Here is a 57,671-nt window from a genome sequence, read left to right on the forward strand (position 1 = left end):
ATGGCTACGAGCATTGCCTGCGAATCGGCACGCTCGTTTACCGCTTCTTGCGCGGCTCGCTGCACATCGTAATCGAGACCAACCTTGATCGATGGCGCAGCATTGGGATCATGCTTTTCGACGTCCGATAGCGCCGCACCATTTTCATTGACCACGGAGATGGACCAGCCAGTTTGGCCATCCACCTCGTCTTGGACCGCAGAACGCACGCGCGACATGAGATCGGGCGCAAGACCGCGGTCGCGGGTAACCAAGGCTGGCTCCTCGTTGAGGCGCACACCGTCCATGCCCTCCACCTTGGGACGCACAGCCTTGGCTTGGTCTTCGGTGAACATAGTTACGGAGAAAGAACCATCCGCATCCTCCAATTTCTTGGCCAAATCCTTGGCATCAATCTCCGCAATTGAATCATCCTGGCGATGGGCGGCTGCCAACGCACCGCTAATCTTTGACGCGGTAGGGCGCACATCCTCCAAGGAACTGGTATCTACCACCAGCCGGTAGTTCAGCCCCGGGCTCATCAATTCCACTCCGTTGGAAGAGACCACGCTGGCACGCTTTGCCTCCAATGCGCGCAGCTCTAGGTGCTGGTTTGCTCCCAGGTCTGGATGGATAAGGCTCGGCTTCCACCGCACCGTCCACTCATCTTCAGTCTTGGTCAGCGTCATCTGCGTGTCATAGCTCAAGGTACGATCCTTGGGCAGGTCCCAGGTGACCTTGTAGTTCGCCGTGGCGAGGTTTTCATCCTGGTCCACGCCTTCAAGCTCAATGTCGAGCCCCTCGGCCTGCAGACCGGAGTAGGTGGCGTCCAGGGCGGAGGTGGCGTCAGAGGGGGAATCGGTAAGCGCGGCCAAACCGTCGTTATTGCGGGATTCCATCCCTTCGAGGAATTCCTCCGCCACCGGTTCTGCAGATACCGGCTTCGGGGTACAAGCAACCACGCTGGTGGAAGCGAGCGTGATAGTTGCAACCAGCGCGACCAACTTCTTCATGTCTTGGCACTCTAGCAGCGCAAGAGCTAAAAAAGACTGCCCCACACCGAAGTGCGGGGCAGTCTACTTAATGTGGGTGGATTACTGGGTTACGCGAACCTCAGCCTTAGCGCCTTCCACGGCCTCCATGCCCTGCTCATCGGCAATGCGCATGGCTTCTTCAATGAGGGTTTCTACAATCTTGTCTTCCGGCACGGTGCGAACGACCTCACCCTTGACAAAGATCTGACCCTTACCATTGCCGGAAGCAACGCCGAGGTCAGCATCGCGTGCCTCGCCCGGACCGTTGACAACGCAACCCATAACGGCAACGCGCAGCGGGAACTCCATGCCCTCCAAGCCAGCGGTAACTTCCTCTGCCAGCTTGTAGACGTCCACCTGAGCGCGGCCGCAGGAAGGGCAGGACACGATCTCCAACTTGCGCGGGCGCAAATTGAGCGACTGCAAGATCTGGTCGCCTACCTTGATCTCCTCTACTGGCGGCGCGGACAAGGACACGCGAATGGTATCGCCAATGCCCTCTGCCAGTAGCGCGCCGAAGGCAACCGAGGACTTGATGGTTCCCATGAACTTCGGGCCTGCCTCGGTCACACCCAAGTGCAACGGATAGTCAGTCTTTTCCGCCAGCTGGCGGTACGCCTCCACCATCAGGACAGGGTCGGAGTGCTTGACGGAAATAGCGATATCGCCGTAGCCGTGCTCCTCAAACAGGCCAGCTTCCCAAATGGCGGACTCGACGAGTGCCTCCGGGGTGGCTTTGCCGTACTTTTCCAGCAGGCGCTTATCCAAAGAACCACCATTAACGCCGATGCGGATAGGAATGCCGGCATCGCCTGCAGCCTTAGCAACTTCCTTCACGCGACCGTCGAACTCGCGGATATTGCCCGGGTTAACACGGATGGCGGCACAGCCGGCATCGATGGCTTGGAAGATGTACTTAGGCTGGAAGTGGATATCCGCAATCACCGGGATGGGCGACTTCTTAGCAATGGCCGGAAGTGCTTCCGCATCGATGGGCTTAGGACAAGCCACACGCACGATATCGCAGCCGGAAGCGGTCAGCTGCGCAATCTGCTGCAGTGTGCCATTGATGTCGTGCGTCTTCGTATTGGTCATCGACTGCACCGAAATTGGTGAGTCAGAGCCGACACCGACCGGGCCCACCTGCAACTGCCGAGTCTTACGGCGCGGGTGCAGTACTGGTGGCGGGCCGTCTGGGATTCCTAGACCGATGGGGGTCGACATGAATTCTCCTTGTTGAAGCACAGAAATTTATAAGGTGGGTGATTAACGCCCCCACTCTAGCACTGCTTGCTTTATGCCTGAAGTGCGCGCTGTGGGGACACGGCTGCTAACCAAATAGCCGGATAGGGTTAACTACATCGGCGACGATAACGATGACGCCGACGCCCATCAGCAGTGCGGCCATCACATAGGTCACCGGCATCAACTTGGTGTAATCGGCCGGGCCCAAGGCCGGCTTGCCCGCGAGCTTGCGGATGCCATCGCGCAGCTTTTCATAGATGATGACGGCGATATGCCCGCCGTCGAAAGGCGGCAGCGGAACTAGGTTAAATAGAGCGAGGAAGAAGTTCAGCGTTGCCAGCATCATAAAGAACATCGACCACAGGGAACGCTCCGCCAATTCGCCGCCCACACGGGAAGCGCCGACAACGGACATCGGGCCGTCAGCTTCGCGTTCGTGACCAAAGATGGAGGCCACCACGCCCGGCACCTTGCCAGGAAATTGCTTGAGGCCATCTACCGTTGCTTCCAACGAGTAGGTACTAAACCGCCACGTTGCTGGTAGCGCGTCAACAGGGCCGTGCTTTTCGACGACGTCGATAAGCTGATTGCTCAACCCGATAGAGCCGGCATCTATAAGTTCTCCGTCCTTATTGAGCCGCTTAACGGTATCCAGGTGGACTGGGATGTCTTTATCTTTTCCATCGCGCTCAACTGTCAGCGTGATGGTGTCACCAGGACGCTGCATTACCTCATCGCGCAGCTGGGTAAAAGAGTCTATCTTCTGGCCCTCGAAGGCGACGATGATATCGCCCTCCCGCACACCGGCCTTTCCGGCGGGGCCTGGACCCGTACACTTTTCCAGCTCTTGGTTCGGCTTCTGATTGGCCGAGCAGGTCACCTCGCCTACGCGGGGGCGCACATCGGCATCCGGGTTGGGCAGGCCAGCCGTCATCGCGACAAAATAGAGAATGACAAAGCCCAAAATCAGGTTGACGACAATACCGCCGGCCATCACAATAATGCGCTGCCACCATGGCTTTTTATACATGGCGTGGGGTTCTTCGTCCTCGGTGAGGAATTCATCCTGGGCAGTCATTCCGGCGATATCGCAAAAGCCGCCCACAGGGAAGGCCGCCAGCCCGTATTCAGTGTGCCCCTGCCGGAAGGAAAATACGCGCGGACCAAAACCGATAAAGTAGCGGCGCACGCGCATACCAAAGGCACGCGCGCTAAGCATATGGCCTGCTTCATGCAGCGCTACGGTAAGCCCGATGCCAAGGGCGAAAAACACAATGCCCAGCAAATTTGCCATGGTGTGAAAAGCTTTCTAATCAGCCAGCGAATCAATCAGCGCGTTCGCGCGCCTGCGCGCCTCGCCTTCTACTGCGAGGATTACATCGAGGCTAGAGACTACACCAGCAAACTCAGAAGCGGAATCAAGGACCTTGCCCACTACGTCCACGATTTCTGGGAAGTGGATACGCCCGGATAAAAATGCGGCCGCCGCTTCCTCATTGGCTGCGTTATAAATGACCCCCGTTCCCTCGGCCGCGGCGCGGCGGGCGAGATCGACGGCGGGAAAGGCGGCATCGTCAAGCGGCTCAAAACGCCACTCATGCGCCTGCGCAAAATCTAAGGAAGGCTGCGCACCCGGCACGCGGTGCGGCCAATTGAGCGCCAGGGAAATCGGCAGCTTCATCGAAGGCGGCGAAACTTGGGCGATGGTGCAGCCGTCTTTGAAAGTAGCCATAGAGTGAATAATGGACTGTGGATGCACGGTGACATCGATACGCTCAGGGTCGATGTCAAAAAGCAGCGTAGCCTCAATCAGCTCCAGACCTTTATTGATGAGCGTTGCTGAATTGAGGGTATTCATCTGGCCCATCGACCACGTGGGATGCTGCGCCGCTTCCTCGGGAGTCACATCCCACATCTCTTCGCGCGACCACCCGCGGAATGGCCCGCCTGAGGCGGTAAGAACAAGCTTGTCCAGCTCCCCTTCCTCGCCGGCGCGCAGACACTGCGCCATGGCGGAATGTTCCGAATCGACGGGAATAATCTGACCAGGGCGCGCCGCCCGGGTAACAAGCCTGCCACCGGCGACGAGGGATTCCTTATTAGCCAAGGCCAGGTACTCTCCCATTTCGAGTGTCGCCAGGGTGGCTTTAAGGCCCAGGGAGCCTACCAGGGCGTTGAGGACTGTATCGGCCGGAGTCGAACGCACTAGGTTCTCTGCAGCATCGGCGCCACTTAGTACCGAACCGCCTAAGGCAGCGGAAACCTCGGCAGCAGCTTCCTCTTTAGCCACTGCAACGTGGTCAAACGAAAGATTGAGGCGACGGGCCTGATCGATGATGAGCTGCGGGTTGGAGCCGCCCGCCGCGATTCCCACCACGTCGAATTTATCGGGATTATCCGCAATAACTTCCAAAGCTTGCGTGCCGATTGAACCGGTGGAACCAAGAATGAGTATTCGCTGTGTAGTCACCCTTCCACCCTAGCGCCCATCACCACGGGGCGGGCATGGCAGGTAACCAGTACTGCGGCGGGGGTGTTTAATCGCCATCTAAGGCGCGATGATTTAGAATGTGTAGCAGACAAATGGCATTGGTGTGCCCGCACGCCCATCGCGCAGACGGGCATACGCAGAAGCGAAGGAGAGCAAGTGTCTTCCCACAAGCCGGTACCGCAGGTATATGACGGTGTTTCTACTGAGGACGTCCCATCCGCAGGATTCGGTTGGTCCCGCATCAGCCGCTCGGGCGTGCAGATCGCCGGTTGGATTTCCGTTCTCTTCTTGATCGCCTACCACTTTGGTAATCACAAGGGCCACGTTGAGACTGTCTGGCTCGTCGTACTGACTGTCCTGCTGGTAATCGGCCTGCTCATTCATGCTTTCCAGCCTAAGCTGCACCAGGTGCGCACCGTGACCGCCCGCAACCAGCCGGTGGGCCACCAGGAGCCAGACTGGGTCTACGACCAAAAGACCAACACCGGTGTGTACGCCGAGCTGAGCGATTCCCAGCTGCGCGCGCTGAATATCGAGCCTTCCCGCGTTTCTCACCTGCGCGTTGAGCCAGGCACTAACAACGCCACCCCGGTTTCCTCCAGCAAGCACGCGCTCTAAGCTTTCAGCACACTTTAGCTACCGCCGCCCTTCCCCGCGAAGGTCGGCGGTTTCTTTTTGCCTCCGCTTGCCGACGCCTCTCCCCTTACTCAGCGCTCACTCTGCTGGGTGCCGCCCTGCCCACACCCACCCTTAGCAAGAGCGCGGTGTGGGCGATACTTGCTAAGAAGCGCCCGAGTTTTAAGACACCCAGTGGCCCACCTTGGCGTAGATCTCGGGCAGGGTGTTATCGACGCGCTTGCCACTGACCCGCAGTGCGAGGACATAACACGCAACAGGCACGGCTATGACGAGTACAAACCCCAGCGCGACCAGCACCATGTTCGAGCCGTAGCCGATAGCCATTGGGATGACGCCTGGGATGATGGGCGTCCAGCCAATAAACAAACTCAAAATAGCGCTTAAGAAGGCGCTAGCCGAGTAGCCGGATTTATCCGCCCACATATTCCCGCCAGGCCGCGCGGTGGCAAAGGGATTAAAGGTGGTGAGCAGCAATGACAATCCGGCGGAAGAAATGAAGATTCCCAAGGCAGCAACCACCAAACAGGCAGTGAGAGCTTTATCCGCACTTAGCGCAAAAAGCAGCATCGCCGTGAGCACAACAATTATGGCTGAAAGCACCACGTGCGCCCAGTGCCGCGCGTAGAGCAGCGTGCGCGGACGAACTGGGGCGGCCATCTTTACCCACAGGCTTGGACCGTCATAACCAAAATCATTGGTGGCGACGATTCCGCCTATCAGCCCGAGGAATAACAAACCTACTGAAGATAAATCGGAGTCAGTAGCAAAGCCCTGGATAATCAAGACGACTGCCAGAATTGGCTGCATGATAATGCTGCCAATAAGGCGGGAGTCACGGAAAATATAGCGCAGCGAGCGCGTAAATTCCATGGCAGCAGGGCTGCTATAGGAAAAGGAACCAAGGGAAAAGCGGCTTATCCCCTTGGACTTCTCACGGTGATTGCGTGCCGACGGGGAAACCGTACGGTGCTCGAATTGCCGCCGCAACAACCAATGCCACGCCCACACAGCTACGCCCAGAGTCACTGCGGCGATGAGAAATTGTGCGCAGGCTTTCACTAGCTCGCCTTGAGCAAGCGCAAACGCCCACCCCACCGGTGCTCCAACAGGCGTCCACGCTAATCCTTCACCTACAGTTCCCAACGGAAAGTCAGAGCCCGCGAGAGAAGAAAGTTTAGTAGAGCCAAAGATAAGGACGAACACCGCCACCGAACCCAAGGCCTTAAGCTTCGTGGAACTAAGCTCCGCGACAGTTGACCCGACATGAACCGCGAGATCCACCAGCACCAGCGTCAGCACAAGGGCGAAAAGCATTCCTAGACAGAAAGGCAAGATGAACAATGCCTTCCCGTTTGCCGCCAGGATCACGCTTCCGGCCACCGCATAAGCAATGGACAGCAAGACTGAGACCGGGGCACGCAGATTAAGCACCGAGGCGATAGCGAGTGCCGGTGTGATGTCTTTCAGCCGCAGCGGAAACGCGGAAAGCTCGCGGGCAGATAGCTGGTTCTCTCCGCTGGGCATGATGAGGGTGATAACGATGAAAGCCAGCGTGCCAAGACCAGGGGCCACGGTTAAGGCTTGCACGTTCCCAGTTCCGGTGGAAATATCTGCCGCAGCAAGAGCGGCGAGCGATGCTAGCCCGATGAGTCCATAGAGCAAAAGGCAGATCGGGATCATAACCGCTGCAGCATTCGCTTTAAGGCTTCGCACCCATAGTGTGCGGTGCAGCTTGAGAAGCGTCGAAGTCATTGCGTCTACAACTCCCCTTCCCCGCGCTGCGTTGTGCTGCCTTCGCTGCGCAACCACTCGAAAGAGTCCGCATCAAATTCACTTCCGCCGGCGAAGTGAATGAAGGCATCCGTCAGGCTGCCGCCTTGGCGCACATCTTCCACGTGGCCGGCGGAGAGCACCTGGCCACCGGCGATGATGGCTACGTGATCGCATAAGCCTTCCACTAATTGCATAACATGTGAAGACAGGATTACTGTGCCTCCGCGGGCGACATAGGCGCGCAGGATCTCTTGAATAAGCTGCCCCGAAACGGGATCCACTGCCTCTAGGGGCTCATCTAGTATCACGACCTCTGGGTTATGCAGGAGCGCGCCCGCCAGAAGTATCTTTTTAGTCATGCCGGCGGAGTAGTCCGCGATGGGTTTATCGGCGGCGTCGGCAAGCTGCAAGGCATCCAAAAGCTGTGCGCTGCGGTGCTCGACTTCGGCTTGATTCATGCGGCGCAATGCGCCGAGATAGAACAAGTACTCTGGGCCCGATAAACGGTCGAAGACCGGAGCGCCGTCGACAAGCAGGCCCATGGCCGCCTTGGCTGGCAGTGGCTCCTGCCAGGTATTGTGCCCGGCGATAAAGGCCTCGCCGCTATTTGGGCGCAGGAGGCCACACGCCATGGTCAACATGGTGGTTTTGCCCGCGCCATTGGGGCCAACGATGCCATAAATAGAGCCCCGCGGGATGTCGAGGCTCAAATTCGACACCACGGGGCGTCCAGCGAAAATTTTGTTCAGACCGCGCACGGCAAAGGCCTGCGTGGTCGGATCATCTGCAAGTGGCGGATAATTCGGAACAATCATGTCCGCCAATCTTATCAGTTAGGCTGACTTATCTTCCCGCTCATCCGCTGCAAGCTGACCACAAGCCGCCGCAATCTCATCGCCCTTTGTATCGCGCACCGTGCAGGGAACGCCTTGGGCTTGCACGCGACGCACGAACTCGTCCTGGCGGTCTTGCGGGGCCGCATCCCACTCTGAGCCCGGCGTGGGGTTCAGCGGAATAACATTAACGTGGACCTTGGAGCCCAACTTCTGGTGCAGCTTGCGCCCCAGCATATCGGCGCGGAAATCCTGGTCATTCTTATCGCGAATCAGGGCGTACTCAATGGACACGCGGCGGGCGGACTTATCCGCATAGTAGCGCGCGGCATCCAGCACCTCATCAACAGACCACCGGTTGTTGACCGGCACTAGACCGTCACGCAGCTCATCGTCCGGAGTGTGCAAGGAAACGGCCAGAGTGCAGGCCAAGTCTTCGTCCGCAAGCTTGCGAATTGCCGGAGCCAAGCCCACGGTGGAGACGGTCACGTTGCGCTGGGAAAGGCCAAAACCCGTACCATCCTGGCCAGTAATCTGACGTACGGCCTGGACCACGCGCTTATAGTTGGCCAGCGGCTCACCCATGCCCATAAAGACAACGTTGGACAAACGCCCACCTTCTGCAGCCATGGCGGACGCAGCGTGGCGGAATTGCTCGACAATCTCGCCCGTGGACAAGTTACGATCAAGGCCGCCCTGGCCAGTAGCGCAGAACGGGCAGGCCATGCCGCACCCTGCCTGGGAAGAAATACACAAAGTAGCGCGACCTGGGTAGCGCATCAGCACTGATTCCAGTAGCGTGCCGTCGTGCAACCGCCACAGGGACTTAGTGGTCTCGCCGTCGTCCGTGGAGGTGGTCCGGATGGGTTTCATCAGCTCAGGGAAGAAGGCTTCCTTGACTGCTTCGCGCTTGCCGGCGGGGATATCGGTCATATCCTCGACGTTGTCGGTGTAGTGCTCGTAATAGTGCTTAGCCAGCTGCTTCGCACGGAATTTAGGTAGGCCAATTTCTGCGAGCTTGTCAATGCGCTCGTCTTCGGTCAGGTCCGCAAAATGCTTAGGAGGCAATCCGCGGCGCGGGGCGGAAAAGTTAAGTTTCACTGGTTGAGCCATAATATTGCCCATCTTTCCACGGTCTGCGTGGGATTTTCCAATTGGAGGCCGTGCCAAGTGGCATAATCGACAGGATTAAAGAAATAATGGATACATGACAAATCCAAATTATCCTGCAGATGATTTTTCTTCTTCCGACGCAGACCTCTCCTCGGCGGAGCTGAACGCTTCTGAACCGGAGACTAGTTCTGACCTAGAACCAGCCGTTTCTGACTCTACTTCTCACTCCACCCAGCCCTCTGGCAAGGCGAAGGGATCTTTCGCGGCCAGCACGTGGATGGCGCTTATCGTAGGATTCCTGCTGCTGATTGTCCTCATTGTGTTCATCATGCAAAACCAGCACGAGGTTCCCATGAACTTCCTGGGCTGGTCTGGCGAGTTCCCCGCCGGAATTGCTTTCCTCATTTTTGCTATCGGCGGCGCACTCATCATGGCGCTAGTCGGTGGCTGGCGCATGTTTGAGTTGCGTCGCCAGCTACGCAAGCAAGCGCAGCAGGTATAAATCTATATAAAAGCCGCCTCTCCCCTGTTCTGCCGTCTTTTTCGGGCAGTTTATACGGGAGAGGCGGCTTTTGTTTGTCTGATGTTCCTATGGTGTAAACGTAGACAGGAAGCTAATCGCTACCCAGGTGACCATGGCAGAAGGTAGCATGCCATCCAAACGGTCCATGAGGCCGCCGTGGCCAGGAAGCAAGGCCGACATATCCTTAATACCTAGCTCGCGCTTAAATTGGGATTCCACCAAGTCTCCCAAGGTGGCACAGATAACTAGACCGAGCCCCATCAGGCCACCCACCCAGGCATCGTGATGAAGCAAAAGCTTCACTGTGAGCGCTCCGGTCACCACGCCGAAGATGATGGACCCGCAAAACCCCTCCCAGGACTTTCTCGGGCTTACTGCGGGGGCCATTGGGTGGGAGCCAAACATCACGCCCGCGACATATCCGCCGGTATCGGAAGCCACAACGCACAGCATAAAGACGACGATGGAGGCAGCCCCACTAGAAAATGGAGTCGACACTAGCGACAACATAGCTGCGAAGGTGGCAAAAAGGGGAATCCACGTCAGCACAAAAATACCGACGGACATATCACGCAGGTAGTTGATAGGCGGACGATGACGGCCATTATGGAAAAGGCGGCCAAACATAAGTGCCAGCACCGCAGTGACATAGACCGCTACCAGGCCTGGCGCACCCAGGGGCCATGAGATCCACACCATGGCTTGGCCCAGAATAATAAGCAGCGTACGCGGAACATAGTAGGAATGCTCCCGCAGGCGGCTGAGGACCTCCCACATCGCAACGCCTACTGCAAGCGCTACGACCGCATACCAAGCCAGCGGACCAGCCCACACGGCAAGCACCACAAGAGCGCCGAGCCCCACGCCAACACCGATAGCGGCCGGCAAGTCGCGGCCTGCACCATTCTTTGGCTGTGGCAATCGGCGGTTTATGGCGTCACTCACCGTGACCGGCTCCTTTCGCTGTCTTGTGTGATTCCCCGGCTAACATGCTCAGTTCCGCCGGCTCTGCCCCGTTTGTGGGAGCGGCGGGCCTTGGAACAGAAAAAGCGCCGCCGGCCGAGGAGACAGGCACGGCGGCAACAAAGCGGAGGTCCTAGACCTCCATCAGCTCGTTTTCCTTATTCTCTACCAAGCTGTCTACCTGCTCGATGTAGCCGGAGGTAATCTTTTCCATTTCCTTTTCTGCTGCGATGACTTCGTCCTCGCCGGCATCGCCGTCCTTTTGCAGCTTCTTCAACTGCTCCATGGCCTTGCGGCGAATATTACGGATAGCGATCTTGCCATCCTCACCCTTGCTCTTAGCCAGCTTCACCATTTCTTTACGGCGTTCCTCCGTCAACTGCGGGACAGTCACGCGCAGAACCTGACCATCGTTGGTGGGATTGACGCCCAAATCCGAGTTGCGGATGGAATTTTCAATCTCATGGATCATGGACTGCTCATAAGGCTTGATGAGCAGCATGCGCGGCTCTGGTACGGATATGGTAGCCATTTGGGTAATCGGGGTGGGAACACCGTAGTATTCGGCTACCAAGCCGTTGAACATGGCGGGGTTCGCGCGGCCGGTACGAATGGTCACCAGCTGCTCGCGGGTGTGCTCGACGGAAGCGGTCATGTGCTCTTCTGCTTCGAGCTGAATCTCATCGATCATGAGGCTAAATCATCCTTAAACGAATAGGGGTGGCTGTATAAAAAGGTAGCAGGTTCGCAGCCGCTACAGTATTAGGACTGCACCAGCGTGCCGATAACTTCACCGCCAGCTGCGCGGGCAATATTGCCCTCCTCCAGCAGGTTAAAGACCAAAATCGGCATATCATTGTCCATGCACAGGCTAAAGGCCGTTGCATCTGCCACCTTTAGGCCCTTTTCAATGACCTCACGCGGGGTAATTTCGGAGTACAACTCTGCATCCGGATTGGTGCGCGGGTCATCCGAGTAGACGCCGTCGACTGCCTTAGCCAGGAACAGAACCTCGGCGCCAATTTCCAAGGCGCGCTGCGCGGCGGTGGTATCCGTGGAGAAGTACGGCATACCCATGCCAGCGCCGAAGATAACTACGCGGCCCTTTTCCAAATGGCGGTCCGCACGCAGCGGCAGGTACGGCTCAGCAATCTGCGCCATGTTGATGGAGGTCTGTACGCGGCAATCAACACCTTGCTGCTTGAGGAAATCCTGCAGTGCAAGGGAATTCATTACCGTGCCGAGCATGCCCATGTAGTCCGAGCGTGCCCGGTCCATACCGCGCTGGGATAGCTCCGCGCCGCGGAAGAAGTTTCCGCCGCCAATCACCACTGCAATCTCGATTCCTTGGCGGGAGACCTCGGCGATTTGGCGGGCAACGTTTTCAACCACATCCGGATCGATACCGACCTTACCGCCGCCGAACATCTCACCGCCCAGCTTCAGCATTACTCGCTTATATCCGGTTCGCTTAATATCTGCAGCAGTCACGCCTACTTCGTCTCCTTAACGCGGGGCAGTTTCAATCTCCGCCCCATCTTACCCATATATCTTTCGCATCCTCACACCACCTGCCGATGCAGCCCGGTGGGTTTAAGCTAGGCATCAAAAAGGCACCTAGAGAAGAGAGAACCTCGCGCCGGTCACCCCATTAGCGCACAACAAAGCCCACAAAGGACGGTCCTTTGTGGGCTAGGTTTTAAAAGCGAGAGCGTGCTTAAGCGCCAACCTCGTAGCGAACGAAGCCAGTGATGGTGGTGCCAGCCTCTTCCGCAACCTGCTTTACGGTCTTCTTGTTATCAGACAAGGAAGCCTGCTCCAGCAGAACGATGGACTTGAAGAAGCCGTTCAGGCGGCCTTCCACGATCTTCGGCAGGGCTGCCTCCGGCTTGCCCTCCTCACGAGTAGTGGCCTCAGCGATCTCGCGCTCCTTTTCGACGATCTCTGCAGGAACGTCCTCACGGGTGAGGTACTCAGCGTTCATTGCAGCAATCTGCAGGGCTGCAGCGTGAGCGCCTTCCTCGTTGCCCTCGTAGGAAACCAGAACGCCCACTGCCGGCGGCAGATCAGCGGAACGCTGGTGCAGGTAAACGGCAATGTTGTCGCCCTCTACCGTAACTGCACGGCGTGCCTGCAGCTTCTCACCGGTCTTAGCGGACTCCTCGTCCACTACCTCGGAAACCTTCTTGCCGTCGATCTCAATGTTGTTGAGTTCGTCTGCGGAGTTTGCCTTGGCCTCAGCGGCAGCGTCAGCAATCTTGGCTGCGAAGGTCTTGAAAGCCTCGTTCTTAGCAACGAAGTCGGTCTCACAGTTGATCTCGACCATAGTGTTGCCAGAAACAGCAATCAGGCCTTCGGTTGCCTCGCGGTCAGCGCGCTTGGAGACGTTCTTAGCGCCCTTGATGCGCAGGTACTCAACGGCCTTATCGTAGTCGCCGTTGGACTCTTCCAGAGCCTTCTTGCAATCGAGCATGCCGGAGCCGGTAGCTTCGCGCAGTGCCTTGACGTCTGCAGCAGTGTAGTTCGCCATAGTTGGGGCGATCCTCCTTGAAAATCAAACAGTGTTCGTTCAAACAGCGTAGTCGACGCGGTGAAATCGCGCCGCTTTAGGGTGGCAGAAACCACCCCTTTTCTCACCTATGCATGAAGGTGGAGCTGGCTTCAGCAGCACCCAGCATAGATAAAACCAACCCCCGCCGCCGTTTGAGCACGGTGGCGGGGGTTGGTAAACAGCCTTGGGCAGGTATTACTCCCTTGCTGCCCCACACCAAAAGTGCGTGGGGTATTCAGTTAAAAGCAGGTAAGGAAGGTTCCTACCAAGAAAGTACGATTACTTCTCGGCCTTGTCTGCGGATGCTTCCTCAGACTTTTCTGCGGAAGCCGGATCGGAAGCTGCGGCAGCCGCCTCAGCGTCACGCTTTTCCTTTTCAGCAGAGTCGCCGGCAGCTTCCTTGGCTGCAGCCAGCTGACGCTCCTCACGAGCCTTCTTGCCTTCCTCTACAGCGGAAGCAACGATGCCAGAAAGCAGCTTGGTGGAACGGATGGCGTCGTCGTTGCCCGGAATCGGGAAGTCAACGTCGTCCGGGTCGCAGTTGGTGTCCAAGATGGCAACAACTGGGATGTTCAGCTTGTGAGCTTCCTTGACCGCGATGTGCTCCTTGTTGGTATCAACAATCCACAGAGCGGACGGGGTCTTAGCCATATCGGAGATGCCGCCCAGAACGCGCTCGAGCTTGGCGCGCTCACGGTTGAGCATGAGAACTTCCTTCTTGGTGCGGCCTTTGTAGCCGTCCTCACGCTCGTCCATAGCCTGAAGCTCCTTCATGCGCTTCAGACGCTTGGACACGGTCTGGAAGTTGGTGAGCATGCCGCCCAACCAGCGGTGGTTTACGTAAGGCATACCGACGCGGGTTGCTTCCTCAGCAACTGCTTCCTGAGCCTGCTTCTTGGTACCAACGAACAGGATGGTGCCGCCGTGTGCAACGGTTTCCTTGACGAACTCATAAGCCTCGTCAATGTAGGTCAGCGTCTGCTGCAGGTCGATGATGTAGATGCCGTTACGGTCAGTGAAGATGAAACGACGCATCTTCGGATTCCAGCGACGGGTCTGGTGGCCAAAGTGCACACCAGCGTCGAGGAGCTCGCGCATGGTTACAACTGCCATGATTCGCTCGCTTTCTTTTATCTTGTCTTTCGGTTTTCCAATTGTGCGGTGTTTTATTCCGCACCCTAGCAACGAAGGCCCCGCTGACACCTTGTTTCCAAGGACCACGTCAGCCGCCAGGCTGTCTCTTCCTTCCAGCAGGAAGCGACAACTTCGCCGCGCGTAGTCAATGCCTCCACACGGTGGACACACTGCTGTCTCAAAGAATAATCCCTCTACGCTGGTTTTTCCAAACCGAATACAACTTATTCACACTAGGGTCGAAGCTGCTAAGCATCATGCGCCACATTCACCCCAATTGGACCATCCGCTACTCGTAATCCACAGCCCCACAGGCAAGGGCTTTCTGACAGCTCACCTCTGGTTAATGCTTTTCCCATGAGCCATTTTGCTGTGTCTTTTTCAAAGCCCGCTTTCCGACGCCCCACCTTCACCACCACTGCCTTCCTCGTCGTTTCTTCCCTCCTACTACTACTGTGCTGCCCACCGGCCACGGCCTACGTTGATCCTGCCTCGGGTAAGCCAAACCCGGCGCGGGTTTTGCGCGGGTTTGAAGCTCCCGAACAAAAGTGGAGTCCCGGCCACCGCGGTGTAGACATGGCCCTTGCCGTGGGTTCTCCGGTGGTAGCCGCTGAAGATGGCGTTGTCGCGTTTGTCGGCACGGTGGCAGGAAAACCGGTCGTTTCCATCACCCATGCAGACGGGGTAAGGACGACTTATCAGCCCGTACACGGCACCGTAAAACAAGGCCAAGAGGTTCGCGAAGGACAAGTCATTGGCCGCTTGGGCAATCCCGTCGATGGCTATCCCGGCCTGCACTGGGGCGCCCTCATTGCAAAAGATACCTATATTGATCCTTTAACCTTGCTGGATATGCCAGTGATACGCCTCAAGCCACTTTAAGCTCGAGGATGCGCCTGGTTATATACGCGTTGCAATCTTTGCGCAGATACGTGGGTATAGATCTGCGTGGTATTAAGCGAGGAATGCCCCAATAGTTCTTGCACAACCCGCAAATCTGCCCCGCCTTCTAGGAGGTGGGTGGCAGCCGAGTGCCGCACTCCGTGCGGGGTAAGCCCTTGTGCACCGCTAACTTTGGCGGCCCTATCCACAATGCGCCGCACCTGGCGCTGGTCAATGCGCCCTCCCCTGCTGCCTACGAATACGGCTTTAGTTCCTTCCTCAGCGAGTTGTCCACGGCCCTTTTCTATCCACTGCCGCAAGGCGTCGTCCGCCGCATGACCAAAAGGCACCACGCGCTGCTTATCTCCCTTACCGGTTACGTGCAAGGTGCCGCGATGAAAATCAATATCGCTCAGGTCTAGGCGCACCAGCTCCGCCACGCGCATCCCGGAGGCATACAGCAACTCCAAGATGGCACTATCGCGCAGGAAGTGAGCTTCGTCTGCAGAAACCGCATTGCCCATGAGCTCACCGGCCTGCTCGGGGGATAGAACCGTCGGTAGGTGACGGCCCACCTTGGGCGTGACCAGCCGTGCGGCTACATCTCGCTCGAGGTGCCCTTCGCGCACTGCCCAAGTGGAAAATCCTTTGACCGCTGCGGTGCGCCGCGCCAAGGTGGAGCGCGACTTTCCTTCCGCTACGGCCTCTGCCAGCCATTGGCGCAGGCTGTTGAGGTTAAATTCCGCAAAGGTAGGAACGCTGCGAGCAAGGTCGCGCAGATCTGAGCGATACCCACGTACCGTTGCCTCCGCACGGCCTTTCACGTGCAGTTGGAAATCCACGAAATCCTCGATAGCCTCAGCCATCTGCCCTTGAATATCCGGCGCCTTCGCGGAAACTCCATCTTCACTCATGTCACAGCAGTGTACTCGCCTTTCGCTGGGGCGATCTATTCCGTTTCCCGGCGCGCCCAGGTATTGCCGTGGCGGACAACGACACACATCTTCTCTAACGCCAATAAAAGGTGAACTGTCAACGGCAGACGAAATCCGGCGTCGCGGGCAATGTCCTCTGCCGTAGCTTTTTCTTGGCCTGGCGGCGGTGTTGCATCAAAGACTCGCAACTCATTGCGGGAGAGACGTTGTGTCATTGTTGCCGCAAAATTGATTTCATATTGTGCACCTGGATCTACTTCCCCGGCGCGGCTGACTAAGGCGCGAATTTCATCGGCGCTGGTGACCAACTGTGCACGGCCTTCCTGAATGCGCTGGTGACAGCCCAGCGAGCCGCTAGTGGTTATCGGCCCCGGTACAGCCATGGCCACGCGTCCTAGCGCTTCTGCCCAGTTGAGAGTATTAAGTGCGCCGGATCGAAAAGCCGCCTCCATAACTACGGTGCCGTGACTGAGTGCTGCTACTAAACGATTGCGCGTTAGGAACCGGTGTCGCTTCGGTGCGGTTTCCGGTGCGAATTCAGAAATAACGCACCCGTTATCCGCGATCTTGGCAAATAGGTTGGCATTGCGAGCCGGATAGTCCCTATCGATGCCGCACGCTGCTATAGCTACCGTGTGCCCGTTGTTGTGCAAAGCAGTTTCATGCGCCACGGTATCAACGCCTAGGGCGCCGCCTGATATAGGAGTCCATTCGTGTTGGACCAATCCGGACACTACGTTTTGGGTTGCCTGCCAGCCATAGCGAGAAATGGCGCGAGTGCCAACAATCGCTACAGCCTGAGCAACCTCCTGTTTCACAGGGGCGCCACGCACCCAGAGGCTGTGCGGCGGCAGTGCTTGGTCATCAAAGGTAGCTGGGGCTTCCCCGCTGTTTTGATAGAAGCCGAATGCGGAATCAAACTCCTCCGTTGGCCACTCTGGGCTTTCTGCCGTGATGAGCCGAGCCCCAACGCGTTCGGCTGCTGCCATATCCTCCGCTTGACGCAGCCAATCATAACGGGAGGCCGTGCGCGCAAGCAGCGGTCCTGTCCAATCGGCACGATGGTAAATTCCATGGGCGATTTCCTCAGCCGGATACTGCGTAAGCAGGGCCTGCAAAGCAGCGGAAGGGCCTTCTACCACGCGGTTGAGGTATACCCAGGTGGCATAAGGGGTGGAGAGATCTAATTCGCTCATGCCGCGAGCCTTCCCACGTTGATGGAGCCACGCAGGTCGAGTGCGCGTCCCACCTCATCCAAGTCCGGCTGCATCTTCCCTGCTAAATCAGCTAGGGTCCACGAAAGCCTGAGCACACGGTCCACCCCGCGCTGGGAAATGTCGCCTTCCGCCAGGTAGGCGGACAACATCACCATTGCAGCATCCGCAGCCGGCCGCTTTCGGCGCAAGTAGGACGAAGGGACCTCGCCATTGGTCCGCGCGGAAATGCCATCCGCCCACCACCGCGCAGCGGCACGCTCGCGGGCAGCGGCAACTCGCTCGGCAATGACTGCGGAGTCTTCTTCGCCCTCCGCGTTAATCGTCGCCGCCTGCCCACTTAAGGTGACCACCATATCTAGACGGTCCCGGAGCGGACCGGAGAGGTTGGACAGATAGTTCATGCGCTCGTGGGGGTTACACCTGCACTGCGAAGGATCTTCTGCCGAGCACCTACACGGGTTTGCTGCCATGACCAGTTGGAAGCGAGCAGGATAGATAACTTCTCGGCGCGAGCGCGCAAGCCGTACTTGCCCTTCTTCCAACGGGGCACGCAGGCCATCGAGTACCGGTGCGGCAACCTCGCTGACCTCGTCGAGGAAGAGCACACCATTGTGAGCCAGGCTTACCGCTCCTGGGCGCGGATGCCCGGATCCGCCACCCAGCAGCGCGGCCCGAGTAACCGAGGCATGCGGGGCGATAAACGGAGCATGCTCAATGACCTCACCTGGCGTTCCGGTAAGCGAATGAATCGCGGTGGTCTCTACCTGCTGATCCGGGGTAAGTGTAGGCAGGATGGTGGGCAGACGGGAGGCAATCATGGACTTTCCCGCCCCGGGAGGGCCAATCATCATAAGGTGGTGCCCACCGGCCGCAGCAACCTCGGCGGCCCATTTTGCATTAGCTTGGCTCGCGATATCGCAAAAGTCCAAGCGCATCGTGGCTGCAGGCGCAGCTTCGAGCGAGCCAGAAAAACTCGCCGCCTGCGGTAACCCGCGGTTTCCGCACGCCCAGCTAAAAGCCTCTTTCAAAGATGCTGCGACGAGTACGTCCAAATCCGGCACCAAGGTTGCCTCGGCTGCGTTACCCGGCGGCACGATAAGAGTTGATATTCCCTGCTCCCTTGCGGCTAGAAGGGCCGGAATAATACCTGCGACGGGCCGAACGGATCCGTCGAGACCGAGCTCTCCCAAAACCAAGGTGCGCTGCAGCCGCCTCGCGGGCGAAGGCGAATTGCCAAAGCGCGGAAAGTCACCTTCTGCCTGCGCCGCCAGGATCGCGAGCGCTATGGGTAAGTCAAAGTGGGAACCGGATTTGGGAAGCGACGCTGGAGACATCGAGACGACCACTTTGGTCTTGGGCCAAGGAAGGTGGGAGTTAAAGGCTGCAGTCTTGATCCTATCCCGCGATTCAGAGATCGCGGTATCCGTCTGACCCACAACATGCATCCCTGGCAGGCCGTGGCCAACGTTCGCTTCTACATCGACTAACTGTGCTAGAACTCCGTTGAGGGACATCGTCAAGCAATTACCTAGAGCCATCTTCAACCCCTTTGAAGTGTTCTAGCGCAAATCCCTGCCCGCGCTCCAACAACGTTATAACGTCGAATCGCACCGAAGACAGTGGCTTTCCATCGAGCCACTGCGCTGCAGCCTTGCGAAGGCGCGCTAGCTTCTGCGGGGTTACGGCTTCTGCCACCCCGAAGCTGGCAGTGGCACGCGTTTTAACCTCAACAAAGACGATGGTTCCGTCCGCCTCGCGCGCGATGAGGTCAATTTCTCCTACCCTATAAGAGACATTAGCGGCAATAATTTCGGCCCCGCGTTCACGGAGGTAGCGCGCGGCGAAGGCCTCTCCCCTTTTCCCTAAGACTTGCTTATGGCGAGGCTTCTTCGTGGCTAGGTGGTGTTCTGAACTAAATTGCATTGCAGTTTATCCTTGTGCGTCGTGAAATTCATCGGCCTGCACAGAACACCGCAGCTAGCATGGGGTGCACAAGGTGTACAAAACGGAAAGTGCCCCGGCTGTGGATAACTAGGGTTCGAGGCACTGTTATCCACAGGCAGGGCACAACGCTTGTAGTGCCGAGTTGACAAAATTACTCCGGCATCATGAATTCCGGCTTATCCAGCTCTTCGATATTGACGTCCTTGTAGGTAATGACGCGAACATAGCGCACAAAGCGGGCGGAGCGGTACATATCCCATACCCAAGCATCGGACATGCGCACCTCGTAGTACACATCAGGTCCAGAGGTATGCGGAATGAGCTCTACCGCATTAGCCAGGTAAAAGCGCCGCTCAGTTTCAACGACATAGGAAAACTGACTGACAACGTCTCGGTACTCGCGGTAGAGGGACAGCTCTACCTCAGCCTCGTAGTTATCGAGTTCCTCTGCACTCACGGTGGACCTCCAGGTTGTGGGTTAGCTCGCTTAAGCTTAGCGCGCAGGAGGCTAGATTCTAGCTAGGCACGCGCGGCGAACTCCGCATGAGCGCGGCGGACATTGTCATAGCTCATCCGGTGTTCCGGGCACGCTCCCAGCGCCGAAATTGCAGCCTCGTGTGCCTTAGTCCCATAGCCTTTGTGCTTGGCCAATTCATAGCCGGGATAGCGCGCATCAAGGTCGCGCATCAGGTGGTCGCGACTCACTTTTGCCAAGACACTTGCCGCGGCGATACACCGCGCGGCTGCATCGCCGCCGATGATGGGCAGCTGGGGTTGGGTAAGGCCGGGGATAAAGAGGGCGTCGCTAAGCACATAGCCTGGGCGGATATCCAGGCGTGCTACCGCCCTGCGCATACCGGAAATATTAGCGTGCTGGATGCCGCGCTTATCGATGTCCCCCGCGCTAATGTGCACCACAGACCAGTCCACAGCCTTGTCCTTAATGAGTGGAAAGAGCCGCTCGCGCTGCCGGGGAGTCAGTTTTTTGGAATCGCTAAGCTCCGCCAGCTCCTTGATCGGGCGATTAGGCATAATGCAGGCCGCGATGGTGATTGGCCCGCAACACGCGCCGCGCCCGGCCTCATCCACTCCAGCCACCGGCCCGAGCCCAGCCTTGCTCAACGCCAGCTCATAGGTGCGTCGTTGCTTAAGCCGCCGCATGCGAAATCTCTGGGTGTTCCACCCCACCCCACCGCGACAGAGGCAAGATGACAGCCTCAACTCGGCCGCGAATATTGTCCACTGGCACGGTGCCTTGTAGGTTATCGCCCAAGTGCGCACGCGAATCGAGGGAGTTGGTGCGATTATCTCCCATTACCCAGAGATGCCCCTCCGGGACGGTGACGGGGCCAAAGTACTCGCCGCCACACTCCTGGGAGCCAACACCGGGGTCTACGGGAATCTCCGGTGGATCAAGCACGAATGATTGATCAATCGGCTGACCATCCACCATCACCGAAGGATCACCAGCCTCACAGCTCACCGTTTGTCCGCCGGTAGCAATTACCCGCTTGACGAGGATATTTTCCCCGTTGGGCAAAAGCCCAACTGCCGCCAAAGCATTCTGCGCACCTCGCACAATAATATTGCGCGAGCGTGTGACCTGAAACTCGTTATTCCACGACTCCGGCCCTTCGAAGACAACCACCTCCCCAGGTTGTGGGTCTGTGAAGTAATAGCTGACCTTCTGCACTGCGATGCGATCGTTTTCGCAGCCGGGACAACCATGCAGGGTAGGTTCCATCGACGCAGAAGGAATGACATACATCCGTCCCACCAATGCTTGTAAGAGCACCAGCAGGACAAAACCTGCCACCACGGGGAAGAAAAAATCCCGGGTGCGCAGGCGTTGGGAAGAAGGTTTATTCCTGGATGTCCGGGTCATCGATGCCACCGATGCGGGTAAACGGCCAGAAGACGAACTTCACCTTGCCGCGGACATTTTCCACCGGTACTGTGCCGTGGAATTTATCGGTCATGTGATAGCGAGAATCTGCCGAGGCCGTGCGATTATCACCCATGACCCAGATATTGCCCTCCGGTACTTCCACGGGACCAAAGTACGGGCCTCCACAAGCTTCCGAGCCTGTCGACTTATCTACCGGGTACGTTGGCGGGTCTTGCACGTAGTCTTGCTCGATGGGCTTGCCATCAACCATGACTGCAGGATCGCCCTCCTGGCAAGACACTGTCTGCCCACCGGTAGCAATCACGCGCTTAACCAGGGTATTTTCATCGGGCGGCGCCAAGGATACAAAGCTCAATGCATCCTGCACCCCGTGGATTACCGGGTTGGACGAGCGCGGCGAGACATAGCTGGAATTCCAGTCCTCGGTGCCTTTGAAGACGACAACATCGCCTGGTTCTGGCTCTCCATCGCCGTAATAGGAGATCTTTTCCGTAAAGATACGGTCATTCGTACAGCCCTCGCAGCCATGCAGTGTCGGCTCCATCGAGCCGGAAGGGATCACATACTGCCGTCCGATAAAGTTCTGGAAAAGGCCCACGATAACAAGGACCGTTGCCACGACCAGAAGGGTTTCCAGCAGCCACGGCATGTCTTTTTTCTTGGTTGCCCCTTCGCCTTGCGGGGAAGCGTTCCCCTCTACGGGGTTGGCCCCCTCACCTTCAGGCGACTGTTCCTGCGAGATGCTGTCTTTATTCACGCGCTAAATCCTAGCAACCCCACGTCCCGGTTCCCGCCTTATCCCCCTCGCGGCTGGAGAATTCACAGGCAATTATCCGGTTAAAGCCTGCCGGCTGACACCAGGAAATAGCTGGCAATAGGCACAAAAATCCCCCTTGCACCCACAAGGGTGCAAGGGGGATGGTGGCGCGCAGCGCACTAATACTAGCGACGCTCCTTGATGCGAGCCTTCTTACCGCGCAGATCGCGCAGGTAGTACAGCTTCGCACGGCGAACGCGGCCGCGGCGGGAGACCTTGATGGACTCCAGGTTCGGGGAGTGAACCGGGAAGGTACGCTCAACGCCGATACCGAAGGAGACCTTACGGACGGTGAAGGTCTCACGGATGCCGGAACCCTGACGACGGATGCAGATGCCCTTGAACAGCTGTGCACGCTCGTTGTTACCCTCGATAACCTTTACGTTAACGTCGAGGGTATCGCCTGGGCGAAAGGACGGGATATCGTCGCGCAGCTGTGCTGCATCGACCTTGTCAATAATGTTGGACATGCCAATATTCCTTTTCAGTTTGGGACAGAGGACCCTAGCGGCGCTAAGCCTAACCGGTTCGTGCCCGTTACATAGAACGGCCCCCTATTTTTCCATATGTACCTGCAGGAACCAAATTTCCTTCCCGGCACTTCTTTCTCTCCCCCGCCCAAGCTACGCCGCCGCAGCTTAGGAGGGAAACTGCTAAGCGGCCGCCCCCACCACCGCTAGGTGAAGTTTGCGCAGGTGATTGGATGGGTTCCACCTCGCCCGCATCATGGTTCCGACAACATCGTGGCAGAATCCTCCCTCCGGACTGCAAAAGCTCCCACCGTACGCAACGATGGGAGCTAAAGCAGCAGGCAAAACACTAGACCACGGCGGTTAGAAGCCTGCCTTCTTCAGGGCATCGGCCATGGCGCCACCACCGCCGGAGCCACCTCGACCGCCAGTGCGGCCGCGCGAGCCACCCCGGGAACCGCGCCCGGATTTGTGTCCGGAGCGCTTCCCTTCTCCCCTGGCGGCAGAGTTTGCGGCATGTTGCGCATCGCCACGGCGCTTGGGAGCCTGCTGCCCCGGTTCATCATCGAGGCGCAAAGACAAGCCGATGCGCTGCCGCTCGACGTCGACCTCCATGACTTTTACCTTGACCACTTGGCCAGAGCGCACGACCTCGTGCGGATCAGAGACGAACTTGTGGCTCATGGCAGAAACATGGACGAGGCCGTCCTGATGTACTCCAACGTCCACAAAAGCGCCAAAGGCCGCCACGTTGGTAACTGTGCCCTCAAGGATCATTCCCGGGGTGAGATCGGAGACCTTATGTACCCCCTCTTTGAAGGTTGCGGTCTTAAATTCCGGACGCGGGTCGCGGCCGGGTTTATCCAGCTCAGCGATGATATCGGTCACCGTAGGGATACCAAAGGTCTCATCTGCAAAATCTGTTGGCACAAGCTTGGAAAGTACGCGCGTATTGCCAATAAGCTCGGAAATGCCCAGACCGGTCTTTTCCGCAATGCGGGAGACCACCGGATAAGCCTCAGGGTGCACGGCGGAGGCATCCAACGGATCGGTGCCGCCATTGATGCGAAGAAAGCCGGCTGACTGCTCAAACGCCTTAGGTCCGAGACGCGGCACCTTCTTCAGTTCCTTGCGGGAAGCAAAGGACCCGTTTTCATTGCGATAGGCCACAATATTGGCAGCGATGGTGGAATTAACTCCAGCCACCCGCTCCAGCAGCGGGACGGAAGCAGTGTTGAGATCTACGCCCACGCCGTTCACGGCACTTTCCACCACACCATCAAGGGTGCGAGCGAGCGCGGTCTGGTTAACATCGTGCTGATACTGCCCCACCCCAATAGCCTTCGGATCGATCTTTACCAGCTCCGCCAGAGGATCCTGCAAACGACGAGCGATGGAGACTGCACCACGCAGCGAGACATCCATATCGGGGAATTCCTCCGCCGCCAGCTGCGAGGCAGAATACACCGAAGCGCCGGACTCTGAGACTACGACGGGCGTGGGACGCTGGCCTCCGGCCTGTTTGATGAGGTCCGCAATCTCCTGGGCGAGCTTCTCGGTCTCACGGGAGGCAGTACCATTTCCGATGGCCATAAGGTCCACCGAATGCTTGGCGCACAAGGTAGACAAGGTCTGTAGCGCCTGGCTCCACTGATTCTGCGGCTGGTGCGGGTAGACAATAGTGGTATCGAGCACTTTGCCGGTTTTGTCCACAACCGCACACTTGACGCCATTGCGGTATCCCGGATCCAGTCCGATGGTGGCACGCTGACCTGCCGGCGCAGCAAGTAGCACGTCCCGCAAATTGGTGGCAAAAATCTTGAGCGCACCTTCCTCTGCCACTTCTTTCAGGCGCATACGTACATCCAGGCTGGAGGAAATATAAAGCTTGGTGCGCCAGCCCCAATGGACGGCGTCAGCAAGCCACTTGGAGGAGCGATCCAGTTCAAAGCGGGAGGCAATAACGTCCTCATAGTCCGCGTCATCGCCAGCATCAAGCTGCAATTGCAATACGCCTTCATTCTCGCCCCGCAGGAGCGCCAAAATGCGGTGCGAGGGCAATGTGTGGAAAGACTCGTTGAAGGAGAAGTAATCCTTAAACTTCGCCCCTTCTGCTTCCTTGCTCTCAATGACGTGCGCGCCCATAACGCCTTCAGTAAACATGCGCTCTCGCACCTCACCCACCAGGTCAGCGTCCAGTGCGAAGCGATCCACCAGGATGGCGCGGGCACCGTCGAGGGCTTTCTTTGTATCTTCAAAGCCCTCGCAAAGGAAGGCCTGCGCTAGATCTTCTGGGGTGGCGTGAGGATCCGCGATGAGCTTATCGGTCAGCTCTTCTAGGCCGGCCTCGCGGGCAATATCCGCCTTAGTTTTACGGCGCTTCTTATACGGCAGGTACAGGTCCTCCAGGCGCGCCTTGGTTTCGCAGGCAAGGATTTGTTTCTTCAGGGCGTCGCTAAGCTTGCCCTGCTCCTCAATCGCCGCAAGGATGGTCTCCTTACGCTCCTGCAATTCCTTCAGGTAATTCGCGCGCTCCTCAATAGTGCGCAGCTGGGAGTCATCCAGCCCGCCGGTGGCCTCCTTGCGGTAGCGAGCAATAAAAGGCACGGTATTGCCCTCCGTAAGGAGCTGCAACGCGGTGGAAATCTGTGTTTCCTTCACGTTGAGCTCGGCGGCGATGGTTGCCGCAATATTCACGTGGTCTCCTCACTCTTTTCTCGAGGTTTGGGATTAGACCCACCCAATTTACCGCACTGCCCCTTCACCGCCTTCGCTTGCCGACGCCCCTCTCAACGCAAAAACCTCCTTTCCAGCAAGGAAAGGAGGAAGGTGCGGCGCGTGCTTAGTGGATAACCACGCGGGCGTTATCGCCGCCGGTGCAAGTAACCCGGGCGGAGCTACCGGAGCAGTACATGGTGTAGGTACCACCGGTGGTCGGCGAATGGACGCTCAAGGTGACGTTAGTGCCGCCACCCGCAACCCAGTTATTCATAAAAGTGGTGTAGACGTTGCGAGCAAAAGGACTGGAAGTCGGGCCAGTCGCATAATAGTTAGGGTAATCACCCCAGGAATGTCCATTGCTGGAGCCAGCGGAACCAGCCTGTGCCGGTGCTGGTGCCGGGGCTTCCTTGGTCTCGGTCACCGTGACCGGGCTGGAGTCCTCATCCTCTGCAGAATCCTTGGAGGAACCGGACTTCTTGCCGGACCCCGACCCAGCTCCGGATCCGCTATTCGCATCCGCCTGCTGGAATTGGCTATCCCCTGCAGCGCTATCCGTAGAGTCACTCTTGTTATTGGTCACGAACATAATGACCATGGCAGCCACCGCGATTACCGCCACAATGGCTGCGATAATCGCAGCGATCGTGGCACCGCTGACGCCGTCATTGTTCTGCTGGGGATAATACTGTTGGTTGTACTGGGGCGGCTGCTGGTTAAATCCACCGTAATTATTGCTATTGGGAGCCGTCATGGTTTAGGGACCACCTTGGGAATAGAAGTTTGGAGGGAATGTCCCCTTACTATAACCCCAAACGGCCTAAGCGCTGCAGATTTAGCGTGAAAATGCGGCGATTAATTTTCTCGTCGGCGCCTATTGCGCAGCTTCCGCTCGCCATACCGCTGGGGTACCAAGCCCCATCTCTGTAAAACCGATTTCCGCGCTCCCCAACCACAGCGCTTCCGGGGGCAAACATTCCGCCACAGTGGGGGCCACGGTGGCTAAGGGGTGTGCGGTCTCACCGTTAACTATAAGCCGCCACACCGGAATTCCCTGCGGTCGCTGACCAAACCTGAAACGGTATTCCTGCGCTAAAGGGCTGCTCTCCGGGCATGACTCCGCTACCTGAATGACGAAAATGCTAGCTGGATGAAAGCCCTGAGCACGTAGCCTGTCAGGCAGTCCTGCGAGGCAATCCTCATTCTCTCGAGTTCCTAGAAGCACGGAAAGATCAGCACTAACCTCCATTAGCCTTCACCCTTAGCCTTAGCTTCCTGCTCCAACTGCGCAATGAAAGCCCTATCATCCTTGTCTAGCTCGGCTACTTCCAGCAGCTCGGGACGGCGCTGCCAAGTGCGCAATAATGCTTGTTCGCGCCGCCACTTATCCACCAAGGCGTGGTTTCCCGAGGTCAAAACGTCCGGTACGGCCAGACCCCGCCACTCTCGCGGCTTGGTATAGCTCGGGCCCTCCAAGAGACCATCAGAAAAGGAATCCTCTTCATGGGAGCGCTTATTGCCCAGCACGCCTGGAATGAGTCGCACGACGGCCTCTGCAATTACCAACGTCGCTACTTCCCCACCGATCAACACATAATCACCGATGGATACCTCGCGGACGCGGTAGCGACGCGCGGCATCATCCACCACGCGCTGATCGATTCCCTCATAACGCCCGCAAGCAAAGACGATATGCTCCTCAGTCGACCACGCACGCGCATCCGCTTGACTAAACGGCTGTCCCGTTGGGGTAGGCACAATGAGCAGTGGGAGGTCACTATCCTCCTCGGGCTGGGCGTCAACCGCATAGGCGTGCGCCTCTACTCCTTCAAGCTCATCGTGGCGGGGACGGTTCAAGTGCGGAAGGGCCGATTCTAGGTTCGGTGCACTTTCCTGAGCAGCAACACTATCGAGTGCCGGCCCCCATACTTCCGGCTTCATAACCATGCCAGGGCCGCCGCCGACCGGCGAATCATCGACAGACTTATGCGCATCAGTCGCCCACTGCCGCAGATCATGTACGCCTACTTCAAGGCGACCTTGTTCAATGGCTTTTCCTAAAAGTGCATGCCGCAACGGCTCCAAGTACTCCGGAAAGATGGTGACAACATCAAGCCTCATAGGTCCAGCAATCCTTCCGGCGGGTCAATGGTGCACGTCCCTGCTGCAAGGTCCACGTCAGGAACAATGGCATGCACGAAAGGAATGAGTGCTTCCTTGCCAGTGTCGAGATTTACCTCTAGCAAATCTTGGCTTCCACCGTGGATGACCGACGTAACCTCACCAATGTTTTTGCCCGCCAGAAGTACGCGTAGTCCTTCCAGCTCATGGTCATAAAAACCGCCATCATCGCTATCGAGCGGCGCGGCGAAAAACTTCGTGCCGCGCAGGCTATCCGCCACATTGCGGTCTTTTACTTCTTCGAAGGTAACGAGCAGCCTTCCCTTGTGAGTGCGGACTGCCTTGATAGTTAGCGTGTGCTCTTTTTTGCCCTGCGTGCCATGGAGCGCTTCCCCCACCGCAAAGCGCACCTCCGGTTCGTCAGTAGTGGCCTCGATTACTACTTCACCCTTCACGCCGTGCGATTTAATCACGCGACCAATCATCAATTCCATAGCGGAAATTCTACAGCACGAGCCTTTTCCCTTGTCAGTGATGGGTTTTCAGCTACTTCGAAAAAGTTCCAGTTTTTGGGGCTCATTGTCGTTAAAGTAGGCACATGAGCGATTTACCTACCAATTCCCCGGATACTTTTGGCACGGCTTCCCATCTGGGCACTGCTTCCGCTATGACTACACTTAATTTGCTCGATATCGCACCGGATACGGATCCGCAGCGGCCCCGCCCAGGCGTACAGCGCGTCTTGAGCACCGATGGCGCTAATCTCATTCTCTTTAGCTTTGCACCAGGACAGTCCCTACCGGACCACAAGGCCGCTCATCCCATTACCGTGCAGACGCTCCGCGGGCAGCTCAACTTCACCTATGGTGAAGAAACCGTCACCCTTACGCCGGGCACGATCGTGCATCTTCCTGCATATGAGGTGCATAAAGTCGAGGCTGCAGCTGCGGATTCCGGTACCTCTACCCCCGCAATTTTGTTGCTCACTATGCTGACAAAATAGTTTATAGGAACATAAGTTTCGGTGATAAAATGACTCTCATGGAATCGCATAATAAGCCTTACCATCATGGAAACCTCCACGATGAGCTGCTCCGCATCGCAGTCCAGCTAGGCAAGCGAAGCGGCCCCAATGCCATCACGGTCCGTGCCGTTACCCGCGAAGCCGGAGTATCCCCTACCTCCGCCTACCGCCACTTCAAGGATCAAGAAGAACTACACGATAAGGTAGCAGAGCTTGCCACCGACGAACTGGTCCGGCGCCTGCATGAGACTACTAAAGCTGCCGGGCACTTGGATTTTCCAGAGCACTTGGTGCAAATCGGTTACGCTTACCTCGAGTTTGCCTTGGATGAGACCAATTTCTTCCGTTGCATGTTGGAATGGAAGGCGCTGCGCTTCATGCTCGGTGTGGATCCACACACCGAAGATGATCCGAAGATGGATCACCTTCAGCAGATTCGCGATTTCTTCGCCCTTCTCGCCCGCCACGCGCAAGCTTTGGACAATACTACTGACCCCACATATTTCATGCAGAACGCCCTTTTGGCATGGTCTACCATCCATGGCTTTACCGTTCTTGCCGTCAACGGCCCCATGTCACAGCTACCACGCGAGCAAATCCTAGAACTTTTTGCTCCGGTTGTTGCCGGCGGCCTGCGTGGCATGGACTTTAAAGATCCGTCTAATGTCTACAGTCGCTATGCCGACTACAAGCCACAGAGCTAAGGGAAACATTCACCCTCCCCCACCCGTTGTAGCTTGCAGGGTTTCAACGTACCTTTTCTAAAAATGACCGCGCACGCACCTCCACCAAGGACATGCGTGCGCGGTCATCTCTTTGGGCCGGTTGATTTCATCCACACAACACAAAGGCCCCGCCTACACAACTTGCACAGTGGTGTAGGCAGGGCCCGAAGTTAGAAGCGCTGCGCGTTTAGCAAAGGAAGGCAGATTACTCTGCAGACTCCTCGGAAGCTTCCTCAGCCTTCTCCTCGGCCTCGGCATCAGCTTCGCCGGCAGCAGCAGCGGCAGCCTCTGCAGCAGCAGCTTCCTCAGCGGCCTTCTTCTCAGCCTCTTCCTTGGCCTTCTTCTTCTTTTCGGTGATGGCCTCGATGGTTGGACCGTTGTTAGCCTCAGCCAGTGCCTCGTTGAAGATCTCCAGCTTGGACTTCTTCTCCTCAGCAACCTTCAGGGTGCCTTCTGCACCAGGCAGGCCCTTGTGCTTCTGCCAGTCACCGGTGACCTTCAACAGAGCAAGAACCGGCTCGGTTGGCTGTGCGCCGACGGACAGCCAGTGCTGCGCACGCTCAGAATCGATCTGGATGAGGGAAGGCTCTTCCTTCGGGTGGTAGATACCAATGTTCTCGATTACCTTGCCGTTACGACGGGTGCGGGCATCAGCAATAACAACGCGGTACTCAGCAGCGCGGACCTTGCCCAAACGCTGCAGCTTAATCTTGACAGCCATGACGGCTCCTTTTCTAGTCACTGGGCAGTACAGACGCGCACCAGGTAGTGCGCCGGTTCAACCCTTGGATTTAATCTGCGTGTGACATACCGGCCGACCGTAGACGGGAACGGTGCTACGCAGAATATTACGTTCTGTGGACTACCTAGCCCGGAGTATCCGAGTAGATAACCTGAAGTATTTTAGCGCGAGTATCTGCAATTTTAAAAATCACGACGCCACTCACGCAGGTTCGTTATGCCATCGATACTAAAGCAGAGTAGCCTTAAGGGCCGAATATAGACATTTGGTTTCATATGTATGGCGCGCCTTCTGCCTCACTGTAAAGGCGTTGACGCACGAAAAGACAGTTTATGACTAAAGAATCACCGCGAAATTTCCGGTACCGCTATGACCTTGATGGTCTTCGCGGTATTGCCATCGGCCTAGTAGTTATCTACCACGTCTTCGTTGGACGCGTCTCCGGCGGCGTGGACGTATTCTTGCTGCTATCCGGCTACTTCTTCTTGGGCTCCCAGCTGCGCTACGCCAGCAAGCCCAACGCTTCTTTAAACCCTTGGTGGCCCATCTGGCGCACCCTGCGACGTTTGGTACCCAGCTTAGTTTTGGTCATTGGCGTGACCTACATTCTGGTGCGCATTTTCACCCCACAGCTCATGCGCACCGAGCTCACCCAGCAGATCACAGCCACCATGCTGTACTACCAGAACTGGGAGCTAGCGGAACAAAACGCCGACTACACGGCGGCCGCAGCGGATACCTCCCCGCTGCAGCACATGTGGTCCATGGCCGTACAGGGCCAGTTCTACATCATGGGCATTGCCTTTGCGACCATCTTGGCAGCCATCATGAAGTTCCGGCCGAAGCACCAACCACTGGGCAAGCGCAGCTTCCCCACAGTCAACCAGATTGCGGGCCCGATCCTCATTGTGGCCACCATTGCCTCCTTCGCCTATGCTTCACGCCACGGCCTCTACGGCACCCCGGAGAACTACTACTCCACCTGGTCACGCGCTTGGGAGTTGACCTTGGGTGCTGTCCTAGCCATCTACGGTTCCGCCTGGAAGATTCCGCCCCGCCTTTATGACCTCTTTACGGGTTTGGGCCTTGTGATGCTCATCTTTACCGGTGCCATCATCGCCGATACCACCGCGTATCCTGGCCCGCTTTCGCTCTTGCCGCTGGGCGGCGCCGTGCTCATCATCTTGGGTGGCGGTGGCAAGATTTCCAAGGCCATGGCCTCCAAACAGGCCCGCTGGCTGGGCGATGTAGCCTATCCGCTCTACCTATGGCACTGGCCTCTGCTTATCCTGTCCACCTCTTATTTGGGTCAAGAAACCCCATCGTGGTGGCTGGGCGTTATCATTATCGCCATTTCACTGGTGCTGGCGGACCTCACGCACCGCTTTTTGGAGCGGCCACTGCGCCAGCATCGCAAGCGCCCCACCGCCGAGGATCTGCCGGTACGCAAGGGCCTATCGACATTGCGGAAGCCGGCAGGCGCTGCTCGCGGCGTCGGTGGTGTCGTGGTTGCTGCGGCCGTTGTCGGCCTTCTGGCCATTCAGCCGCTGTGGATGCGCACGCTTGATGATGCCGACGCAGAACTTCTGAATCCTTCCCTCTACCCCGGTGCGACGACGTTCATCAATCACCTCACCCCACCGGATAATGTAGAGATTAAGCCTGACCCAATTCTGGCCGGCGGCATCCAGCCACCAGTGGCTGCTAATTGGTGCTTTGTTCCGGATAGCCAGCCCGCTGATTTCTTCTTCGAAACCCGCAAAGACGGCAAAACTCCGTGCATTTTCGGTGACACAAACGCAGAAAAGGAAGTCTATTTGGTTGGCGGCTCCCACGCGGAACAGTATTCTTCCGCGCTTGACCGCCTGGGCAAAGAAATGGGCTTTAAATTGGTTCCGTTGCTACGCCAAGGTTGCCCCATCGAGCTGGGTGACGATGTCACCGTGACCCCTGAGTGCGCCGAATGGGGCAAACTAGTGATGGATCGCATCGAAGAAGCAAACCCAGCCTTGGTGATTTCAAATACCACGCGCCCGCAAAATGAGTACGGCACGGGCCCCGATGCTGTTCCCGCTGGATACCAGGCATTTTGGGATGAATTAGCCGAGCGCGATATCCCCTTCTTGGGCTTCCGCGATAACCCGTGGGGCTTCGATGAGGAAGGCCGTCCGCGCGAGTTCGATGAGTGCTATGTAGCCACCGAAGATGCCTATGGTTGCGGCATGCGCTTTGAGCAGGTCTACCAGCCCTATGACCCCGGTGCAGTAGTGCTCTCGAAGTACCAGAATATGCTCTCGGTAGATACCGCCCCGTGGTTCTGCGATGACAATGGTGACTGCCCAGTCATCATCGGCAATACGATGGTCTACCGCGACATGCACCACATCACCAATGCCTTCGCGGAATCGGCTATGCCCATGATTCGCGAGGCCCTGAAGCCATTCCTCAACGGGGAAAAGGTCCAACAGCAAGCCCCTGATATCCCCCCGGAGCAGGCCGCAGCAGCTGTGGAGCCGGCACCCGCCGCACCTACCGACGCCGGCAAGCCACATGCCAACCCAGTCCCCTACCCCAACACTGTGCGCGACGACGCCGTCTAGGCCATAGCGCGCGAACACGCGCCAACGCCTACGAGCACGGGCGCTGGGGATAAGGCACCCAACTGCCTGCATAGAACGAAGGAGGCTCCCACAATAACGTGGGAGCCTCCTTTGCTATGTCTTAAGACTGAGGCAGACTATTTTTTGCCCTTGCCAAAGTCCAAGTTGTTGAGATCAATATTTTCCATTCCCTTCGGCATCTTTGGCATGCCCGGCATTCCCGGCATGCCACCGCCGCCGCCCATTTGCTGCTGGAGTTTTTGCAGTTCTTCCATGGACGGCATGCCGCCACCACCTGGCATTCCGCCCATGCCCGGCATTCCGCCCGGCATCTTCGGGCCGCGGTTTCCACCGCCGCCCTTGCCCTTCTTGCGCTTGCCGTTTTTACCCTTGCGGCCCTTCGGCTTCTTCTTGGTAGCAGAGCGGCCACCCATACCACCCATGCCGAATTGGCCAGCCATCTTAGACATCATCTTCTTAGCTTGGTTGAAGCGCTCGATGAGCTGGTTGACCTCAGAAACGCTCACGCCAGAGCCATTAGCAATACGCTTGCGGCGCGAAGCATTGAGGATCTTCGGATTCTCACGCTCCTGCGGAGTCATACCACGGATGATGGCCTGGATGCGGTCCAGCTGCTTTTCATCCACCATGGCAGCCATCTCATTCATCTGCTTGCCGCCGGGCATCATCTTCAGCAGGTTGCCGATGGGCCCCATCTTGCGGATCATCAGCATCTGCTCAAGGAAGTCATTCAGCGTCAGCTCGCCAGAACCAAGCTTGGAGGCGGCCTCCTCGGCCTTCTGATGATCCAAGGTGGCCTCGGCCTGCTCGATGAGGGAAAGCAAGTCACCCATGCCCAAAATGCGGCTGGACATGCGCTCGGGGTGGAAGACATCGAAATCATCGAGCTTCTCACCGGTAGAGGCATACATAATGGGCTTGCCGGTGACCTCACGAATAGACAGGGCCGCGCCACCGCGGGCGTCACCGTCCAACTTGGTGAGAACCACACCGGTAAAGTCCACGCCATCGCGGAAAGCCTCGGCAGTCTGCACGGCATCTTGGCCGATCATGGAGTCGATGACAAAGAGGACTTCGTCTGGGTTCACGGCATCGCGGATATTGCGCGCCTGCGTCATCAGTGTCTCATCAATGCCCAAGCGGCCGGCGGTATCGATGATGACCACATCGTGCTGTTTCTGTTTGGCCTCAGCAATACCGCGCTTGGCGACGTCCACCGGATCACCGTGGGAGGTACCCATTTCATGCTCATTGGAGTCCAGGGAGGTACCCGGATCTGGCGCGAAGGTCGGCACCTCGGCGCGCTCGCCGACGATCTGTAGCTGCTGCACCGCACCCGGGCGCTGCAAGTCACAAGCCACCAGCATCGGGGTATGCCCTTGCTTGGCCAGGTGCTTGGCCAGCTTGCCGGCCAACGTGGTCTTACCGGCACCCTGCAAACCGGCGAGCATGATCACTGTCGGCGGGTTCTTCGCTAGGTTCAGGCGGCGAGTTTCACCGCCGAGGATCTCAATGAGCTCTTCATTGACGATCTTGACTACCTGTTGGGCTGGGTTGAGCGCCTCAGAGACTTCCGCGCCACGGGCACGTTCCTTGATGCGCTTGATAAAGCCACGGACGACGGTCAAAGACACGTCAGCTTCCAGCAGCGCGAGGCGGATCTCGCGGGCGGTGGCATTAATGTCAGCCTCGGTCAGTTTGCCCTTACCGCGCAGGCCCGCCAGGGCTGACTGTAGGCGGTCTGATAGTGAGTCAAACACTACGGATGCGCTCCCTTAATTTAGATCGATCTAAAGTTCAACTATTTAATCTTAGTCCCTTGCCAGGGCCCTGGTCACATTCCCCACCACCGTAGCGCGGGAAGCCTGCCCGGCAAGGAAGACATTGACGATCATTGTCGCGCCCATAATCTCATGGCGCAGCCACACAAAGTCTGGCAATGCCTCTATCAAGTGCCCCAAAGCGCCAATGCGCTCGACGGTACGGATCACCAAGATGCCGCCCACATCAAAAGCCGCGGTGGTTACTTCTCCCTCGATATCTGGCAGCTCCGTATAGGTACGGGAGTTATAAGACTGGATAAACCTTATCTCCTGGGCCGCTTCCTTTAGGGTCTGTTGTACGGTGCGGATGAAAAACTCCGCCTTATAAGTACCGTCATCCTCTTTGACGATATTGGCCCGCACGATGGTCCACCCCAAAGCGGACAGCAAGGCAAAAATGCGCTTGAGCTCCCCTTTGGAGGAGCCACACCAGGACACAGTAACTTCTTGGTCTTCCCAATCCACCGTAAGCGCAACGCCCTCAGTAGATAGCGGCACGTGCACCGCGGGGCGCTGAAGGACGCCTGGTTTGAGTGCTTCCAGAGCGCGCGAGACGATAAACTTCTGCGCTTGCTCTACCCGCGGTGTCCAGACGCTAGGCCCTGTCGATTGTGCATCAGCCTTAGCCAATACCGCCAGCAGCGAAATAATCAGCGGATCGTAATGCGCTGCGGCCAACAATGCGTCGCGAGCGGCATCGGAGAACGGGTCCATTGTCGCAGCTAGCCGCGCTAAGGTGATATGCTCTGCCACCAGAATTTGAGCACGCGACCTATCGGCCACGCTCAACCGCATGCGGGCTGCCTGGCGAGCTATCATTTCCGCGCCTACCTGAGCGTGGGGGCGCTCGTAGCCCTTACCAATGTCATGGTAAAGCGCGGCCAGCAATAATAGATCAGGGCGAGCTACCGAGGTGCGCACCTCCGCGCACCGAGTAACCGTCGCAATGAGATGATGGTCCACCGCTCTGACGTGGCTGCGCTCGCGCGGCAACAAACCGCGCACATGCCCCCATTCCGGCACTAGACGTTCCCACAGGCCATAGCGGTCCAAATCCTGAATAACCCGCGGCGTATATTGCGGGGACGACAAAATGGCGAAGAAATCATCCACCGCTGCTCGCGGCCAGCGTGGCGGCAGAATCGGCAATTTTTGGAGCTGGTGCCAGGTGGTCTCGGCAACGGCATATCCCGTGCGTGCTGCGGCTGCCGCAACGCGTGTAAGCAACCACGGATCCTCCACATTCGGTTTGCGCGAAAGGTAGATAACGCCGCCCTCTGCCACCACGTCCACATCGAGTGGACGGCGCTGCCCGCGGCCCGCCGCCAGCGCATTTCTCCCCAGCACCCCTCGGGCGGTGGCCAGGCCGCGTTCTACGGCCTTATTAACAGTGGCTGCAGCGCCTACCAAAGCGGCGGTTAAGGCATATCGGTTTTCAAAGCCCAAATCCGCAGCCACGTCCGCGGCGAACTCGGGGTCTAAGATATCGCGGTGGCGTCGGGCTTTGACATGCAGGAGTGTGCGGACGTCGAGAAGCAGCTGCTTTTCGACGTCTAGATCAGGAAAGTCGCACAGGTTACCCAAAGCCATCGCGCGCAGAAGCTGAATATCGCGCAGTCCCCCACGGCCATTTTTCAAGTCTGGATTCGTCATTGCTGCTACCGCGCCCGAGCGCTTCCAGCGAATAATCGCGGTATCCACAAAGTCATCAAAGCCGCGCTGCAGCTGGCGCCGCCACGCTGCGAGCAGCTGTGCCCGCGCCTCATCCACTAATATCTTGCGCCCTGCGACAAAGGCCAAGTCCAACTGTGCAAAGCCAGCAGAAGCATCTTCTGCAGCAATCGCCGCACACTCCTGCGGGGTGCGCAGGGCATAATCTAGGCGATACTTGGCATCCCATACGGGCAACCACAGCTTCTCCACCAGCGCTGGGTCTGGATCGTGGCCCTCCGGATAGATAAGGATGACGTCAATATCCGATTGCGGGGTCATCTCATTGCGGGCGAAGGACCCGGTGGCAGCGAGCGCAGTCCCCGCTGGGAGCTCGAGGCTGCGCAATACACGAAGCGCCGAGGCATGGGCCTCGGCGCGAATCTGTGCGGCGTTAAGCATGCTGGTTTTACAGTGCCGCCTCGCCGTGCTCCCCGGTGCGTACACGAATGGCATCTTCTACTGGGGTTACCCACAGCTTGCCATCGCCGATTTTGCCAGTGTAGGCAGCATCCACAATGGCGTTAATGATGTCTTCAGCGTGGTCATCCGCCGCTACTACTTCCAGCTTGACCTTAGGCACAAAATCGGTGGCGTATTCTGCTCCGCGATATACCTCGCTATGCCCTCGCTGCTGCCCAAAGCCCTGGCTTTCAGTAACAGTGAGACCGCGTACTTCCTGCTGCTCTAGCGCCTGACGGATTTCCGGCAGGGTAAAGGGCTTAACGATGGCCGTGATGAGTTTCATTGTTACTCCTTGTTTTCTCTTCGGGGCGGGCTAGAAGCACCGAATAGTGTGCATCCATTCTAGCCCGAGCACGGCAGTTGCTGTGCACTATATTCGCGTCATGAATCTAGGGCCCGGTGAATGCCACAATCCAGTAAAACCAAAAGGCGGCGAGCTCGTCTGCATTTCCGCCATTGAGCGCTATTGCAGATAAGACTCGCCGCCAGAAGGCGCTGAGGGTGACTAGATATCGTCTTCCTTGGCTTGCACGGTTTGGACTTTTTTGTGGTTATGCTTGGCGTGTTTGACGTCAGTAACTGTTACGCCGTAGATGGAACGTCCCAGGTAGAAGGAACCTACTGAACCGATAATCCACACACCGAAGCAGGCGATCAGGGCTTGAATGAGCAGCCACAGGGAAAAGCCATCGCGGCCAAAATCTACAACTAGTTTGGCCACGATAATCAGCGGTACCGCAAGACCCACGGTCGGCCCCAGCAGGTTAGCGCGCGTCAATGCGTCGGGCGCCCGCCACAGGGATATAACCGTCGCGACCACCAAAATGGTGGCGATAATAAGTAGCACCGAGGCGATAATCTCAGAAATAGCCATTTTATCGCCTGCCCTTCGAGATAATGCGGGCCATAGATAGCGTGGGCAGCACGCCCGCGGCAATGGCACCGAGGAGTGCAATGTAGTAGGCCATCGGGGCGTTATTGGTCATCGACCATGCCAAGTACATGCAGATCATGCCGTAGAACACGATGTCAGACGTAATTGCGCGAGTGAGCTCATCGCGTGTGCGCAGTGCAAGCAGCACGCCGCACCATGTGGCGACGCCAATGATGAATACGCATACAAATACGACCCAGCCGAACGGGGACAGTGTGGCAAAATCAATCATCGCTCGGTCTCCTTCCTGCGTTTTATGTTCCGGGCATGACGCTTTGGCTTTTCGACGTCCGCTTCGCTTTCTGAAAGCGGAGTGTCCTCCGCCCGCGCCAAGTCAGGCGAGCGCATAAAGCGACCGACAGATTCGAGGGGATACTCGTAGAATGCCTCATCCAATTCCGTCGTCCCTCCTTGGCCTGGGACGCCGTAGTCGATGTCTTTCACCCGTGGGGCAAGGCGTTGCTCCATATCAGCCAAGTCAGCCACGATTGCCGCCGGGTCAGATCCCTGAACTGCCTGCACCAGCACGATGCGCGGCAGCCCCTTGCGGGGTGGCTCGCGCAAACCCAACGAAAGCGTTCCTGGCGTTGCGGTGATGGAAGAAGTAAACCAGAAGATCTCCCATGCGCCAGTCACACGCAGTGGATAACGAATGATAACCGGGTGGTATTCGTTATCTGGCTTAAAGGCCGCCATCGCCAGGCTAATGCCGGCCACAAAGATTTCCTTAATGAGCCACAATGCATACACCACTGCGTTCATTTAACGGCCCTCCTGAATTTCATCGATATTGGGAACTGCAATCGGCTCGTCTCCCAAGACGGTTTCAGTATAAGCGGTGGTATCAAGCAGCTGCTCCGAGGCGCTATCCACAACGTCCAGAACGTTTCCAGAGAAAATGAACATGCACAGCGAACCAAGGATGAGTGCGGCAGAGGGGGCCATGAGCTTTTTGCGGATGATCAGTTCATCCGGAACCTTATCTTCCGGCAAGCCCTTGCCCCAGAAAACCTTGCGCCATACGCGCAGCATGGCCAAGAAGGCGGCAAAGGAGGCAATGATAATAGCCGCGATAGCGATCCACGCCCACGCGCCTCCTACCCGGGCAATCTCGAAGACGATCATCAGCTTGCCCCACATTCCGGAGAACGGCGGGAAACCTACGACGGAGAACGCACCGGCAGCGAAAATCCACGCGATAATGGGGTCCCGACGAGCGAGACCGGACAGCTTGGTTAGCAGGCCCGTGCCGTAGGTTTCCTCAATGGCGCCAGAAGCCAAGATCAGCGAACCAACAGTCAACATGTGGTGAATCGTGTACATAATGCCGGCTGCTAGTGCGCGGCGTGGGTCATCAGAGGTAAAAGCAAGCATTACCAAGATGAAAGGCATGCCGTTGAGCATCTGATAGCCGAGCACGCGGCGAATGGAGTTCTCCGCTAGGCCGCCAAAGGCACCGATCATCATGGAGATGATCATGATCACGATGATCAACACATTCCAGCGCTGATCCAGACCGAATAGCTGCACGTAGAGGCGATAGAGCATGTACACGGCCACCTTGGTGTGCAGGCCGGAAAACAGGCCCATCACCGCAGCTGAGGTCCCCGGGTAAGTGCGAGGCAACCACGATTGCACAGGGAATACGCCGGCCTTGGCGGTGATTGCAATGAGAATCAAACCCGCGGCGACGGTGACGGGCCCGTTACCTGCTGCCGCACCCTTCAATGCGCCAAGGTTAACCGCGCCGGTAACCGAATACATATAACCCACGCCAACGACCAGCAAGGTGGAGGCGAAAAGGTTCACCAAGACGAAGGCACGTCCGGCCGCCAGACGCGACCAAGTACCAGACATGGTGATAAGGCCATAAGACGGCAGAAGCATAACCTCAATAAAGACGAAGAAGTTAAAGAGGTCAGCAGTAAGCAACGCACCGCAGACACCGGTAATCAAAATCAAGGTGAGCGATGGATAAAAGCGAGACTTGGTCTCCCCGCCCGCAATGGCAAACCAGTTGGCGCCAAAAGCGACAATCATCGTGGTGATGATCATCAACGCGGAGAAAGCATCCGCAGCAAACGGGATACCCACATTGCCTTGGTATAGGCCCACTGTGTGGGCAACTACCCCGTTGTTCATGGTGTACATCAGCAGACCCAGGCCAGCGAAGATTCCCATGCCCGGGATGATCAACATGATGGAATCGCGCACCGCACGCCACGGTGCCAGCAGTGCAAAGGCTGCTGCAATCAGCGGGACCGCTGGGAATAGCGGAAGGAGTTGAGCTACAGCATCAGTCATTATTTATCATCCTCCTTCTGTTCAGCTGCCCCGCGCTCTGCTACGGGAGTGTCGTGGTCCACCTGACCGATACGGTCAAGTTGGTTGGTGGATTCTTCCAGAATCTGGCGATTTTGGGCGTCACGGCCCAAGGTTGAAAAGGCATGGTCGATGGTGTTGTCATCAACCGGCTCCACCACATCGGTGTCGTCGTTCTTGCCCATTGCCGCCATCGTCAACAGGATGGTCGAGGTTGCCATGGAAATAACCACCGCGGTCAACACGAAGGCCTGCGGCAGCGGATCTGCCATCTGGTCGTGTGGAACCTGGGAGGGGAAGGACTCGCCGCGGTAGGAGTACACGCCCGTAGCCAGCAGCATTAGGTTAGCTCCGTGTCCGAAGGCCATCATGCCCAACACGATGCGCACCAAACCGCGCTGCTGGATGAGGTAGACGGCACTGCCTATGAGCAAAGCAATAGTCAATGCAAGGATCATTACTTCTCTCCTCCTCGCTTAGGCATGGACCGTTTATTTTTCCTCTTCGTCCTTGCTTCCGATGGCGTCAGCAAAGCCAAAGGATCGGTCGAGGGGTTAATCGGGTCCGGATACGGATCATCGACATCCTCAAGCGAAATGCGCGGCGTGGTTGGCAGCGCGGAATTATCATCATGAATCCACGGCAGGAAGTCACGCTCCGTGCCAGGGCGCAGGTAACCGCCCAGGGCATTAATCGCCATGGTCAACATGCCCAACACCGCTAGGTAGATGCCCAAATCGAAGATGAGCGAGGTAGTCCAGTGCTGACCAAAGGCCTCAGCATGAATAGCCGCGAGGAAGCCACCATTTCCAAGGCCGTGGTGCAAGTAGCCCACGAAGCCTGCAATCAAGGCAGTAATAATGCCGATGCCGGTCAGGTGAATCGGGGTCATGCGGCCAAAGACGATTTCATCAGAGCCTCGGGACAGGTAGATAAGCCCGATTGCGGCGCCCATAATCAACGCTGCCGGGAAGCCACCGCCAGAGGCATTATGCCCGCGGAAGAAAACGATGACAGACATGATTACCAGAAGCGGGATTACCACGTGAACGCCCTTGCGCAGTGGCACAGAGTTCAGCTGTGACTGGCCAAATGGCGCAGGACGTGTACCTGACTTGAACGGGAACCGCGGCAACGTCGTAGTAATGGCTGCGATAACCACTGCTGCCATGCCCAGCACGGAAAGCTCGCCCAAAGTATCAAGCGCACGGAATTCCACGATGATGGTAGCCACAACGTTATCGCCGCCTGTAATATCCGGCGCATTATCGAGATACCACATGGCTAGATCCGAACGCTCGTGTCGGCCCATTAGTCCCCACACGCCCAAGAATGCAGCCACACCGGCTAAAACTGCGATGATAATAGAGCCGGTCTTGCGGGACTTATCCTTCACCGGTTGGAAGGTTTCCGGCAGGTAGCGCAGCACCATCATCATGACGATGACGGATAGGGCTTCCACCATAAACTGAGTCAAAGCTACGTCCGGCGCCCCGAGCAGGAACATCTGCAGGGTTACACCAGTGCCGGCAATGCCGATCATGATGGCACCGGTCAAGCGATTCTGAGTGCGCACCAAACCAAACATGGCCAGCGCGATGATTCCTAATGGCAGCAGATCCCATGGGTTATCCAGACCATCTACCCTCGGCTGCAGCGCTACCCCATCGACGCCCTCGCGGATGAGGGTGGTCGCGGCCAACACGATAACCAAAATGACAATAGGCAGCATGTGGCGGGACGGATTATGCGAATCGGACATCTTGGCCAAGACTCGTCCCAGCCGCGAACAACCCAACTGCAAAGAGTGCAGCAACTCATTGCCGCTGCGCGGCATAAACTCCCTGTCCTCAAAGCTTGCCCACATCGTCTTGCGGGCAAAGATACCGGCAATACCGGCGATAAGGACCACGAGCGAGATAAGGAAAGGAACATTAAGCCCGTGCCAGAGGGCAAGGTGCGAATGATGTTCCAGACCAACAGCAGCCACTGCATGGTTAATCGGGTTATTAAAGATTCCGAGTACAAATACCAGTGGCAGGGACATAAAGCCCGGTAGTGCGGCAGGCAGCCACAGGGAAACCGGAGCCTCGTGGACATGTCCCATATCGCGAGGTCCATCAAAGAAGGCGCCGAAGACGATCTTGGCGGAGTAGGTAAAGGTAAAGAAGGCGCCGATGGCGGCAACGATGAGCAAGATGCCCTGGCCAGTGCCACCAATCGGGGCGTCTTCAAACGCAGTGAGCATGCCTTCCTTGGATACAAAGCCCAAAAGCGGTGGTACCGCGGCCATAGAGGCCGCGCCGATGACTACCGAGCCAAATGTCCACGGCATCTTATTCCACAGTGGTCCGAGGCGGCGAATATCGCGCGAACCGGCCTCGTGGTCGATGACGCCAATAAGCATAAACAGCGAGGACTTAAATAGCGCGTGCGCCAACGTGTGTACCAACGCTGCGGCGATAGCGAATGGGGTTCCCACACCAATGGTGGCGACAATCCAGCCCAAATGGGACACGGTCGAATAAGCCGTGAGCTTCTTCAAATCCGTCTTTTGCACCGCAAAGACCGCGGACATTACCGCGGTACCCATTCCGACCACGATGAGCAGCCAATTCCATACCGCCACATCGTGGAAGATCGTGGAAAAGCGAATCAGCAGATACACGCCAGCCTTGACCACTGCGGCTGCGTGAAGGAAAGCCGAAACCGGAGTGGCGGCGGCCATAGCCTCAGGAAGCCAAAAGTGGAATGGGAATTGCGCCGATTTGGTAAATGCAGACGCCGCGATCAACACGGCTACGGCCGCTGTTACACCTGGGCGCTGTGTCCATACCGGCGACGCCAGAATCTCAGATACCGCAGTCGATCCGGTCACTGTCGCAGCAATACCCAACCCGGTCAGCAGGGTCAATCCACCAACGAAGGTCAGGATCAAGGTGCGCTGCGAACCAGCTTCGCCGCCCGAACCGGAGCGCGCAATCAGCATAAAGGAAGCCAAGGAGACTAGCTCCCAGGCAAGGAACAAAACCACAACGTCATTGGCCAAAACCAGCAATAAAATGGACAGCGTAAACGCTGTCATCAAGGTGTAGAAGCTGGTATTACCCTCATTCTTAGGCAGATAAGCCGCCGAATACGTAAAGACGACGGCACCAATGACCAGCGCCAACATAGCAAAGAAAATACTCAACGCATCCCCGCGGAGAGCAAAACTTACGTCGACGCCCGGTGCGATAAAATCGCGCACCCAAGTGGCGTGGAAACTCAATTCCTCCCCGGCTGCAATGGCAGGAAATTCCTTGGCAATAAGGACCGCTGCAATAACAAAAAGGCCAGCTAGTGGATAGCCTGCCTTTCGGTCAATAACCTTTACGGTTACCGGTGCCAAGATCACTGCCAGCGCCGCGAGGAGGACTGCATAAAGTAGCGTCACGAAATACTTGCCTCACGAACCTTGGTCTAGGTTTAATGCGAATTTCGCATTAAATACAGCCCCTTCAGGCTACCATTCCCACCAAGGCCAAACCACATTGCAGCATTCCCTGGCGACTGATAAAAGGCGAGCACAACCGCACCAATTACGCTTATAGTCAGAAAAACCACAGGCACTTAGCAGGACATTCTTCCATAGCAATTGAATTGCCCATTCCGCATAGTTTGCGAAGTGGTGATCCCAAATCGACGAAAAGAATTCGCGAGCAAGGTACACGCTGGAACTCAGCCATGAAAACGAAGAACTCCCCCAGCACACCGTGGCGCACGCTCGCGCTTCCCGATATGCAGGGGGAGCTTTGAAGTTAGGCGTTATTTCTCGCCCAAGAGAGCGTCGACAAAGCCTTCGACCTCAAACGGTGCGAGATCATCGGCGCCTTCGCCCAAGCCCACGAGCTTGACCGGAACGCCCAACTCCTCTTGCACCTGGAAGACGATTCCGCCCTTGGCAGTACCATCCAGCTTGGTTAGGACGACGCCGGTGATATCTACTACCTCGCGGAATATGCGGGCCTGAGTCAGACCATTTTGTCCCACGGTAGCGTCCAGTACCAGCAGAACCTCGTCCACATCGGTCTTCTTTTCCACCACGCGCTTGACCTTGCCCAACTGGTCCATCAAGTCTGTGGAGGTATGCAGGCGGCCTGCGGTATCTACCAAGACCACATCTACTTGCTGTTCTACACCGCGAGCTACCGCGTCGAAGGCGACCGATGCTGGGTCAGCGCCCTCCTTGCCGCGCACGGTATCGGCGCCAACGCGGCGACCCCATGTCTCGAGCTGATCAGCGGCCGCAGCACGGAAAGTATCCGCCGCGCCCAGAAGTACCTTATGACCCATGGCTACAAGCACACGGGCAAGCTTGCCCGTGGTGGTGGTTTTGCCGGTGCCGTTAACGCCGACAACCATAACGATGGCTGGCTTACCCTCATTCGGCATGGCCTTAATGGAACGGTCCATCTCTGGGTGGCCTGCCTCGATGAGGCATTCACGCAGCATGGCACGGGCCTCGTCCTCGCTGGAGACGCCGCGCTCAGCAATCTTCTCGCGCAGGGAGTCAGTCACTTTCATAGTGGACTTGGTGCCTAGGTCCGCCATGATGAGAGTATCTTCTACTTCCTCCCAGGCATCTTCGTCCAGATCGCCTGCGGAAAGAATCCCCATAAGTCCCTGGCCGATGGCATTTTGCGAACGGGACAGCCGTCCACGCAGACGCCCAAGGCGCCCGCCTGCGGGAGCAATGTCTTCCTGTGGTACTGGCGCTGGGGCTGGCTCTCCCTCTGGAGCCTCGGTCTGCTCCTTGGCTGCTTCGGCCGCGCCGGTTTGTGCCTCGGCTGCAGCCGCAGCCTCTTCGGCCTCCTCGCGGTCATCGACGCGCTCTTCAATGTCTTCCGCGTTCTTGTCTTCAACGACCTCGTCAAAGACTGGGGATTCCTCTGCTACTGCGGCGTCTTCCACAGCCACGGTATCTTCAGGAGCTTCTGCCTTTTCAGCAGCTGGCGAAGCCTCTTCCGCTGGCTCCTTCGGCTCGGATGTTGCTGCTGGCTGCTCGACCGATTCTGCGACATTATCCGCAGGCGTTTCTTTACTTTCTGCAGCCGCAGCTGCCGTACCCGCTACCCCTGCTGCACCGGCAGCGGTTGCCGCCGTGGCTCCAGCGCCCGTGGACGGGTTCTTTTCGGACTTATCTGGGAGAGAGTCAGTCGGCTGCTCTTTGACATCTGCCGGCTTCTTGGTCTCAGTAGTTTTATTGGTTTCTGCCGGCTTTGCCTGCTGTTGTGGTGCCGGCTTATTTTCCTTTGGTTGCTCTACCGCGGGCTTGTCGGCCGCAGCATCGGTCTTAGCCTGAGCAGGCTGTGGCTTGTCCGCAGGTGCTTGCGGCTTGGCCTGTGGTTGTGGGGTCTTGCCGCTAAGCTGCTCGTTGGCAATGTCGGTAGCATTAGGCTCTGCCTTTGCCTCCTGATGTGCCGGAGCTGACTTATCCGCAGCTGGCTGGTTCTTCACGGGCTTTTCCGCTTGCACCGGGCTTTTCTGCTTTTCCTTGGCACTACCGGCAGGAGCGAAGTTAAAGCCGGACTTAGCTTGATAATTGCCGGACTTTTGCTCCTGAGTAAGCTGCTTCGGTTCTTCCTCAGTGGGCTTGTCAAAGGACACCTTCTTGGCGTCGCCGCGTTTTTTGCCGATTACTACGAGAAGAATAATCAGCACAATGACGACGATCGCAATGCCGATCCATAACCATAAAGAATTCATGTCTCTATAGTGCCAGTCTTGCGGGCTCGCGGCACGCCAAACCCCCTCCTATCCCGGATAGAGGGGCCTACCGGCAGGCGACGCCCGCGGCTACCACCCTGGCTAGTCGCCCCGTGGAGCATCAACGCCCAGGCGGGTAGCGTCCTCGCTGGCTTGCTCTGTTCCAGGGGCACTACCTGCGGGATTCATGCGCTGCGAAATAACACGGGTGATACCGTCGCCGCGCATGGTCACGCCATACAGCACGTTAGCTACATCCATCGTCGGCTTTTGGTGCGTAATGACGATAAGCTGCGAATCCTTGCGCAACTCTTCAAAAAGGGCAATGAGGCGGCGCAGGTTGACATCATCAAGCGCTGCCTCAACCTCATCCATGACGTAGAACGGGCTGGGGCGGGCGCGGAAGATTGCTACCAGCATTGCCAGCGCGGTGAGCGACTTCTCACCACCAGAAAGCAAGGACAGGCGCTTGACCTTCTTGCCCGGTGGGCGCGCTTCCACCTCGATACCGGTGGTAAGCATGTCCTCCGGCTCCGTGAGGATGAGGCGGCCCTCGCCACCAGGGAAAAGGGTCTGGAAGACCTTGGGGAATTCCGCTTCCACGTCATGCCAGGCATCGGTGAAAAGCTGTAAAATCTGCGCATCCACGTCCTCGATCACCCCGGCAAGATCCTTGCGGGCTTGGATGACATCTTCCAACTGGGTGGACAGGAAGGAATAACGTTCCTCCAAAGCCTTATATTCTTCCAACGCAAGCGGATTAACCTTGCCCAAAGAATTCAAGTCCTTTTCTGCTTGCTTCAGGCGCGCATTTTCCGCCCCGCGATCGAAATCCTCGCCTGGGGTGTAGTCCTGCAAAAGGTCCGAAATCGCAATGCCGAGCTGCTCCACAATCTTGGCTTCTGCTTCATCGACGCGCACCTGTGCTTGTGAGCGAGCAATTTCTGAGTCATGAGCGCGGTTGGTTAGCCGGTCCAGCTGCTGTCGCGCGGCCGAGACCTGTTGTTTTACTTGCTGCAGCTGCGCGTTCAAGGAGGTGCGCTGCGCAAAGTAGTCATCGCGCTCAGCGGTGGCGCGCTCTAGCAATTGCGTGGCGCGCGCGGCCAAATCACGCGAATGCCTTGCCACTGCACCGGCCAATTCCCCTTGGGCTTTGCGCCGGGCCATGGCCTGCTCATGGCGAGCCTTGGCTTGGCGCTCATGCTGCGCTTGGCGACGCAATGCCTCGCCCTTCCCCGCTACCTGACCCACTTGGTCTTGAGCAGAGCGGGCTGCAACCTGCGCCTCCATCTCCATCGACTTAACCTGCTCTAATGCGGCCGAAGCCTCGTCACGTTCCGCCGAAGAAGGCTCATCTGGCTGCTCGTCCGCATCGACGCGGGCGAGCCTATCGCGGGCGTCGGCAAGCTGCTTGCGGGCTTCTGCGATCTTTACCTCAATCTCGGTCGCCCGCGCAGCGGCCTTTTCGTGTTCCGATTTATTGGCCTCGTATTGCTTAAGCAGGCGCTGATGATCACGCTTCCACGCGTCAACCTCGGTATCGTGTTCGCGCAAGGCAGCCTTCGCCGAGGCGGCGGTCACGCGGGCATCTTCTGCCGCAATCTTTGCGCCCTCAAGTGTGCCGGATAGTTCTTCTAGCTCCTGCGTCGCAGATTCCAGCTGTTCCTCTGCCTCTGCGATGCGAGCGGTGACCTCTACGGTAGACGAGGCACCGGTGCCTACTTCTACCCAACCTTCGCCCAGTACCACGCCCGATTCGGTAACGGCGCGCAGGCGAGGATCCTCTGCCACCAATTTTTTCGCCGCCGCGAAATCGGGAACGAGCACGACATCCGCAAGGAGGCGGTGCAGCGCGGCGGATACCTCCGGAACCACAGCAATGTGGTCGAGCAACCACGAGGTTCCGGTGGGCAAAGTTGCATCCACGCGCCAGGAAGTGGCGGGGGCGGCCACAGAGACATCGATAAGCGCGGAGCGCGTACCCTTTTCCAGGTCCGCAATGAGCTGAACGGAAATCTCGCCGGCCTGAGCCTCAGCGAAGGCGCCCAATGCGGCAGCAACCGCCGTCTCATATGAGGTGCTGATGAATGTGGCCAGCGGCTGGAACTGCTCACCTACATCGATTTTTTCTGGTGCAGTCTGGGCCAGGGTATCGATGCGGGAGCGCAACGTGTACACGGCGCGCTCGCGTTCGCGCTGCTCATCGCGCAGCTGTTCCAAGCGTTTGTCGGCCGCACCCGATTCACTGGCTGCGCGCACATGTGCCTCCTCGAGCGGCTCGCGCTCGCCAGCCAAAGATTGCAGTTTATCCGCCACCTCATCGGCCTCTGCCTGGGCAGACTGGGTGCGTTGGCTGGTAGAAGCAAGGGTTTCCTCTTGCCGCGCTAGCTCCTCTTCCGCCGAAGTAACCTGGCCTGCCGCCTTTTCCTCCGCCGCGATAAGGCGGACTACGCCCTCGCGCCTATCAGCAATGGCGCGCAGCTGGGCCATGTGTTCGCGCTCGGCCGCCTCAAAGGCTTCGCGACGCTCTGCTACCTCTTCGCGGATCGCTTCCAGGCGTTCTGCAGCTTCTTCCGCCGCGGCGAGAAGCTCCGCATGCTCCTCATCTGCACGGGTGGCCCGTGCCTCTAGGTCCTCCGGATCTTGGCCAGAATAAGCCACCTGCGCACCAGCATTGGCCGCTCGCTCTTCCGCGATGCGCTGCGTGGCGGAAATGCGCTCAGAAAGCGTAGACAGATCGAACCACAGTTTTTGGGCGGCATCTGCCTTGGGGCTTATTTCTTCTAGTTGGGCTTCTACCTCTAGCTGGGAGCCTGTCGCTTCTTCCAGCTGCGCCGTAACTTCTTCAACCTGCTCGGCGAGAACTTCGGCCGTGCGCTCGGCCTCCTGAAACTTGCTGCGCAGCCGCACTACCCTATCGCCGGCTAAGCGCAGGCGGGCATCGCGCAGATCAGCTTGCACCGTGGCCGCACGCTGCGCGGCCTCGGCCTGGCGGGCCAAAGGCTTAAGCTGCTTTCCTAGCTCATCCGTAAGGTCCTGCAGGCGATCCAAATTGGCCCGCATGCCAGTGAGCTTTCGCTGCGCTTTTTCCTTGCGGCGGCGGTGCTTGAGCACACCCGCTGCCTCTTCGATATAGGAGCGCCGATCTTCGGGCCGCGATTCGAGGATTTCAGAAAGCTTGCCTTGGCCGACGATAATGTGCATCTCGCGGCCAATACCCGAATCAGAGAGCAGCTCCTGAATATCCATAAGGCGCGCCTTGGCGCCATTGATTTCGTATTCGCTGGCACCGTCACGGAACATTCGGCGGGTGACCGAAACTTCCGAATACTCGATCGGCAGCGCGCCGTCCGCATTATCGATGGTGAGGGTTACCTCGGCGCGCCCCAAAGCCTTGCGGTCGCCGGCGCCGGCAAAGATGACGTCTTGCATCTTTCCGCCACGCAGCGTCTTGGCGCTTCCCTCGCCCATGACCCAAGCTAGCGCATCGACCACATTGGACTTGCCGGAACCATTCGGTCCGACAACAGCGCAAATGCCCGGCTCAAATTTCAGAGACGTCGCCGACGCAAATGATTTAAAGCCTTTGAGCGTCAGCGATTTCAGGTGCATTTGGGTTAGTTTAGCAAGCTTAGAGCACGCCTGCCCAGCCGAGCCTCAAGGCTCGAAACTGCGGGCATGTGCTATGCATCAGCGTTCAATGAAGCCAGACTCTCCCTTGGGGGCAGCCCATTGCTCGACTACTAGGTCCACCGTTCCTGGCCGGCGAGTCATACTGGGCTGTTCTTTGAGGAGTCCTAGCAACTCCTCACATTTCTCCCGCGGTCCCTCGGCTACAACCTGAACCCGACCGTCGGCCAAATTAGTAGCATGCCCCTTCAAGCCGAGCTCGAGGGCACGGGAGCGCGTCCACCATCGAAAGCCCACGCCTTGGACGTGCCCGTGGACAAAAGCGGTCATTCTTTCCATGGTCAAGCGGCCTCCCTAGCTCCTAGTAGTGATCTTGTTGACCCTTATCGCGCAGGACGCGGCGGTCCTCTTCGCTGCGACGAGTGACGGGGTCGGAGCCGTCCCAGCACTCCACGCCTTTAAGCTCCGGCAGCATATCGCGGTGGAATACCGGGTCAATGCCATGGCTGCGCTGCTCGTTGTAGTTCTTGAGCAGTTTGATGGCCACCCCGGATAGCGGCACGATGGCGAGGATATTGAGGATAACCATGGTTGCCGCGCCGGTATCGGCCAAGGCAAAGACCAGCGGCAAGGAGCCCACCGCACCGAACCAGACAAAGAAAAGTACGACGAGGCGGAAAATCACCAGCGCAGGCTTGCTCTGGGTGAGGTACTCCAGGTTAGACTCCGCCAAGTAGTAATTGCCCAGGATGGAAGAGAAGGCCAGGAAGAAGAGGATAAAGCTGACGAAGTGGATTCCCCACTCGCCCACCTCAGAAGATAGGGCTGCCTGGGTCAAGGACACGCCTTCTGCTTCTGCACCATAGGCAATCTCTGGTCCCAGCAAGATAATGAAAGCAGTGATGGTACATACCACCAAGGTGTCAAAGTACACGCCGAGGGTCTGCACCAAGCCTTGCTTGACTGGGTGAGATACGGCCGCAGTTGCCGCCGCGTTAGGGGCAGAGCCTTCGCCGGCCTCATTTGAAAACAGACCGCGCTGAATACCCTTCATCATGGCCGCGCCAAGACCGGCTCCCGCAATTTCCTTGATTCCTAGGGCGTGACCGACGATATCGCCAATCATTCCCGGTACCTTGTCAAAATTGGTAATGACGACAAAACCACCGATGAGCAGGTAAGCCACCGCCATAAATGGCACGATGACCTGGGTGATATTGGCAATGCGGTTCACACCGCCAAAGATGATAAGACCCGCAACCACGGCGATAACAATGCCGATAATGGAGCGGAACATCGTGTCATCGCGGTCAAAGGAAAAGGACACCGCATCCGCAATGGCGTTGGTCTGGAAGGCGTTATATACCAAGCCAAAGGTAAAGGCGATGGCGATGGAGAAAAGCACGCCGAGCGGTCCCCACCCCAAACCGCGCTTCATATAATACGCCGGACCACCGCGGTACCCATTGCCATCGCGGACCTTCCACAGCTGGGCCAAGGTTGACTCGATGAACGCAGTAGCGCCACCCAGGATGGCAATCAGCCACATCCAGAAGACGGCACCTGGGCCGCCAACGGAAATGGCCACTGCCACGCCGGCAACGTTACCGGTGCCAACGCGGGAAGCAGCTGAAATGGTGAAGGCCTTAAACGCGGAGATTCCGCCATAGTCTTCGTCCTCATCGCGGCCCTCCCCCTTGGGGCGCTCGACGACGGCGCGGAACATATCCGGCACCATGCGCACTTGCACCAAAGCAGTACGGATGCCGAAGAATAGGCCCGCAGCAATCAGCAGCCACGGCAAAATCCACGACCACACGCCGTCATTAAATGTCGTTACGACATTTTCAAGAAAATCCATGCAGAATAATTTACTGCCTTAAGGTTCACAACGTGAACCCCATACGCCATAAATTATTGACAATGGGGGCAAAAATGGGTGGACCGCCCTGAAATTATGCAGCGCTCCAAGGGCGTTCCACACCGCAGACAGGGCTGGCCAGCACGCCCATACGCGGCCAAGGAACGCGAAAAATACCCCGATTCGCCGTTCACATTTACGTACAGGGAATCAAAACTCGTGCCACCCACTTTTAGGGCCGCTGTCATGACCTCCTGAGCTGCTGCAAGCAGAGCAACAGCATCTTTTTGCCGCAAGGTCGAAGCTTTCTTGCGGGGTGAGATTTGCGCGTCCCACAGGGATTCATCAGCGTAAATATTGCCGATTCCAGAGGTCAGCGTTTGATCCAAAAGCGCGGTCTTCACTGCGGTCCTCTTCGCACGCAGGCGCCGTGCTGTAGCCGCACTATCGAAATCCGGTTCCAGCGGGTCAATGCCAATGTGCGCAATCTTGTCCCACGGCGCATACAACCAATACCCAAAGGTGCGCTGGTCAACAAAGCACACCTCTACCCCACCGCTCAGCTGGGCGGTAATGCGAAGGTGCGAAGATTCGGTGGCACCTATTCGGATCTGACCCGACATACCTAGGTGGATAAAGAGGACGTCACGGTGGGGGTCCATGGCATCTTCGCCCACAAATTCCAGCCACATAAACTTCCCGCGCCTGGCCACCGCAGAGATCTCTTTGCCCTCAAGGAGACCGGAAAGCGGCTCATCTTGGCCACGATTGGAACGCGGGTGTAACACCTCTACAGACTCAAAAGTCCGTCCCACCACGTGTGGTGCAAGGCCACGGCGGACGGACTCGACTTCCGGCAATTCCGGCATGCTCAGCCCTCTTTATGTGCAGTGCCTTGCACCAAAAGCGGAGTTTCGCGCAGGGTCTGGCAGGCCTCCTGAGCTGCCTGCTGCTCGGCCAACTTTTTATTGTGGCCCACACCATTTCCTACGGTCAGACCAGCCACAGTAGCTACTGCATTAAAGGTCTGGTCATGCTCTGGTCCGGTGGAAGTAGCCGAATAAACCGGCATCGGCGCCTTTAGCTCCGCGCACAGCTCCTGCAAAGAGGTCTTCCAATCCAAGTGGCGCCCGCTCACAGTCGCATTTTCGATCTTTTCCGCAAATAAGCGCAAGATGACGTCACGCGCCGTTTCAAAACCATGCTCGCGGTAAATGGCACCAAAGATTGCCTCAGTGGTATCCGCAAGAATGGAATCTTTATCGCGGCCACCGGTGGACTGCTCGCCCTTACCCAACAAAATGTGCGGTCCTAGGTTTATTTCCCGGGCGATATCAGACAGGCCGTAGCGCGAGACAATCGATGCGCGCATCTTGGAAATATCCGATTCCGGACGGGACGGGTAGGTGATGTAGAGCTGAGAGGCTACCGAAAGGCCCAGCACCGCATCGCCCAAGAACTCCAAGCGCTCGTTGTTTGGCAAGTGCCCATTTTCATTAGCAAATGAACGGTGGGTCAATGCTAGGCACAGGTGCTCTGGTTGCAATTCCACACCGAGCGATTCCAACAACGGGGAATGGTCTACTGCAGCGAACTCGGCAGCCAGTGCCTCTTCCCCAGTTAGCTTCTTCTTGCGGCTCATAGGAACTTCTCCAAACCAGCCCAGCGGGGATCGACCTTTTCTTCATCCTTTTCGCCAGAGATACCCGTGGTTACGCCCTCAGGCGTGTCAATCTCGCAGCCATCTTCGCATACTGGGGCAAAGGGAAGATTAAGGCCTGCCTCATCGATCACGGCCTGCAAGAGATCCAGCTCATCATCTTCAATCTCTGGAATCTCATCTCCGGATCCTTCGTCGCCGTCTGAAGGGGTATCTCCCGAGACAAAGGATTCGTCGGCTGCAAAGACCTGTGTGACGTGCAAGTCCAACTGTGGGTGCAATTCCTTCAAGCAGCGAGCGCATTCCCCGGTCAGCTGTCCGGATACGTTGGCATCCACTAAGACACCTGCACCAAGAGGGGTCAAGGTAGCGTCTACGGTGAGCTCTTCGCCCTGCGGGATGGCGATCATCTCCACGCCGATCCTCTCAGGTGAGGGGCCGGTTTGGGTGCGTTGTTCCGGCAGTGCGTCAGCGCCTTGGGCGTTCAACAATTCGCCCACATCGAACTTCAATGGTGATGTCATAACACTAGGTAGTCTACCTTGCCCCGCAAACTCCGCCTAGCGGCCCGCGCGAGGAAAGTTTCTGTCAAGAATCTGGCGTTTAATGTAAAAGGACATATGCCTTTGCGGATTAGCCTTTTCCCGAGCGAAAGCCGTCCTTAGTCTGGAAGCATGACCTACCACTTGGCACTAGCCTCCACGGATCTACGCAGCATAGCGCTCGGTTTCACCGTGTTTAGCTGTCTTCCCGCTGCGGTGTTAGCTACTGCCGGTATGCTCGTTCACGCCACTCCACGCCCGGACCGTTCAGGCATGTACGGCGCGCGTGGCATTCGCCTCTTTACCGCACTCATCTGTAGCGTCGTTGCCGGTTTGGTAGCCGGTGCCATTTTAGTATTGCCCACCGGCATGGACCTTTCGGTCCTTACCGGCGCGCTCATCTTTTCCCTAAGCGCAGGTGCTATTACTTGGTTCTCCCGCGCGACCATTCCTACCGCGCTCATTTCTGTGGGCACGATGGTGCTAGCTACCGGTGCGCTCCTTAGCGTGTGTGCCGTGTGCTTTCCACAAAATTTCAGTGATAATCCCTTGACATCATTGTCTTCCTATTTCTTCACTGCACTCGTTGCGTTCCTTTTTCCAGGCTTGGTAACCGCGATTATTGCAGCATGCATGGCCGTCCAATCCGCCGCGCCTGCACACCTTCTCCCGCAGCAGGAAGACATCTCCGTTCCCCTACACACCCACATAACGCCTACTCCCCATGAAAAAGGAAAGGCCATTGCCGCTAAGCAACCTCGCACTCGTGCCACCACCTAATTTACTCAGACCAGCGGCGATGAATAAAGGCCCTATTTGGTGAGTAGACGGTGTACGACGAACCGCCTGCTCACCAAATAAGGCCTTTGGCCGTGCCTAGTGCATAGGTCTTTCCTAGCCCCTTACTCTACGGCCCGGTGTGCACCGAACCATAGAGTTTAAGGCCGATAAAGAAACTAAAGTTTTAGCGCTCGTTATAGCGGCGCTCATAGGTCTCGCCTTCAGCGTAACGTGTGTTGCTTGCGGCGCCGCCGGCGCGTCCCGGAGCCGAATAGTCGCCGCCACGGGAGCGCACTCCGGCACCGCCACGCAGGGCAGAGCGGTCGGAGTTTACTGTACGCAGCAGACCATTAAGGGTGGTTTCAAATTCGCTTAGCTTGCCATCCACAAATTCATCGCATTCACTGCGCAGACGGTTAGATTCGGTGTGGGCGGATTCCACAATGCGATGTGCTTCTTCATCGGCGCGGCGAACAACTTCTGATTCCGAAACCAGACGCTCTTGCTCTGCGCGGCCTTCAGCGACGGAACGCTCATATTCATCATTCGCCTGAGCGATAGTACGGTCTGCTTCCGCGCGGGCCTGCTCCACCATGGACTGAGCGCGAGCTTCAGCATCAGCCACCAGCTTGGCGGCATGCTGTTCTGCATGGGACACCGTGGCATCTGCTTCCTCGCGGACGTGGCCCACAATGTCATCTGCCTGGGCATTAGCATCATTGATGGTTTGGTCCGCGCGCTCCTCAGCGCCGTGCAGGATTTCATCCTGCTTATCCAACACATCCTGCGCGTCATCAATCTCAACGGGCAGCGCGTTACGGAGGTCGTCGAGAAGCGCGAGCATTTCATGGCGCGGAACTACGCAATTAGAGGTCATGGGGAAGCCATGGGCCCCCTCCAAGTGCTGAACTAATTCATCTAGAGACTCAAAGACACGGTACATACCGCGAATTTTACATACCCTCACCCGCCATGCGTGGAGGCCACGCACCGAGTGTGTACTGCAGATTTTACTTCCACAACCGGTCTTGCCAGTCCGCGCCCACACATACAGAATTTATGGCACGCATATACAAAAACAAGCGCCCCTTTTACCGCCACGCTCTGTGGCGCAAAAGGGGAGCTTGAATAAAGGCCGATTTTTAGATGACGCCCTGTGCCAGCATGGCATCCGCTACCTTCTTGAAGCCGGCGATATTTGCGCCGGCTACGTAATCGCCTTCGCGGTCGTATTCCTTCGCCGTGTTGTCGATGTTTTTAAAGATATTAGACATGATCGCGTGGAGGCGGTCATCGGTGTAGTCAAAGGACCAAGAATCACGGGACGCATTTTGCTGCATTTCCAGCGCGGAGGTAGCAACACCACCAGCATTAGCGGCCTTGCCCGGCGCGAAGTTGATCTTGGATTCTTGGAATATGTGGACGGCCTCCGGGGTGGACGGCATATTGGCACCTTCGGCCACGTAGCGCACGCCGCCTTCCACAAGCTTTTTGGCCGAGTCGCCGTCCAGCTCATTTTGGGTAGCACACGGCAGTGCCACGTCCGCCCCTACTTCCCAGATATTTCCGCCCTCATGGAATTCCACGCCGCTGCCAGCCTCTTGTGCATAAGTGGAAATACGCTCACGACGAGTTTCTTTGACGTTCTTGAGAAGCTCGATGTCCACGCCTTGTGGGGTGGTGATATAGCCGGAGGAATCGGACATGGCCACCACGGTGGCGCCCAGTTCTTGGGCCTTCGCTGCGGCGTAGATGGCAACATTGCCAGAGCCAGAGACAATGACCTTGGCACCATCAAAGGACTCGCCATGGGTCTTCATCATTTCATTGGTGAAATAGACCGTGCCAAAGCCTGTGGCCTCGGTACGAACCAGGGAACCGCCCCAGGTCAGGCCTTTGCCAGTAAGGACACCGGATTCATGCTGGGTAGTCAGGCGGCGGTACTGACCAAAGAGGAAGCCGATCTCGCGGCCGCCGACGCCAATATCACCAGCTGGAACATCGCGGTATTCTCCGATGTGGCGGTGCAACTCCGTCATAAAAGACTGGCAGAAGCGCATGATTTCCACCTCGGACCTGCCCTTGGGATCAAAGTCAGAACCGCCCTTGCCACCGCCAATGGGCAGGCCGGTCAGGGAATTTTTGAAGATCTGCTCAAAACCGAGGAACTTAATGATGCCCAGGTTGACCGAAGGATGGAAACGCAGTCCGCCCTTGTAGGGGCCGAGCGCAGAATTGAACTGGACGCGAAAACCGCGATTGACTTGGATATCACCATTGTCATCGATCCACGGCACGCGGAAGATGAGCTGGCGCTCAGGTTCACAGAGACGCTCCACCAAGCCGTAGTCCGCGTACTGCGGGTCTTTTTCTAGGACAATCTTCAGCGAGTCCAGAACCTCAGAAACCGCTTGGTGGAATTCTGGTTCTCCCGCATTGCGCTTGAGCAATTTGTCGTAGTACTCAGAAATTTGGCTATCTACTGACATGGCGTGCATTCCATTCTGTGGACGTATAAGAACAGATACCAGTTTCCTATCAAACTACCGATAAAGCAAGCAGTTTCTAGACCTTGCATAGATCCGAACCGTCTTTACCAGCGACAATAAAGTAAAATATTTTCTGTAGAACGTTCGGATCTTCAGCCGCACAGACTCCTTTCGCAGGCGGGCTTTATAATCACGGGCATGCATATTGTCGTCGCGCCAGACTCGTTTAAAGGCACCGCCTCCGCGCCCGAGGCCGCAGCAGCCATTGCTATGGGGGTGCGCCAGGTTCTTCCCGAGGCCACGGTTACCACCCTGCCCATGGCCGATGGTGGCGAGGGAACCGCCGCCGTCCTCGCACAAGCGGCCGCAGCCGGCGGACAATCCGTCGAAAACATCACCCTGCCTACCACCGACGCTATAGGCCGCTTGACTCAGGCAAGCTATGCTCTGGCCGGAACCACTGCGTTTATCGACGTCGCCTCTGCCACCGGCCTGCCCGCAGTGCAGGACAGCCTTGATCCGCTGCACGCCGATTCTTATGGCACCGGCGTATTGATTGCGGATGCAGAAACGCGCGGCGCCACCTCGATTGTGCTCGGATTGGGAGGAACTGCCAGCATCGATGCTGGCATGGGCATCCTTACCGCGCTCGGCGCTGCCGCGCACGACGCCCGCGGCTACGCCCTGCCCAAGGGCGGCGCTCCCCTAGTTCAGCTCGATCACATTGACACCGCGCAGCTCAATATCAAAGCAGGCATGCTTGACTTCACTTTGCTAGCCGATACCCGCGCTACTCCAGTACAGGCGGCAACCATCTACGGCCCCCAAAAAGGAGCGCAAGGCGAGCAGGTAGCGCTGCTGGCCGGTGCCATGTTGCAAGCATGCGAAGTCACCGGCGCCGATGCGGACTCCGAATATTTCGGTGCCGCGGGTGGCCTTCCCATCGGCCTGCACTGGCTTTCTCGCACGCTCTGGGGCTCAGATGAGCATATTCGCGTCTTATCCGGCGGCGCACATGTCGCCACTGCACTCGGGCTTCCAGAAAAAATATCCTCCGCCGATCTCGTCATCACCGGCGAGGGCAGGTTTGACGAGCAATCTTTGACCGGAAAGGCCGTCGGAACCATTGCGGCTCTCGCCCGGGACGCAGGCACGCCCATGGGCATCGTCGCCGGTTCTTTCGAGCATGGCACGGACGCCTACTGCGCATCGCTTAGCCAAGAAGGCCCCTTGGCGCAACAGCTGGCGGCGGCCGCCAGGGACATCGTCAAGCAGCTCTAAGGCCGAATAGACAGCGACCATGG

At 57.5% G+C, this 57,671-nt stretch carries 53 protein-coding genes (2 of these 53 cut by a window edge); 8 read left to right on the forward strand and 45 right to left on the reverse strand.

The genetic code is table 11. The annotated features are described in order from the left end of the window. The 4 genes from WMQ00_RS02125 to dxr form a co-directional block, all read right to left on the reverse strand. Positions 1 to 992, reverse strand: the 5' portion of a protein-coding gene (locus WMQ00_RS02125; protein ID WP_340440620.1) for a penicillin-binding transpeptidase domain-containing protein. The gene continues 862 nt to the left of window position 1, outside the view; the window shows 992 of its 1,854 coding nt (coding positions 1-992); the start codon lies at positions 990 to 992; its stop codon lies beyond the left edge, outside the window. An 81-nt stretch (positions 993 to 1,073) separates the two neighbouring features. Next, positions 1,074 to 2,237 (reverse strand): flavodoxin-dependent (E)-4-hydroxy-3-methylbut-2-enyl-diphosphate synthase, encoded by a 1,164-nt coding sequence (gene ispG, locus WMQ00_RS02130; protein ID WP_023021310.1) that lies wholly within the window; start codon positions 2,235 to 2,237, stop codon positions 1,074 to 1,076. 106 nt (positions 2,238 to 2,343) lie between these two features. Then, entirely contained in the window at positions 2,344 to 3,552 is a 1,209-nt protein-coding gene (locus WMQ00_RS02135) for a M50 family metallopeptidase (protein WP_248098791.1), read from the reverse strand. Positions 3,553 to 3,567: 15 nt separating this feature from the next. After that, positions 3,568 to 4,728 (reverse strand): 1-deoxy-D-xylulose-5-phosphate reductoisomerase, encoded by a 1,161-nt coding sequence (gene dxr, locus WMQ00_RS02140; protein ID WP_284835420.1) that lies wholly within the window; start codon positions 4,726 to 4,728, stop codon positions 3,568 to 3,570. A 177-nt stretch (positions 4,729 to 4,905) separates the two neighbouring features. Between dxr and WMQ00_RS02145 the strand changes: the two genes are divergently transcribed. Continuing rightward, on the forward strand, positions 4,906 to 5,367 hold the full coding sequence (locus tag WMQ00_RS02145; protein ID WP_023021307.1) for a DUF2631 domain-containing protein: 462 nt from the start codon (positions 4,906 to 4,908) through the stop codon (positions 5,365 to 5,367). Between the two features lie 180 nt (positions 5,368 to 5,547). Here WMQ00_RS02145 and WMQ00_RS02150 read toward each other — a convergent pair whose 3' ends face one another. From WMQ00_RS02150 to rlmN, 3 genes are read right to left on the reverse strand one after another with little or no spacing between them, the layout of a single operon-like run. Continuing rightward, positions 5,548 to 7,140: a hypothetical protein gene (locus tag WMQ00_RS02150; protein ID WP_340440621.1), complete on the reverse strand. Its 1,593-nt coding sequence runs from the start codon at positions 7,138 to 7,140 to the stop codon at positions 5,548 to 5,550. Positions 7,141 to 7,145: 5 nt separating this feature from the next. Next, positions 7,146 to 7,976: an ABC transporter ATP-binding protein gene (locus WMQ00_RS02155; RefSeq protein ID WP_023021305.1), complete on the reverse strand. Its 831-nt coding sequence runs from the start codon at positions 7,974 to 7,976 to the stop codon at positions 7,146 to 7,148. Between the two features lie 18 nt (positions 7,977 to 7,994). Beyond that, positions 7,995 to 9,119 (reverse strand): 23S rRNA (adenine(2503)-C(2))-methyltransferase RlmN, encoded by a 1,125-nt coding sequence (gene rlmN, locus WMQ00_RS02160; RefSeq protein WP_198010463.1) that lies wholly within the window; start codon positions 9,117 to 9,119, stop codon positions 7,995 to 7,997. Positions 9,120 to 9,201: 82 nt separating this feature from the next. On the opposite strand from rlmN, the gene WMQ00_RS02165 reads away from it, so the two are divergent. Continuing rightward, positions 9,202 to 9,609 (forward strand): LapA family protein, encoded by a 408-nt coding sequence (locus WMQ00_RS02165; protein ID WP_200288924.1) that lies wholly within the window; start codon positions 9,202 to 9,204, stop codon positions 9,607 to 9,609. An 87-nt stretch (positions 9,610 to 9,696) separates the two neighbouring features. Here the strand turns inward: WMQ00_RS02165 and WMQ00_RS02170 are convergent, their stop codons facing one another. From WMQ00_RS02170 to rpsB, 5 genes are all read right to left on the reverse strand, one after another. Then, positions 9,697 to 10,575 (reverse strand): phosphatidate cytidylyltransferase, encoded by an 879-nt coding sequence (locus WMQ00_RS02170; protein WP_340440622.1) that lies wholly within the window; start codon positions 10,573 to 10,575, stop codon positions 9,697 to 9,699. A 151-nt stretch (positions 10,576 to 10,726) separates the two neighbouring features. After that, positions 10,727 to 11,284: a ribosome recycling factor gene (frr, locus tag WMQ00_RS02175; RefSeq protein ID WP_023021301.1), complete on the reverse strand. Its 558-nt coding sequence runs from the start codon at positions 11,282 to 11,284 to the stop codon at positions 10,727 to 10,729. A gap of 71 nt (positions 11,285 to 11,355) precedes the next feature. Continuing rightward, positions 11,356 to 12,042, reverse strand: coding sequence for a UMP kinase (pyrH, locus tag WMQ00_RS02180; protein ID WP_023027755.1), 687 nt, complete (start codon positions 12,040 to 12,042; stop codon positions 11,356 to 11,358). A 268-nt stretch (positions 12,043 to 12,310) separates the two neighbouring features. After that, positions 12,311 to 13,123, reverse strand: a complete 813-nt coding sequence (tsf, locus tag WMQ00_RS02185; protein ID WP_023021300.1) for a translation elongation factor Ts — start codon at positions 13,121 to 13,123, stop codon at positions 12,311 to 12,313. Between the two features lie 300 nt (positions 13,124 to 13,423). Then, positions 13,424 to 14,257 carry a 30S ribosomal protein S2 gene (gene rpsB, locus WMQ00_RS02190; RefSeq protein WP_005325233.1) on the reverse strand — a complete coding sequence of 278 codons (834 nt, stop codon included), beginning with the start codon at positions 14,255 to 14,257 and terminating at the stop codon, positions 13,424 to 13,426. A 378-nt stretch (positions 14,258 to 14,635) separates the two neighbouring features. Here rpsB and WMQ00_RS02195 point away from each other — a divergent pair, with 378 nt between their 5' ends. Continuing rightward, on the forward strand, positions 14,636 to 15,160 hold the full coding sequence (locus WMQ00_RS02195; protein WP_340440623.1) for a M23 family metallopeptidase: 525 nt from the start codon (positions 14,636 to 14,638) through the stop codon (positions 15,158 to 15,160). Here the strand turns inward: WMQ00_RS02195 and WMQ00_RS02200 are convergent. The 13 genes from WMQ00_RS02200 to rimM form a co-directional block, all read right to left on the reverse strand. Then, entirely contained in the window at positions 15,157 to 16,074 is a 918-nt protein-coding gene (locus WMQ00_RS02200) for a tyrosine recombinase XerC (protein ID WP_340440624.1), read from the reverse strand. The two genes, WMQ00_RS02195 and WMQ00_RS02200, sit on opposite strands and share 4 nt — an antisense overlap. A 35-nt stretch (positions 16,075 to 16,109) precedes the next feature. Further along, complete coding sequence (gene dprA, locus WMQ00_RS02205) at positions 16,110 to 17,291, reverse strand: DNA-processing protein DprA (RefSeq protein WP_340440625.1); 1,182 nt, start codon at positions 17,289 to 17,291, stop codon at positions 16,110 to 16,112. Next, on the reverse strand, positions 17,288 to 18,850 hold the full coding sequence (locus WMQ00_RS02210) for a YifB family Mg chelatase-like AAA ATPase (RefSeq protein WP_200288921.1): 1,563 nt from the start codon (positions 18,848 to 18,850) through the stop codon (positions 17,288 to 17,290). Before WMQ00_RS02210 ends, dprA begins: the two co-directional genes overlap by 4 nt. Next, positions 18,837 to 19,235: a YraN family protein gene (locus WMQ00_RS02215; RefSeq protein WP_200288920.1), complete on the reverse strand. Its 399-nt coding sequence runs from the start codon at positions 19,233 to 19,235 to the stop codon at positions 18,837 to 18,839. Before WMQ00_RS02215 ends, WMQ00_RS02210 begins: the two co-directional genes overlap by 14 nt. Before the next feature lie 172 nt (positions 19,236 to 19,407). After that, positions 19,408 to 19,713 carry a DUF2469 domain-containing protein gene (locus tag WMQ00_RS02220; protein ID WP_005325239.1) on the reverse strand — a complete coding sequence of 102 codons (306 nt, stop codon included), beginning with the start codon at positions 19,711 to 19,713 and terminating at the stop codon, positions 19,408 to 19,410. 62 nt (positions 19,714 to 19,775) lie between these two features. Beyond that, positions 19,776 to 20,417 (reverse strand): ribonuclease HII, encoded by a 642-nt coding sequence (locus WMQ00_RS02225; protein WP_200288919.1) that lies wholly within the window; start codon positions 20,415 to 20,417, stop codon positions 19,776 to 19,778. Further along, the gene (gene lepB / locus WMQ00_RS02230; protein WP_200288918.1) at positions 20,404 to 21,141 is read right to left on the reverse strand and encodes a signal peptidase I; all 738 of its coding nucleotides are present in this window, start codon (positions 21,139 to 21,141) and stop codon (positions 20,404 to 20,406) included. The genes WMQ00_RS02225 and lepB (WMQ00_RS02230) overlap by 14 nt, the downstream gene beginning before the upstream one ends. Beyond that, a complete protein-coding gene (lepB, locus tag WMQ00_RS02235) occupies positions 21,119 to 21,922 on the reverse strand; it encodes a signal peptidase I (protein ID WP_023021292.1) in 804 nt (267 codons plus the stop codon). The genes lepB (WMQ00_RS02230) and lepB (WMQ00_RS02235) overlap by 23 nt, the downstream gene beginning before the upstream one ends. Before the next feature lie 185 nt (positions 21,923 to 22,107). Further along, positions 22,108 to 22,452 (reverse strand): 50S ribosomal protein L19, encoded by a 345-nt coding sequence (rplS, locus tag WMQ00_RS02240; RefSeq protein ID WP_005325245.1) that lies wholly within the window; start codon positions 22,450 to 22,452, stop codon positions 22,108 to 22,110. Positions 22,453 to 22,815: 363 nt separating this feature from the next. Then, a complete protein-coding gene (locus tag WMQ00_RS02245; protein ID WP_340440626.1) occupies positions 22,816 to 25,149 on the reverse strand; it encodes a Tex family protein in 2,334 nt (777 codons plus the stop codon). 145 nt (positions 25,150 to 25,294) lie between these two features. Beyond that, complete coding sequence (locus tag WMQ00_RS02250) at positions 25,295 to 25,924, reverse strand: hypothetical protein (RefSeq protein ID WP_340440627.1); 630 nt, start codon at positions 25,922 to 25,924, stop codon at positions 25,295 to 25,297. Between the two features lie 494 nt (positions 25,925 to 26,418). Then, positions 26,419 to 27,291 carry a tRNA (guanosine(37)-N1)-methyltransferase TrmD gene (gene trmD / locus WMQ00_RS02255; protein ID WP_239207563.1) on the reverse strand — a complete coding sequence of 291 codons (873 nt, stop codon included), beginning with the start codon at positions 27,289 to 27,291 and terminating at the stop codon, positions 26,419 to 26,421. Then, entirely contained in the window at positions 27,288 to 27,785 is a 498-nt protein-coding gene (rimM, locus tag WMQ00_RS02260) for a ribosome maturation factor RimM (protein WP_200288914.1), read from the reverse strand. The genes trmD and rimM overlap by 4 nt, the downstream gene beginning before the upstream one ends. A 104-nt stretch (positions 27,786 to 27,889) precedes the next feature. Here rimM and WMQ00_RS02265 point away from each other — a divergent pair, with 104 nt between their 5' ends. Next, entirely contained in the window at positions 27,890 to 28,294 is a 405-nt protein-coding gene (locus tag WMQ00_RS02265) for a cupin domain-containing protein (protein WP_200288913.1), read from the forward strand. A gap of 38 nt (positions 28,295 to 28,332) precedes the next feature. Then, positions 28,333 to 29,019, forward strand: a complete 687-nt coding sequence (locus tag WMQ00_RS02270) for a TetR/AcrR family transcriptional regulator (RefSeq protein ID WP_234288180.1) — start codon at positions 28,333 to 28,335, stop codon at positions 29,017 to 29,019. A 226-nt stretch (positions 29,020 to 29,245) separates the two neighbouring features. Here WMQ00_RS02270 and rpsP read toward each other — a convergent pair whose 3' ends face one another. Continuing rightward, a complete protein-coding gene (rpsP, locus tag WMQ00_RS02275) occupies positions 29,246 to 29,761 on the reverse strand; it encodes a 30S ribosomal protein S16 (protein ID WP_005325261.1) in 516 nt (171 codons plus the stop codon). A 353-nt stretch (positions 29,762 to 30,114) separates the two neighbouring features. On the opposite strand from rpsP, the gene WMQ00_RS02280 reads away from it, so the two are divergent. After that, positions 30,115 to 32,382 carry an acyltransferase family protein gene (locus WMQ00_RS02280; protein WP_200288911.1) on the forward strand — a complete coding sequence of 756 codons (2,268 nt, stop codon included), beginning with the start codon at positions 30,115 to 30,117 and terminating at the stop codon, positions 32,380 to 32,382. Between the two features lie 137 nt (positions 32,383 to 32,519). Here the strand turns inward: WMQ00_RS02280 and ffh are convergent, their stop codons facing one another. The 16 genes from ffh to WMQ00_RS02360 all read right to left on the reverse strand — a co-directional run bounded on the left by ffh (position 32,520) and on the right by WMQ00_RS02360 (position 53,080). Then, positions 32,520 to 34,163, reverse strand: a complete 1,644-nt coding sequence (ffh, locus tag WMQ00_RS02285; protein ID WP_200288910.1) for a signal recognition particle protein — start codon at positions 34,161 to 34,163, stop codon at positions 32,520 to 32,522. Positions 34,164 to 34,214: 51 nt separating this feature from the next. Next, positions 34,215 to 36,338, reverse strand: a complete 2,124-nt coding sequence (locus WMQ00_RS02290; protein WP_340440628.1) for a [protein-PII] uridylyltransferase — start codon at positions 36,336 to 36,338, stop codon at positions 34,215 to 34,217. A gap of 7 nt (positions 36,339 to 36,345) precedes the next feature. Continuing rightward, complete coding sequence (locus WMQ00_RS02295) at positions 36,346 to 36,684, reverse strand: P-II family nitrogen regulator (RefSeq protein WP_200288908.1); 339 nt, start codon at positions 36,682 to 36,684, stop codon at positions 36,346 to 36,348. Between the two features lie 222 nt (positions 36,685 to 36,906). Continuing rightward, positions 36,907 to 37,275 (reverse strand): Na+/H+ antiporter subunit G, encoded by a 369-nt coding sequence (locus WMQ00_RS02300; RefSeq protein WP_049361135.1) that lies wholly within the window; start codon positions 37,273 to 37,275, stop codon positions 36,907 to 36,909. Between the two features lies 1 nt (position 37,276). Continuing rightward, positions 37,277 to 37,567, reverse strand: a complete 291-nt coding sequence (locus WMQ00_RS02305) for a cation:proton antiporter (RefSeq protein WP_200288907.1) — start codon at positions 37,565 to 37,567, stop codon at positions 37,277 to 37,279. After that, complete coding sequence (locus WMQ00_RS02310; protein ID WP_200288906.1) at positions 37,564 to 38,097, reverse strand: monovalent cation/H+ antiporter subunit E; 534 nt, start codon at positions 38,095 to 38,097, stop codon at positions 37,564 to 37,566. Before WMQ00_RS02310 ends, WMQ00_RS02305 begins: the two co-directional genes overlap by 4 nt. Then, positions 38,098 to 39,639, reverse strand: coding sequence for a monovalent cation/H+ antiporter subunit D family protein (locus tag WMQ00_RS02315; protein ID WP_200288905.1), 1,542 nt, complete (start codon positions 39,637 to 39,639; stop codon positions 38,098 to 38,100). After that, positions 39,639 to 40,115, reverse strand: a complete 477-nt coding sequence (locus tag WMQ00_RS02320) for a sodium:proton antiporter (protein WP_023021275.1) — start codon at positions 40,113 to 40,115, stop codon at positions 39,639 to 39,641. Before WMQ00_RS02320 ends, WMQ00_RS02315 begins: the two co-directional genes overlap by 1 nt. Beyond that, a complete protein-coding gene (locus WMQ00_RS02325) occupies positions 40,115 to 43,093 on the reverse strand; it encodes a DUF4040 family protein (RefSeq protein WP_340440629.1) in 2,979 nt (992 codons plus the stop codon). The genes WMQ00_RS02320 and WMQ00_RS02325 overlap by 1 nt, the downstream gene beginning before the upstream one ends. 371 nt (positions 43,094 to 43,464) lie before the next feature. After that, positions 43,465 to 45,405, reverse strand: coding sequence for a signal recognition particle-docking protein FtsY (gene ftsY / locus WMQ00_RS02330; protein ID WP_284798367.1), 1,941 nt, complete (start codon positions 45,403 to 45,405; stop codon positions 43,465 to 43,467). A gap of 102 nt (positions 45,406 to 45,507) precedes the next feature. Further along, on the reverse strand, positions 45,508 to 49,017 hold the full coding sequence (smc, locus tag WMQ00_RS02335) for a chromosome segregation protein SMC (protein WP_200288902.1): 3,510 nt from the start codon (positions 49,015 to 49,017) through the stop codon (positions 45,508 to 45,510). A gap of 78 nt (positions 49,018 to 49,095) precedes the next feature. Beyond that, complete coding sequence (locus WMQ00_RS02340; protein WP_023021271.1) at positions 49,096 to 49,374, reverse strand: acylphosphatase; 279 nt, start codon at positions 49,372 to 49,374, stop codon at positions 49,096 to 49,098. A 22-nt stretch (positions 49,375 to 49,396) separates the two neighbouring features. Further along, complete coding sequence (locus WMQ00_RS02345; protein ID WP_200288901.1) at positions 49,397 to 50,896, reverse strand: alanine/glycine:cation symporter family protein; 1,500 nt, start codon at positions 50,894 to 50,896, stop codon at positions 49,397 to 49,399. 53 nt (positions 50,897 to 50,949) lie between these two features. Then, positions 50,950 to 51,765, reverse strand: a complete 816-nt coding sequence (mutM, locus tag WMQ00_RS02350; RefSeq protein WP_248098812.1) for a bifunctional DNA-formamidopyrimidine glycosylase/DNA-(apurinic or apyrimidinic site) lyase — start codon at positions 51,763 to 51,765, stop codon at positions 50,950 to 50,952. A gap of 2 nt (positions 51,766 to 51,767) precedes the next feature. After that, positions 51,768 to 52,538: a ribonuclease III gene (rnc, locus tag WMQ00_RS02355; protein WP_200288899.1), complete on the reverse strand. Its 771-nt coding sequence runs from the start codon at positions 52,536 to 52,538 to the stop codon at positions 51,768 to 51,770. Then, complete coding sequence (locus tag WMQ00_RS02360) at positions 52,535 to 53,080, reverse strand: YceD family protein (protein ID WP_086587445.1); 546 nt, start codon at positions 53,078 to 53,080, stop codon at positions 52,535 to 52,537. Before WMQ00_RS02360 ends, rnc begins: the two co-directional genes overlap by 4 nt. Before the next feature lie 150 nt (positions 53,081 to 53,230). On the opposite strand from WMQ00_RS02360, the gene WMQ00_RS02365 reads away from it, so the two are divergent. Then, positions 53,231 to 53,878, forward strand: a complete 648-nt coding sequence (locus WMQ00_RS02365) for a hypothetical protein (protein WP_023021266.1) — start codon at positions 53,231 to 53,233, stop codon at positions 53,876 to 53,878. Between the two features lie 184 nt (positions 53,879 to 54,062). On the opposite strand, the gene WMQ00_RS02370 is transcribed toward WMQ00_RS02365, so the two are convergent. Further along, entirely contained in the window at positions 54,063 to 54,821 is a 759-nt protein-coding gene (locus tag WMQ00_RS02370; protein ID WP_340440630.1) for a DivIVA domain-containing protein, read from the reverse strand. Between the two features lie 199 nt (positions 54,822 to 55,020). Beyond that, positions 55,021 to 56,367: an NADP-specific glutamate dehydrogenase gene (gene gdhA, locus WMQ00_RS02375; protein WP_200288898.1), complete on the reverse strand. Its 1,347-nt coding sequence runs from the start codon at positions 56,365 to 56,367 to the stop codon at positions 55,021 to 55,023. Between the two features lie 198 nt (positions 56,368 to 56,565). Here gdhA and WMQ00_RS02380 point away from each other — a divergent pair, with 198 nt between their 5' ends. Continuing rightward, positions 56,566 to 57,648: a glycerate kinase gene (locus tag WMQ00_RS02380; RefSeq protein ID WP_340440631.1), complete on the forward strand. Its 1,083-nt coding sequence runs from the start codon at positions 56,566 to 56,568 to the stop codon at positions 57,646 to 57,648. Here WMQ00_RS02380 and WMQ00_RS02385 read toward each other — a convergent pair. Then, on the reverse strand, positions 57,645 to 57,671 hold the 3' end of the coding sequence (locus WMQ00_RS02385) for a hypothetical protein (protein ID WP_340440632.1). The gene runs 372 nt beyond the window's last position; the window shows 27 of its 399 coding nt (coding positions 373-399); its start codon lies off the right edge, out of view; it ends in the stop codon at positions 57,645 to 57,647. The genes WMQ00_RS02380 and WMQ00_RS02385 overlap by 4 nt on opposite strands.

Origin of the sequence: Corynebacterium sp. KPL2825, assembly GCF_037908445.1 — a bacterium.
GTDB classification, from domain to species: Bacteria; Actinomycetota; Actinomycetes; order Mycobacteriales; family Mycobacteriaceae; genus Corynebacterium; species Corynebacterium kefirresidentii.

Coding starts and splice junctions, on each gene's coding strand:
- WMQ00_RS02215 (WP_200288920.1), bottom strand. CDS start 19,235: ATGCAATTTAGTTCAGAACACCACCTAGCCACGAAGAAGCCTCGCCAT.
- trmD (WP_239207563.1), bottom strand. CDS start 27,291: ATGAGGCTTGATGTTGTCACCATCTTTCCGGAGTACTTGGAGCCGTTG.
- rnc (WP_200288899.1), bottom strand. CDS start 52,538: ATGAGCCGCAAGAAGAAGCTAACTGGGGAAGAGGCACTGGCTGCCGAG.
- dprA (WP_340440625.1), bottom strand. CDS start 17,291: ATGAGCGAATTAGATCTCTCCACCCCTTATGCCACCTGGGTATACCTC.
- rpsP (WP_005325261.1), bottom strand. CDS start 29,761: ATGGCTGTCAAGATTAAGCTGCAGCGTTTGGGCAAGGTCCGCGCTGCT.
- WMQ00_RS02345 (WP_200288901.1), bottom strand. CDS start 50,896: ATGGATTTTCTTGAAAATGTCGTAACGACATTTAATGACGGCGTGTGG.
- smc (WP_200288902.1), bottom strand. CDS start 49,017: ATGCACCTGAAATCGCTGACGCTCAAAGGCTTTAAATCATTTGCGTCG.
- WMQ00_RS02165 (WP_200288924.1), top strand. CDS start 9,202: ATGACAAATCCAAATTATCCTGCAGATGATTTTTCTTCTTCCGACGCA.
- WMQ00_RS02310 (WP_200288906.1), bottom strand. CDS start 38,097: ATGAACGCAGTGGTGTATGCATTGTGGCTCATTAAGGAAATCTTTGTG.
- WMQ00_RS02315 (WP_200288905.1), bottom strand. CDS start 39,639: ATGACTGATGCTGTAGCTCAACTCCTTCCGCTATTCCCAGCGGTCCCG.
- WMQ00_RS02265 (WP_200288913.1), top strand. CDS start 27,890: ATGAGCGATTTACCTACCAATTCCCCGGATACTTTTGGCACGGCTTCC.
- WMQ00_RS02290 (WP_340440628.1), bottom strand. CDS start 36,338: ATGCTTAACGCCGCACAGATTCGCGCCGAGGCCCATGCCTCGGCGCTT.
- WMQ00_RS02150 (WP_340440621.1), bottom strand. CDS start 7,140: ATGACTTCGACGCTTCTCAAGCTGCACCGCACACTATGGGTGCGAAGC.
- WMQ00_RS02305 (WP_200288907.1), bottom strand. CDS start 37,567: ATGATTGATTTTGCCACACTGTCCCCGTTCGGCTGGGTCGTATTTGTA.
- frr (WP_023021301.1), bottom strand. CDS start 11,284: ATGATCGATGAGATTCAGCTCGAAGCAGAAGAGCACATGACCGCTTCC.
- rlmN (WP_198010463.1), bottom strand. CDS start 9,119: ATGGGCAATATTATGGCTCAACCAGTGAAACTTAACTTTTCCGCCCCG.
- WMQ00_RS02320 (WP_023021275.1), bottom strand. CDS start 40,115: ATGATCCTTGCATTGACTATTGCTTTGCTCATAGGCAGTGCCGTCTAC.
- rpsB (WP_005325233.1), bottom strand. CDS start 14,257: ATGGCAGTTGTAACCATGCGCGAGCTCCTCGACGCTGGTGTGCACTTT.
- lepB (WP_200288918.1), bottom strand. CDS start 21,141: ATGACCCGGACATCCAGGAATAAACCTTCTTCCCAACGCCTGCGCACC.
- WMQ00_RS02300 (WP_049361135.1), bottom strand. CDS start 37,275: ATGGCTATTTCTGAGATTATCGCCTCGGTGCTACTTATTATCGCCACC.
- WMQ00_RS02155 (WP_023021305.1), bottom strand. CDS start 7,976: ATGATTGTTCCGAATTATCCGCCACTTGCAGATGATCCGACCACGCAG.
- WMQ00_RS02210 (WP_200288921.1), bottom strand. CDS start 18,850: ATGGCTCTAGGTAATTGCTTGACGATGTCCCTCAACGGAGTTCTAGCA.
- ftsY (WP_284798367.1), bottom strand. CDS start 45,405: ATGAATTCTTTATGGTTATGGATCGGCATTGCGATCGTCGTCATTGTG.
- gdhA (WP_200288898.1), bottom strand. CDS start 56,367: ATGTCAGTAGATAGCCAAATTTCTGAGTACTACGACAAATTGCTCAAG.
- WMQ00_RS02135 (WP_248098791.1), bottom strand. CDS start 3,552: ATGGCAAATTTGCTGGGCATTGTGTTTTTCGCCCTTGGCATCGGGCTT.
- ispG (WP_023021310.1), bottom strand. CDS start 2,237: ATGTCGACCCCCATCGGTCTAGGAATCCCAGACGGCCCGCCACCAGTA.
- rplS (WP_005325245.1), bottom strand. CDS start 22,452: ATGTCCAACATTATTGACAAGGTCGATGCAGCACAGCTGCGCGACGAT.
- WMQ00_RS02365 (WP_023021266.1), top strand. CDS start 53,231: ATGACCTACCACTTGGCACTAGCCTCCACGGATCTACGCAGCATAGCG.
- mutM (WP_248098812.1), bottom strand. CDS start 51,765: ATGCCGGAATTGCCGGAAGTCGAGTCCGTCCGCCGTGGCCTTGCACCA.
- WMQ00_RS02370 (WP_340440630.1), bottom strand. CDS start 54,821: ATGTACCGTGTCTTTGAGTCTCTAGATGAATTAGTTCAGCACTTGGAG.
- WMQ00_RS02380 (WP_340440631.1), top strand. CDS start 56,566: ATGCATATTGTCGTCGCGCCAGACTCGTTTAAAGGCACCGCCTCCGCG.
- WMQ00_RS02280 (WP_200288911.1), top strand. CDS start 30,115: ATGACTAAAGAATCACCGCGAAATTTCCGGTACCGCTATGACCTTGAT.
- WMQ00_RS02270 (WP_234288180.1), top strand. CDS start 28,333: ATGGAATCGCATAATAAGCCTTACCATCATGGAAACCTCCACGATGAG.
- WMQ00_RS02195 (WP_340440623.1), top strand. CDS start 14,636: ATGAGCCATTTTGCTGTGTCTTTTTCAAAGCCCGCTTTCCGACGCCCC.
- WMQ00_RS02250 (WP_340440627.1), bottom strand. CDS start 25,924: ATGACGGCTCCCAATAGCAATAATTACGGTGGATTTAACCAGCAGCCG.
- WMQ00_RS02360 (WP_086587445.1), bottom strand. CDS start 53,080: ATGACATCACCATTGAAGTTCGATGTGGGCGAATTGTTGAACGCCCAA.
- tsf (WP_023021300.1), bottom strand. CDS start 13,123: ATGGCGAACTACACTGCTGCAGACGTCAAGGCACTGCGCGAAGCTACC.
- WMQ00_RS02340 (WP_023021271.1), bottom strand. CDS start 49,374: ATGGAAAGAATGACCGCTTTTGTCCACGGGCACGTCCAAGGCGTGGGC.
- WMQ00_RS02295 (WP_200288908.1), bottom strand. CDS start 36,684: ATGAAACTCATCACGGCCATCGTTAAGCCCTTTACCCTGCCGGAAATC.
- pyrH (WP_023027755.1), bottom strand. CDS start 12,042: ATGCTGAAGCTGGGCGGTGAGATGTTCGGCGGCGGTAAGGTCGGTATC.
- rimM (WP_200288914.1), bottom strand. CDS start 27,785: ATGGAATTGATGATTGGTCGCGTGATTAAATCGCACGGCGTGAAGGGT.
- WMQ00_RS02225 (WP_200288919.1), bottom strand. CDS start 20,417: ATGCGGCGGCTTAAGCAACGACGCACCTATGAGCTGGCGTTGAGCAAG.
- WMQ00_RS02200 (WP_340440624.1), bottom strand. CDS start 16,074: ATGAGTGAAGATGGAGTTTCCGCGAAGGCGCCGGATATTCAAGGGCAG.